The 56782-nt window shown below is 61.3% G+C and carries 50 protein-coding genes, 1 tRNA gene and 5 pseudogenes (2 of these 56 only partly in view); 20 read left to right on the top strand and 36 right to left on the bottom strand.

What is annotated here, in order from left to right; translation table 11 throughout:
* The 3 genes in view from ABIB99_RS31875 to ABIB99_RS31865 are tightly spaced (at most 35 nt apart) and all read left to right on the top strand, a layout consistent with a single transcriptional unit that may run on beyond the window.
* Positions 1 to 615, top strand: the 3' portion of a protein-coding gene (locus tag ABIB99_RS31875; RefSeq protein WP_247303137.1) for a DUF1254 domain-containing protein. 501 nt of this gene lie to the left of the window's left edge; 615 of the gene's 1116 nt are visible here — the last part of the coding sequence; the start codon falls outside the window, past its left edge; its stop codon occupies positions 613 to 615.
* A 35-nt stretch (positions 616 to 650) separates the two neighbouring features.
* Positions 651 to 2021: a DUF1254 domain-containing protein gene (locus tag ABIB99_RS31870; RefSeq protein ID WP_502917529.1), complete on the top strand. Its 1371-nt coding sequence runs from the start codon at positions 651 to 653 to the stop codon at positions 2019 to 2021.
* Entirely contained in the window at positions 1945 to 2127 is a 183-nt protein-coding gene (locus tag ABIB99_RS31865) for a DUF1214 domain-containing protein (protein ID WP_354122154.1), read from the top strand. The genes ABIB99_RS31870 and ABIB99_RS31865 overlap by 77 nt, the downstream gene beginning before the upstream one ends.
* 337 nt (positions 2128 to 2464) lie before the next feature.
* Here the strand turns inward: ABIB99_RS31865 and ABIB99_RS31860 are convergent, their stop codons facing one another.
* From ABIB99_RS31860 to ABIB99_RS31840, 5 genes and pseudogenes are all read right to left on the bottom strand, one after another.
* Positions 2465 to 2665 carry a DUF6494 family protein gene (locus ABIB99_RS31860; RefSeq protein ID WP_212491321.1) on the bottom strand — a complete coding sequence of 67 codons (201 nt, stop codon included), beginning with the start codon at positions 2663 to 2665 and terminating at the stop codon, positions 2465 to 2467.
* Positions 2666 to 2972: 307 nt separating this feature from the next.
* A complete protein-coding gene (locus tag ABIB99_RS31855) occupies positions 2973 to 3542 on the bottom strand; it encodes a PDZ domain-containing protein (RefSeq protein ID WP_354122153.1) in 570 nt (189 codons plus the stop codon).
* Positions 3478 to 4782, bottom strand: a complete 1305-nt coding sequence (locus tag ABIB99_RS31850) for a serine hydrolase domain-containing protein (protein ID WP_354122152.1) — start codon at positions 4780 to 4782, stop codon at positions 3478 to 3480. The genes ABIB99_RS31855 and ABIB99_RS31850 overlap by 65 nt, the downstream gene beginning before the upstream one ends.
* Positions 4782 to 5393, bottom strand: coding sequence for a serine hydrolase domain-containing protein (locus ABIB99_RS31845; protein WP_502916691.1), 612 nt, complete (start codon positions 5391 to 5393; stop codon positions 4782 to 4784). The genes ABIB99_RS31850 and ABIB99_RS31845 overlap by 1 nt, the downstream gene beginning before the upstream one ends.
* 59 nt (positions 5394 to 5452) lie before the next feature.
* A pseudogene (locus ABIB99_RS31840) lies at positions 5453 to 5725 on the bottom strand (serine hydrolase domain-containing protein); the annotation flags it as partial.
* Here ABIB99_RS31840 and ABIB99_RS31835 point away from each other — a divergent pair.
* Together ABIB99_RS31835 and ABIB99_RS44530 are read left to right on the top strand one after the other, a co-directional pair.
* Complete coding sequence (locus ABIB99_RS31835) at positions 5672 to 5899, top strand: hypothetical protein (protein WP_354122150.1); 228 nt, start codon at positions 5672 to 5674, stop codon at positions 5897 to 5899. The pseudogene ABIB99_RS31840 and the gene ABIB99_RS31835 overlap by 54 nt on opposite strands.
* 600 nt (positions 5900 to 6499) lie before the next feature.
* Positions 6500 to 7514: pseudogene (locus ABIB99_RS44530) on the top strand (IS110 family RNA-guided transposase).
* Between the two features lie 516 nt (positions 7515 to 8030).
* Here ABIB99_RS44530 and ABIB99_RS31820 read toward each other — a convergent pair.
* The 3 genes from ABIB99_RS31820 to ABIB99_RS31810 form a co-directional block, all read right to left on the bottom strand.
* The gene (locus ABIB99_RS31820) at positions 8031 to 9230 is read right to left on the bottom strand and encodes an IS256 family transposase (RefSeq protein WP_247457813.1); all 1200 of its coding nucleotides are present in this window, start codon (positions 9228 to 9230) and stop codon (positions 8031 to 8033) included.
* A gap of 1431 nt (positions 9231 to 10661) precedes the next feature.
* Positions 10662 to 10997, bottom strand: coding sequence for a ferredoxin FdxA (gene fdxA, locus ABIB99_RS31815; RefSeq protein WP_247315912.1), 336 nt, complete (start codon positions 10995 to 10997; stop codon positions 10662 to 10664).
* 173 nt (positions 10998 to 11170) lie between these two features.
* Positions 11171 to 12187, bottom strand: coding sequence for an integrase core domain-containing protein (locus ABIB99_RS31810; protein WP_354116317.1), 1017 nt, complete (start codon positions 12185 to 12187; stop codon positions 11171 to 11173).
* Here ABIB99_RS31810 and ABIB99_RS31805 point away from each other — a divergent pair.
* Positions 12095 to 12514 (top strand): helix-turn-helix domain-containing protein, encoded by a 420-nt coding sequence (locus tag ABIB99_RS31805; protein ID WP_354122410.1) that lies wholly within the window; start codon positions 12095 to 12097, stop codon positions 12512 to 12514. The two genes, ABIB99_RS31810 and ABIB99_RS31805, sit on opposite strands and share 93 nt — an antisense overlap.
* Before the next feature lie 902 nt (positions 12515 to 13416).
* Here the strand turns inward: ABIB99_RS31805 and ABIB99_RS31800 are convergent.
* From ABIB99_RS31800 to ABIB99_RS31765, 8 genes are all read right to left on the bottom strand, one after another.
* On the bottom strand, positions 13417 to 13920 hold the full coding sequence (locus tag ABIB99_RS31800; protein WP_354121846.1) for a DUF8737 domain-containing protein: 504 nt from the start codon (positions 13918 to 13920) through the stop codon (positions 13417 to 13419).
* 265 nt (positions 13921 to 14185) lie between these two features.
* On the bottom strand, positions 14186 to 15124 hold the full coding sequence (locus ABIB99_RS31795; RefSeq protein WP_247314895.1) for an NmrA family NAD(P)-binding protein: 939 nt from the start codon (positions 15122 to 15124) through the stop codon (positions 14186 to 14188).
* An 87-nt stretch (positions 15125 to 15211) separates the two neighbouring features.
* Complete coding sequence (locus tag ABIB99_RS31790) at positions 15212 to 16033, bottom strand: alpha/beta fold hydrolase (RefSeq protein ID WP_247314893.1); 822 nt, start codon at positions 16031 to 16033, stop codon at positions 15212 to 15214.
* A gap of 134 nt (positions 16034 to 16167) precedes the next feature.
* Positions 16168 to 17178, bottom strand: a complete 1011-nt coding sequence (locus tag ABIB99_RS31785) for a nitrilase-related carbon-nitrogen hydrolase (protein ID WP_354121847.1) — start codon at positions 17176 to 17178, stop codon at positions 16168 to 16170.
* 114 nt (positions 17179 to 17292) lie between these two features.
* A complete protein-coding gene (locus tag ABIB99_RS31780) occupies positions 17293 to 17691 on the bottom strand; it encodes a hypothetical protein (protein WP_354121848.1) in 399 nt (132 codons plus the stop codon).
* 162 nt (positions 17692 to 17853) lie between these two features.
* On the bottom strand, positions 17854 to 18228 hold the full coding sequence (locus ABIB99_RS31775) for a hypothetical protein (protein ID WP_027568291.1): 375 nt from the start codon (positions 18226 to 18228) through the stop codon (positions 17854 to 17856).
* A 42-nt stretch (positions 18229 to 18270) separates the two neighbouring features.
* Positions 18271 to 18414 (bottom strand): hypothetical protein, encoded by a 144-nt coding sequence (locus tag ABIB99_RS31770; RefSeq protein ID WP_247314888.1) that lies wholly within the window; start codon positions 18412 to 18414, stop codon positions 18271 to 18273.
* A 301-nt stretch (positions 18415 to 18715) separates the two neighbouring features.
* The gene (locus tag ABIB99_RS31765) at positions 18716 to 19588 is read right to left on the bottom strand and encodes an alpha/beta fold hydrolase (protein ID WP_354116252.1); all 873 of its coding nucleotides are present in this window, start codon (positions 19586 to 19588) and stop codon (positions 18716 to 18718) included.
* Positions 19589 to 19735: 147 nt separating this feature from the next.
* Between ABIB99_RS31765 and ABIB99_RS31760 the strand changes: the two genes are divergently transcribed.
* Both ABIB99_RS31760 and ABIB99_RS31755 read left to right on the top strand, forming a co-directional pair.
* The gene (locus tag ABIB99_RS31760) at positions 19736 to 20692 is read left to right on the top strand and encodes a GlxA family transcriptional regulator (protein ID WP_247314885.1); all 957 of its coding nucleotides are present in this window, start codon (positions 19736 to 19738) and stop codon (positions 20690 to 20692) included.
* 166 nt (positions 20693 to 20858) lie between these two features.
* Positions 20859 to 21830: a GlxA family transcriptional regulator gene (locus ABIB99_RS31755; protein WP_354121849.1), complete on the top strand. Its 972-nt coding sequence runs from the start codon at positions 20859 to 20861 to the stop codon at positions 21828 to 21830.
* A 99-nt stretch (positions 21831 to 21929) separates the two neighbouring features.
* On the opposite strand, the gene ABIB99_RS31750 is transcribed toward ABIB99_RS31755, so the two are convergent.
* The 11 genes from ABIB99_RS31750 to ABIB99_RS31700 all read right to left on the bottom strand — a co-directional run bounded on the left by ABIB99_RS31750 (position 21930) and on the right by ABIB99_RS31700 (position 39924).
* Entirely contained in the window at positions 21930 to 23288 is a 1359-nt protein-coding gene (locus ABIB99_RS31750; protein WP_247314883.1) for a tyrosine-type recombinase/integrase, read from the bottom strand.
* 369 nt (positions 23289 to 23657) lie between these two features.
* Positions 23658 to 23837, bottom strand: a complete 180-nt coding sequence (locus ABIB99_RS31745; protein ID WP_247314882.1) for a hypothetical protein — start codon at positions 23835 to 23837, stop codon at positions 23658 to 23660.
* 125 nt (positions 23838 to 23962) lie between these two features.
* Positions 23963 to 24472: a cyclic nucleotide-binding domain-containing protein gene (locus tag ABIB99_RS31740; RefSeq protein WP_247314881.1), complete on the bottom strand. Its 510-nt coding sequence runs from the start codon at positions 24470 to 24472 to the stop codon at positions 23963 to 23965.
* A 63-nt stretch (positions 24473 to 24535) separates the two neighbouring features.
* Positions 24536 to 27388 carry an NHLP bacteriocin export ABC transporter permease/ATPase subunit gene (locus ABIB99_RS31735; protein WP_354121850.1) on the bottom strand — a complete coding sequence of 951 codons (2853 nt, stop codon included), beginning with the start codon at positions 27386 to 27388 and terminating at the stop codon, positions 24536 to 24538.
* Positions 27389 to 27426: 38 nt separating this feature from the next.
* Positions 27427 to 29643 (bottom strand): NHLP family bacteriocin export ABC transporter peptidase/permease/ATPase subunit, encoded by a 2217-nt coding sequence (locus ABIB99_RS31730; RefSeq protein ID WP_354121852.1) that lies wholly within the window; start codon positions 29641 to 29643, stop codon positions 27427 to 27429.
* Positions 29644 to 29655: 12 nt separating this feature from the next.
* Positions 29656 to 30924 (bottom strand): NHLP bacteriocin system secretion protein, encoded by a 1269-nt coding sequence (locus ABIB99_RS31725; protein WP_354121853.1) that lies wholly within the window; start codon positions 30922 to 30924, stop codon positions 29656 to 29658.
* A gap of 1197 nt (positions 30925 to 32121) precedes the next feature.
* Positions 32122 to 32853: a sulfite exporter TauE/SafE family protein gene (locus ABIB99_RS31720; protein WP_247314876.1), complete on the bottom strand. Its 732-nt coding sequence runs from the start codon at positions 32851 to 32853 to the stop codon at positions 32122 to 32124.
* A 91-nt stretch (positions 32854 to 32944) separates the two neighbouring features.
* Positions 32945 to 33118 carry a hypothetical protein gene (locus ABIB99_RS31715; protein ID WP_354116247.1) on the bottom strand — a complete coding sequence of 58 codons (174 nt, stop codon included), beginning with the start codon at positions 33116 to 33118 and terminating at the stop codon, positions 32945 to 32947.
* Positions 33119 to 33187: 69 nt separating this feature from the next.
* Entirely contained in the window at positions 33188 to 37141 is a 3954-nt protein-coding gene (locus ABIB99_RS31710; RefSeq protein WP_354121854.1) for an autotransporter domain-containing protein, read from the bottom strand.
* 293 nt (positions 37142 to 37434) lie between these two features.
* Positions 37435 to 39204 (bottom strand): hybrid sensor histidine kinase/response regulator, encoded by a 1770-nt coding sequence (locus tag ABIB99_RS31705; protein WP_247314875.1) that lies wholly within the window; start codon positions 39202 to 39204, stop codon positions 37435 to 37437.
* A 57-nt stretch (positions 39205 to 39261) separates the two neighbouring features.
* Positions 39262 to 39924 (bottom strand): response regulator, encoded by a 663-nt coding sequence (locus ABIB99_RS31700; protein ID WP_354116245.1) that lies wholly within the window; start codon positions 39922 to 39924, stop codon positions 39262 to 39264.
* A 214-nt stretch (positions 39925 to 40138) separates the two neighbouring features.
* Between ABIB99_RS31700 and ABIB99_RS31695 the strand changes: the two genes are divergently transcribed.
* The 3 genes from ABIB99_RS31695 to ABIB99_RS31685 all read left to right on the top strand — a co-directional run bounded on the left by ABIB99_RS31695 (position 40139) and on the right by ABIB99_RS31685 (position 41585).
* Positions 40139 to 40315 (top strand): hypothetical protein, encoded by a 177-nt coding sequence (locus tag ABIB99_RS31695; protein ID WP_247458543.1) that lies wholly within the window; start codon positions 40139 to 40141, stop codon positions 40313 to 40315.
* Positions 40316 to 40764: 449 nt separating this feature from the next.
* Positions 40765 to 40956: a hypothetical protein gene (locus tag ABIB99_RS31690; protein WP_354121855.1), complete on the top strand. Its 192-nt coding sequence runs from the start codon at positions 40765 to 40767 to the stop codon at positions 40954 to 40956.
* Positions 40957 to 41183: 227 nt separating this feature from the next.
* On the top strand, positions 41184 to 41585 hold the full coding sequence (locus ABIB99_RS31685; RefSeq protein ID WP_354121856.1) for a hypothetical protein: 402 nt from the start codon (positions 41184 to 41186) through the stop codon (positions 41583 to 41585).
* Positions 41586 to 41636: 51 nt separating this feature from the next.
* Here ABIB99_RS31685 and ABIB99_RS31680 read toward each other — a convergent pair.
* The 4 genes and pseudogenes from ABIB99_RS31680 to ABIB99_RS31665 all read right to left on the bottom strand — a co-directional run bounded on the left by ABIB99_RS31680 (position 41637) and on the right by ABIB99_RS31665 (position 43290).
* Positions 41637 to 41723: transfer RNA gene (locus tag ABIB99_RS31680), tRNA-Met, on the bottom strand.
* A pseudogene (locus ABIB99_RS31675) lies at positions 41702 to 42155 on the bottom strand (thiaminase II/PqqC family protein). Before ABIB99_RS31675 ends, ABIB99_RS31680 begins: the two are co-directional and overlap by 22 nt.
* A 655-nt stretch (positions 42156 to 42810) precedes the next feature.
* The gene (locus ABIB99_RS31670) at positions 42811 to 43011 is read right to left on the bottom strand and encodes a hypothetical protein (protein ID WP_502916682.1); all 201 of its coding nucleotides are present in this window, start codon (positions 43009 to 43011) and stop codon (positions 42811 to 42813) included.
* 96 nt (positions 43012 to 43107) lie between these two features.
* Positions 43108 to 43290 (bottom strand): hypothetical protein, encoded by a 183-nt coding sequence (locus ABIB99_RS31665; protein ID WP_354121857.1) that lies wholly within the window; start codon positions 43288 to 43290, stop codon positions 43108 to 43110.
* A gap of 139 nt (positions 43291 to 43429) precedes the next feature.
* Between ABIB99_RS31665 and ABIB99_RS31660 the strand changes: the two genes are divergently transcribed.
* The 4 genes and pseudogenes from ABIB99_RS31660 to ABIB99_RS31645 all read left to right on the top strand — a co-directional run bounded on the left by ABIB99_RS31660 (position 43430) and on the right by ABIB99_RS31645 (position 47581).
* Positions 43430 to 43870 carry a hypothetical protein gene (locus tag ABIB99_RS31660; RefSeq protein ID WP_354121858.1) on the top strand — a complete coding sequence of 147 codons (441 nt, stop codon included), beginning with the start codon at positions 43430 to 43432 and terminating at the stop codon, positions 43868 to 43870.
* A gap of 677 nt (positions 43871 to 44547) precedes the next feature.
* Positions 44548 to 45012, top strand: a pseudogene (locus ABIB99_RS31655) (nitrilase-related carbon-nitrogen hydrolase); the annotation flags it as partial.
* 736 nt (positions 45013 to 45748) lie between these two features.
* Positions 45749 to 46559, top strand: a pseudogene (locus ABIB99_RS31650) (alpha/beta fold hydrolase).
* 158 nt (positions 46560 to 46717) lie between these two features.
* Entirely contained in the window at positions 46718 to 47581 is an 864-nt protein-coding gene (locus tag ABIB99_RS31645) for an NmrA family NAD(P)-binding protein (RefSeq protein ID WP_354121859.1), read from the top strand.
* Positions 47582 to 47846: 265 nt separating this feature from the next.
* Here ABIB99_RS31645 and ABIB99_RS31640 read toward each other — a convergent pair whose 3' ends face one another.
* On the bottom strand, positions 47847 to 49958 hold the full coding sequence (locus tag ABIB99_RS31640) for an adenylate/guanylate cyclase domain-containing protein (protein WP_354121860.1): 2112 nt from the start codon (positions 49956 to 49958) through the stop codon (positions 47847 to 47849).
* Positions 49959 to 50278: 320 nt separating this feature from the next.
* On the opposite strand from ABIB99_RS31640, the gene ABIB99_RS31635 reads away from it, so the two are divergent.
* Genes ABIB99_RS31635 through ABIB99_RS31620 form a run of 4 tightly spaced genes read left to right on the top strand, consistent with a single transcriptional unit; the run spans position 50279 to position 52822 of the window.
* Positions 50279 to 50584 (top strand): BufA1 family periplasmic bufferin-type metallophore, encoded by a 306-nt coding sequence (locus tag ABIB99_RS31635; RefSeq protein WP_354121861.1) that lies wholly within the window; start codon positions 50279 to 50281, stop codon positions 50582 to 50584.
* A gap of 42 nt (positions 50585 to 50626) precedes the next feature.
* Positions 50627 to 51535 (top strand): MNIO family bufferin maturase, encoded by a 909-nt coding sequence (gene bufB, locus ABIB99_RS31630; RefSeq protein WP_354121862.1) that lies wholly within the window; start codon positions 50627 to 50629, stop codon positions 51533 to 51535.
* Positions 51525 to 52307: an HvfC/BufC N-terminal domain-containing protein gene (locus ABIB99_RS31625; protein ID WP_354121863.1), complete on the top strand. Its 783-nt coding sequence runs from the start codon at positions 51525 to 51527 to the stop codon at positions 52305 to 52307. Before bufB ends, ABIB99_RS31625 begins: the two co-directional genes overlap by 11 nt.
* Positions 52304 to 52822 carry a DoxX family protein gene (locus ABIB99_RS31620; protein WP_354121864.1) on the top strand — a complete coding sequence of 173 codons (519 nt, stop codon included), beginning with the start codon at positions 52304 to 52306 and terminating at the stop codon, positions 52820 to 52822. Before ABIB99_RS31625 ends, ABIB99_RS31620 begins: the two co-directional genes overlap by 4 nt.
* Before the next feature lie 80 nt (positions 52823 to 52902).
* On the opposite strand, the gene ABIB99_RS31615 is transcribed toward ABIB99_RS31620, so the two are convergent.
* The 3 genes from ABIB99_RS31615 to ABIB99_RS31605 form a co-directional block, all read right to left on the bottom strand.
* Positions 52903 to 53142 carry a DUF2798 domain-containing protein gene (locus tag ABIB99_RS31615; protein ID WP_354121865.1) on the bottom strand — a complete coding sequence of 80 codons (240 nt, stop codon included), beginning with the start codon at positions 53140 to 53142 and terminating at the stop codon, positions 52903 to 52905.
* 106 nt (positions 53143 to 53248) lie between these two features.
* Positions 53249 to 54400, bottom strand: a complete 1152-nt coding sequence (locus ABIB99_RS31610; RefSeq protein ID WP_354121866.1) for a patatin-like phospholipase family protein — start codon at positions 54398 to 54400, stop codon at positions 53249 to 53251.
* Between the two features lie 68 nt (positions 54401 to 54468).
* Positions 54469 to 55293, bottom strand: a complete 825-nt coding sequence (locus tag ABIB99_RS31605) for a 3-hydroxybutyrate dehydrogenase (RefSeq protein WP_354121867.1) — start codon at positions 55291 to 55293, stop codon at positions 54469 to 54471.
* 191 nt (positions 55294 to 55484) lie between these two features.
* Between ABIB99_RS31605 and ABIB99_RS31600 the strand changes: the two genes are divergently transcribed.
* Entirely contained in the window at positions 55485 to 56372 is an 888-nt protein-coding gene (locus tag ABIB99_RS31600) for a LysR family transcriptional regulator (protein WP_354121868.1), read from the top strand.
* 42 nt (positions 56373 to 56414) lie between these two features.
* Here ABIB99_RS31600 and ABIB99_RS31595 read toward each other — a convergent pair whose 3' ends face one another.
* Positions 56415 to 56782, bottom strand: the 3' portion of a protein-coding gene (locus tag ABIB99_RS31595) for a peroxiredoxin-like family protein (RefSeq protein ID WP_354121869.1). 349 nt of this gene lie beyond the right edge of the window; only the last 368 of its 717 coding nucleotides appear in the window; the start codon falls outside the window, past its right edge — the gene reads right to left on this strand; it ends in the stop codon at positions 56415 to 56417.

Here is a 56782-nt window from a genome sequence, read left to right as displayed (position 1 = left end):
GATCCACGGATGAGGCAAATCCTCACTGAGGCCAGTGACGTCGCTTGGGCGATCGACCAAGCAATCAGCATGGCCCCGCGTCTCAAGGACGTCGTCTATTACCCCGGCACGCAATGGGAGTTCGTGCTCATGCTGAACCCCGGCTTGCGAGACAGGTACTGGAGCGACCTTGAGGCGCGGATCAATTACTATTTTCAGGCGACAATGGCATCGCCTGCCATGAAGGAGAAGCACCTCGGTGAGGGTTCGCAATATTTGCGCTCCGCACGTGACAGTAAGGGTGATTGGCTGAACGGCTCCAATCAATATCGGCTGCGCGTCCCCGCCAACATGCCGGTGAAGGAGTTCTGGTCGGTGACGGTGTACGACTTCGAGACGAGGTCGATGGTCCAAATCGACACCGACGTGGCAGCCAAGTCCACCTACGACAAGCTCGCGACCAATGCCGAGGGTTCGATCGATCTGTACTTCGGACCGACGGCGCCCTCAGGCAAGGAAAGCAACTGGATCAAGACACTGCCGGGACGTGGTTGGTGGGTGTGGTTCCGCTTCTATGGCCCGACCGAAGCGTTCTTCGACAAGTCGTGGAGGTTGCCGGATTTCGAGAAGGTCTGACGAAGTAAGCGCACTGAGGATTCGACCTACGGCGAATGAGTGGGAGCAACAACATGAAAAGCACCATCTTGAATACGTTGCACTCCGCCGCCGTCGTGATGACGCTGTGCACGGCGGCCACCATCGCCCCGCAGGCGTCGGCGCAAAACCCGCAGCCGCCAAGCCGTCAAGACTCCGCCGATCAACTTCTTTACCGCCGCGCGTTCGAGGTTGCCTTGTGGGCCATGCCCGCGGCGGACAGCTTTGCCGCCCGGGAAGCAGTGAAGCGAGATTTGCACGGCAAGCCGAATGATGTGGCGATCAACACCAAGCCGCTGAACTCGGATATCCACCTGGTCGCTCTGCAGACCCAGACTCCGTATCTGCAAGGCGCCTTCGATTTGAAGGATGGGCCCATCGTGGTCGAAATCCCCGCTGCTACCAGCGAGTCCCATCTATACGGAACGATCTGTGACGCTTGGCAGCGCCCGCTTGACGGGATTGATGTTGGTAAGGATGGCTGGGACGAGGGAAAGGGCGCCAAATATCTTCTGTTGCCACCCGACTACAAGGAAGATGTGCCCGCCGGATACAAGACCATGCGGAGCCGCACCTACCTGCAGAATGTCCTCATCCGCTCGATCTCGACGGCCGGCTGGGATGCCGCCGTGGAATACGCATACACGATGAAGGTCTATCCCTTGGCGCAGGCGACAAGCCCGGACAAGACGACCTTCCTCGATATGTCGGGCACCGTGTATCGCGCCGCTCCGGTATTCGATGCTGGATACTTCAACCTGGTCGACATGCTCGTGCAGGAAGAGTCTGCGAATGACTACGACAAGACCATGTTTGGGATGGCCGCATATGTCGGCATCGAGAAAGGCAAGCCCTTCAAGCCCGATGCTCACACCGTGCAGATCCTCGAACGCGCGGCGAAGGATGCGCAAGCATACCTGATCCAGATATCGAACGGCGTTGCATTGGTCCCTGCTGAGGGGCAACCCGGCTGGACCCGTTTCAACCTGCACAAGGAGGATATCGCGAAAGGCCGCCTCTACGTCTACGAAAATGCGGATGGGACGATCGACTATCAACGGCGCGCAGCGATTGATTACTGGGCCTATGTCATGCCCGCCGTTCTCGGAAGCGGAACCATGTACAACGCCGCGTTCGTCGACGCGGAGGGCCGTCCAATAGACTCGACCAAGAATTACCGGCTCCGGATGCCGAACGGCTTTCCTGCCCGGAATTTCTGGTCCGTGTTCGCCTATGACGGCCGCACCCGCACCTTCATTCTTCATCGCCAACAGCAAGAAAGGCCGCCAGCTTTCATCCCTCGACAAGCTGGTGAAGAACCCCGACGGGTCCACAGACATTTATATCGGTCCCGCCGCTCCCAAGGGTCTGGAATCGAACTGGATTGAAACCATCCCTGGAATTGATCTTTTCATGGGCCTGCGGACCTATGGTCCTGAGAAGGCCGTATTGGATGGAGCGTACAAAATTCCACGCTTCGAGCTGATGAAATAGGTCGGGGTGACGACCTAAGGTCCGCACATGGCCCCTTTGAGACATGCCAGGGCGGTCTGACGATGTCCGTTGATCGGGGTAGAGCAGAAGTCTCGTTTCGGGGCAGTCAGGACCGTTGTTGACCCGAAGGCGACGTTCGGCCGGCTTGGCTAGGAGCCGACGTCTCGGAGCGTCGCCATCAGAATTACTGCGGCGACGAGGAACTCGAAATGATCGCTTGTTTCAGCCCCTTACGCCCATAGACAAGGAAAGTCGCAACAAGGATCGCTAGGCCGGCGACCGCAATGATAGCCTTCGTGAGGATCAAGGCCATGACTTCCCACAGCCGGGACAATCGTCAGAGCTCGACTGTTTCCTCGACCACATGTTTCAGCGGCGTCCCCTCAGCGGACAGGGTCATTCGCAGTTTGAGCTTGTCACCCTTCACCTCCCCGCTACGCACTAGGTTCTCAATTTCACGCTGCGATGTAACTCCGACATGCTTCAGAAATTTACGGATAGCCATATTGAAGCGGTCTTCATCGAACTCGGCGGTCATGGCTGTTCTCCCTGATCGGGCAGGCAAAGTCTAACACGAGGCGAGCAAAGACGAAACATCGAGGCCCCGCTCGCGTCGCCGCCGACTTCCTCGTCAACCTGATTGCCTGGACCTCGGCCCGAAGCTGAAGACTACACCTGACGCTGCGATGTCGGCCGTCTGAGGTAGACCGGACACGGCTGGCGCTGTCCTCGATCGCCGCTTGTGACCCTGAGCGGAAGTCGAGACCGCCACCATCTCGGGCCGCCGGACACCTGATGTTCGAGCAACGCAAGCTCCCGCCAATTTCATCAGCTGTCAGTGTGCCTTATTGTGCGAGTACGCCGCGTTGCTCCCATGGTCCCGGATTGAGAACCGCGCCGTTGACTTTGCCGGCTGCGTCTCTGACGAAGGCGATCCGCGTGTGATCGCCACTCTCGACCTGGAATTCATCCTTTGAGCGAACCGCCACCGATGTCGGCTGGCCCTTGTCGAAATCAAGGATCGACCAGCCGCCTATTGCTGTAACGACGAGCTTGCCGTCCGCGACACGGATCCGAAGCTGGATGCTGCGAAAGGGGACCGCCTCCCGGGCAAAGGCAACAACAAGCGGATCGTGCTGCCCCTGCCGGGTGATTTTGAACTTGATCGTGGCGTTGACCGGGCCTGAAATCCGGCCAAGTACAGCTTCCAGGGTCAGGCCATCGATCGATGCGTCGTCGATGGAAGTGATGAGGTCTCCCGCCATCACGCCGGCCCTCGCGGCGGGACCTCCGTCGGCCGGCGCATCCCTTCCGCGCGACGTTTTCCGAGAAGACGGAATAAGCACCCGATCAAGCCTGCCCGAACTGCGCGACCACGCCCGACCATAGTCGCCAGATTTCGGGGGACTTTTCATCGACGGCGGTTTGCACCATGACCAGCTTCGAGGGCGGATCAACAAGGATACGCTGCCCGAGATGGCCCAACATTGCGAATTGCCGTCTGCTTCCGGGAAACAGGTAGAACTGATAGCCGTAGCCGAACCCTCCCTCGGCCTTTGCCAGATAGCCGTCGGAAGCGCGCACCGTGGTTGCATCGACCATCCATTGCGCCGGGATGATCTGTTTGCCGTCCCATGCTCCGTCGTGGGCGAGCAGGCGGGCGAGCCGGGCATAGTCGCGCAACACGGCGTTGAAGAAGCCGTGCGCCACTTCATAGCCTTCCGCGTCGATCAGCCATTTGGCATCGGCTTCCGTGCCGATCGGCTGCCACACCTGTTCCTGGAGATAGTCGGAGAGTGATTTGCCCGTTGCGTAACGCAGCACCAGACCAAGCACATCCGTTTCGATGCTGGCGTAGCGGAATTGCGTACCCGGCGGCGCGATCCGCCGATTGAATTGCGCGATGCTGGCAACGGTGCCCTTGTTGGAAAACCAGTGCTTGCGCACCATGTCGCCCCACAAGCGATCGAGGTCGCGGCCGCTGCCTTTGCCTTCGTCGGCCTGCTCGCCGCACTCCACGCCCGACGACATGTGGAGCAGCGCGCGGAGCGGCGTCGCGCCATATTCGGTGCCTTTCAAGCCAGGCACATACGTTTCCGCGGTATCGTCGATAGATTTGATCGCGCCTTCCGAGATCGCGATACCGACCAGCATGCCGGTGATCGATTTTGCCATCGACTGCGATATCAGCCGGTCGCGATCGGTACGGCCGTATTGATACTGCTCGACTAGGATCCGGTCATCCTTGGCGATCAGCAGACCCGTCACTGGATTGCGCGACAGATAATCCGCAAGCGAAGAGCGGCTTCCCTTGTACTGGTAGCTGACATCCGCCTGCGTTCGCTTGAACGGCCAGGCCGTGGCTGCGCGACTGACCAAGCGCGTTGGAAAAATCTCGTCGTAATGACTGAATGCCCCGACGCGGTATTTTGGCGAAGCCGGATTGCCGGGCTGGTAAACGCGCCAGCGATCCTTCACCGGATAGTTCTCGGTGGCACCGTAAAGCTCTGCATCCGGACCAGCAGCGGAAAAAACCGGGCCACCGCCGCTCTCGGCGGCCCAACTCCACTTGACCGACGCAGCAACACAACTCGCCGCAAGTCCGGTCAGAGCCGATCGACGCGAGGGTGCTTTCTCGCCACCGCCGAAAGACATTACGCCGCCGCCTTCTTGGCAAGCCCGAACGCGTCCGCAAGCCCCCACCCGGTCCCATAAGCCGGACCCGCTTCATGGCCAGCGAGGTGGATGTCGGGCGGCAGCGAATTTGTCATCATCAGCCGGGCCGTTTCCGGTTTCAGAATGCGCGCACCGTCAAGCTCGCCGCCGTTGAGCAGCATCTGGCAGAAGCGCAGGAAGTCGGGGACCGTCGAAACGATGCCCCCGCCGCCTGAAAAGAACGTTTGCGGCGTCGCGACGTCGCCATCTGAAAGAGGTGGCGGCTGCGCGCCCGGCACGGCGACGAGACGGGCGAGTTTTTCCTCCGGCACATGGAAGCCGGTGTCAACCATCCCAAGCGGCGCGAACAGGCGGTTTTGCAGGAACTGGTCGAACGGCTGGCCCGAGACGACTTCGATAACGCGCCCGAGCACATCGTAACCGATCGAATATTCCCAGACTTCACCCGGCTGGTGCAGCAGCGGGAGTGTGCCGAGGCTGGCCACGAACGAAGCGATCGGCTGTCGCGCCGGAACAGCGCCCGCGCGCCGTAAAGCAGGTGTACCGCCGCATTGCCAAATCCGGGGTCGGCGTAGTCCCCCATGCCACAAACCAGACCGGAAGTATTGCGCAGAAGGTCCCGGATGGTCATCGCGCGCCTCGCCGGTTCAAAAACCTTCTGCGCAAGATCCAGGAGGATCGGATCACCTGTGGCCAGATCCTTCTTGACGACCTGCATATCCTTTAGCCCCGGCAGATACTGCGCCACGGGAGCATCGAGGTCGAGCTTGCCTTCATCGACCAGCATCATGGTGGCGACGCTGGTGATCTGCTTGGACATCGATCCGATGCGAAAGATCGAATCCGGCCGCATCGGAATTTTCTTGTCGTGATCCTCAAAACCGGTGGGCTGCAAGTAGGCCAGTTTTCCGCCTCGGGCGATCCCAACGACAAAACCGGAGGGATCACCCGTTTTAGTGTGCGTCTCAAACCAAGACGTGATGCGCGCCAGCCGTTTCGCCGAAAAGCCGAGAGTGTCCGGATCGCCGACGATCTGCAAATCGTCGGCAAGCGCCGAATCCACCAGCAGCGTAAGCGCCGCCAGCGCAGTCAATAAAATGGTAAACCGCTGATATAGCATAAGGAGGCCCGTTGTCGCAGCTCATTGCGGGGAAGGATCTCCGCGACGGGCGCCGCGAGCCTCTCTCGCAGCCTGTAACCCGTCACGGCAAAACCCGGCCGGCACTCTCACTCTCAGCCTCTTCTGGCGGGATCGGCGCCGCCGTGACCAAGCGGCCAGCTAGCTCGGCATGCGAGAGTGCCGCACGCAGACAAATGACAGAATGCGAAATCTGCGAGGCGCTCCGCCCTGCGTTCCATTCTTCGGGACTTAGCCTTGAGGTGATTTAGGGCCGCTGGCCCGATCAGGCGTGCGCCAAGGGCGCATCGCCTCAACGCAAAATGGCACCCGCAGGAGCGTGAGCATAGCGACGCCGAAGGCGGCACGCGGGACCGAGTGCAGCGACGAGACCGGTTAAGAGGGCACCCGGGAACGGGGCAGTGATAGCGACGCCGGCATACTTCATGACGGCGGGCCCCTTTCCCGAGTGCCCCCGGCGAGGAGCTCCGCAGCCCTTGCGCGAGCTGGGGTAATCCGATCCCGGCCACTCGCTAATCTTGTGCCGGGGTTGATTCGGCTCAGCAAAGGAGACAAGCGATGACCCTGTATGTCGGACTGGATGTTTCACTAAGAATGACATCAATCTGCGTCGTCGAGGCAGATGGCTCGTCGGTATGGGAAGGCAAAGCCGAAAGCGAGCCAGTTCCGTTGGTAAAGGTGCTTTCGCCTTGGCGCGACAAAATCGCTCTCATCGGGATCGAGGCTTGTCCGCTTTCCGAATGGCTTTACGGCGCATTGGTTGAGAGTGGGTTTCAGATCGTTTGCATTGAGACCCGGCATGCACAGCGCTTCTTGTCCTCTCGTCCCAACAAGACCGACCGCAGCGATGCGCGCGGCATCGCTGAGATGATGCGCCTCGGACAATATCGATCGGTGCACGTGAAGAGCAAAGCGTCACTCGCGCAAGAAGTTCGTCGATCACATGCTGGCGATCGAAGACACAATCCGGGGATTGATGAAGGTGCATGGGTTAAAGCTTGGTGCAGTGCACCGAAGCCGTCTTGCGGTGAGGGTCGAAACTCTGCTCGCGGATGCGCCTGACTTGCGGATGGCCATCGAGCCACTGCTCGAAGCGCGCAACATGATGCGTAAGCACAAAGCCCTCATGGATCGGCAGCTTTCGCAAATGGCTCGCAAGGATGATGTTTGCAAGCGGTTGATGACCGTATCCGGCGTTGGACCGCTCGTGAGCTTATCGTTCAAGGCGACGATTGACGATCCAGGGCGGTTCAAGGATTCCAGGGCCGTGGCGGCGCATCTGGGATTGACCCCTCGCGTTTATCAGTCAGGCGAGATTGATCGATCAGGCAATATCAGCAAATGCGGTGACAAGCTGATGCGGCATGCGCTCTATGAAGCCGCGAACTCGCACATGCGGATTTCCAAAAAGTGGTCGACACTTCGGGCCTGGGGCGTCAAGCTCGCCAAACGTATCGGGTCCAGAAAAGCGTGCGTGGCAGTTGCCCGCAAACTCGCGATTATCATGCATCGGATGTGGGTCGAGGAAACGGACTTCCGCTTCGGAAAGCCGCCTTTGACCCAACCCACATAAGGATCGTCCCGGCGTAACGATCTGCTCTGCCGAGGACGTGGGGAGGGTCAGTCCGTTTCGATCCCTGTGCTGTGCTCAAGCACGCGCTGTGAGCTTGGACGACCCAACTCGCCGGACCCCATCATGGAGCATGCCGCAGGGCTGACTCCGGACAGAAGCGCGGGCCAGGCAGCGGTGGATCGCGGAACGATAGCCGCATGATGCGGCAACGATCGTTACCCGAATGGGCGGAGACACCGGCAAGCGGTGGCTCCGGTCGCGGATCTATGCCCGAGACTAGAGCGTGACCGCCCGAAGGGCTGGCCGCCCAAAAATCATTTCTCAGTTTGCCCCAATAGCAGACATTTGGAGGACTAAAGCGGAGGTCCGAAAAGGGCCGATATTGTTGCAAAAGTCGGAAATCGAACAACCCTAAAACTCTCGCAAAAGCTGATCGTTGGACTTCTCTGGATCGTGTCCCCTAGCGTGGTGTAGCTGGCGGCGGGTCACCGCGTTCGCCGGCGAGGGCCGGGTCGGTCAGCTGGCGATAGCCGTGATGCTGACGCTCGGATCATCGCTCAACGGCGCGATGGTTTCCAGTGTCATGTAGCGGGCGCGCTGGACCGCCCACTCATCGTTCTGTTCGAGCAGGATCGCTCCGATGAGGCGGACGATGGCATCCTCGTTGGGGAAGATGCCGACCACCTCGGTCCGCCGCTTGATCTCGCCGTTGAGGCGTTCAATCGGATTGGTGGAGTGCAGCTTGGTCCGATGCTGCGGCGGGAACGTCATGTAGGCGAGCACGTCGGTCTCGGCCTCGTCGAGGAAGCAGGCCAACTTCGGCAGCTTGGGCCGGAGCTGATCCGCAACCTTGCGCCATTGCGTACGCGCGGCCTCGGCATCGTCCTGGGCGAAGGCGGTGGCGATGAAGGCGGAGACCACGCGACGGCCGCTCTTGCCGGCATGCGCCAGCGCATTACGCATGAAGTGAACGCGGCAGCGCTGCCAACTGGCGTTGAGCACCTTGGCCACGGTGGCCTTGATGCCCTCGTGGGCGTCGGACACGACCAGCTTGACGCCGCGCAGGCCGCGGCGGGCGAGCTTGCGCAGGAACGCCGTCCAGAACGTCTCGGCCTCTGACGGGCCGATATCCATGCCGAGAACTTCGCGGCGACCGTCGCTGTTGACGCCGACCGCGACGATCACCGCGACCGACACGATGCGGCCATTCTGGCGCACCTTCACATAGGTGGCGTCGATCCACAGATAGGGCCAGTCGCCCTCGATCGGACGGCCAAGGAACGCCTTCACCTTGTCGTCGATCTCGCCGCACAGCCGGCTGACCTGGCTCTTGGAGATGCCGGTCATGCCCATCGCCTGCACCAGATCGTCCACCGAACGGGTCGAGACGCCCTGCACGTAGGCTTCCTGCACCACGGCGGTGAGCGCCTTCTCGGCCATCCGGCGCGGCTCCAGGAAACCCGGGAAGTAAGAGCCCTTGCGCAGCTTGGGAATGCGCAGTTCCACCGCGCCGGCGCGGGTCTCCCAGATCCGGTCGCGGTAACCGTTGCGCTGGGCCAAGCGCTCGGGGCTCTTCTCGCCATAGGCGGCCCCGGTCTGGCTTTCGACTTCCAGCTCCATCAGGCGCTGGGCAGCAAAGCCGATCATCTCGCGCAGCAGATCGGCATCAGGGGTCTTCTCTACGAGCGTGCGCAGGTTCATCATGTCGTCGGTCATCGGCGGGTCCTCGGTTGCGTTGGCGCGTGTCGCAACCCGATCCTACCGGAGAACTGCCGGTGACCACCGCAAAGCCGCCCGCCCGCTACGGCGCTACTGGGGGCGCGCGTCCGGGCGGCTTTGCTCTACCGAGCTACACCACCTCCGGGGACACGACCCTTCTCTGCTGCCGCGTCGCCTTTCAACGCCATTACGGAGGTCCGTGATCAATTTGGGATGAAACGATATGGTCCCTCACGTCGCCTCGCGTAAAACGCATCGGCGGCTCTAAGAATTTTCGTTCGCCCCCTCAAAAAGACTTTTGCAACAATATCGGCCAATAGGCGACATCGGGCTTGCATTTCTTGCGACGAGGAGAGCGCCACTGAGATGGCTATAAGCAAAAGCCCCGGACAATGCCGGGGCTTTGAAGATTTCGATTTTTCTGTTGTCGATGAGGCGACTGCGACAAACGGGTTGTTCTCCTTCGTTCGAGGATAGTGGCGTACTCAATGCCCGCGAAAGCTCTTCACTCCTTGAATAGGTCGGCGCTGATGAGGATGACCGGCTCGGACGAGGCAGGCATCGCAATCGAAAAACGACGCGCGTGTCTATTATATTCCATGGATTTGCTACATCTCGTTACGGCAGCTGTGGCCTTCTTAGGCACGATCATAAGGAGATGGCATCACAAACAGATGGCGCACGTTTTATGGCAGCCGCGCTGTCTTGAAGTCGCCTCGCGACGGCACCATGTTGGGGGCGTCGATGAGACGCGTAGGACTTATCGACATCACGGTAGGTAACGCGACGCGCCTCGGCGCATCGCACGTTCCACCACACGACGCTGCGCGTCGCAACCCATCGCTACGCAACGCTTGAGCCGCTGGGGAAGCCCGGCGGCTTGCGTGCGTTTAGCCCGGACGGTCCCCCTCAATCGCCTGGGGCTCCGAGACGCCTACCGCAGCGAGCCGGAGGCTGAGACCGAGGAGATCTGACAACCAGGGCGCGAGTTAGTCCCACGCCGCCTGACCCGCCAGTTCACGCCGGCGGGCCTTACTTCGGTGGGTGCAAATCGCCTAGAAGCCAGCGGCCAAGGCCCTTGGACTTCATGGGGTCTTCAAACGCGGCAAAGGTCGTAAGTACCTGATTGCAAACAGCGCAAGTCGACGCCCCGGGCGCGTGCTATGGCTCGATGCTAACGAGCATCATCCGGGCCTTGCACTTCGGGCAGGCGGGACGCTCAATTGCAGCGAATGGAATGACGGACGAGAGGCGTTGAGATTGGGGCATGATGCTTCCCTCGAACAGGGGGAGCGCACTCTCTGTCACCGGTAGTAATGCCTAGGAGGCGGAGCGGTGGTTGTCTAAGTATGCGCCTGAGGGATCTCAAACGCGAACCAAGGCTGGCAAACTGCGAAGGTGAATGTTGCGGCGCGGGCGCTGTCCGCCTCAATCACCCGCGCCGGGATTTGGCGAGAAGTATTGGAGTTTGTCCGGCTTCCCCTCCCATTCCTTAGAGTCGGGCGGGGGCGCTTTTTTGACCATAATATTTGGCCAGATTTTCGCGTATTCCGCATTCAGCGACAGCCATTTCTCTAGCCCCGGCTCGGTGTCAGGCTTGATCGCGTCGACCGGGCATTCCGGCACGCAGACCCCGCAGTCGATGCATTCGTCCGGGTGGATGACGAGCATGTTCTCGCCCTCGTAGAAGCAGTCCACGGGGCACACTTCGACGCAGTCCATGATTTTGCAGCGAATACAGCTCTCGTTGACGACGAAGGTCAATTAAGCGTCCTTTCAGCAGATCGCAGCAGTGAACTCATTCATGGTATCCGTCCTCGCGGTGCTCGTTCATGGGTTGAAAATGGACGCACAGAAGACCTACATCCTCTGGCTGAATCGGAACACCGAGGAGCAGGCATTCAACGGCCGAGGGGCCCGTTGTGTGTACCGAAAACTTAAGCTCGGGCGTAGTGGTGATGAAGTCCGCCTAGGACGGCAAGTGACCTGACCACACCGGTTCGCTGAACCGGGCGAGAAACCGGCGCATCCTTATCCAAGGCCAAGTGCGTCCGCGTCTCATTATAGTAGCGAGCGTAAGATTTCAGAATCCGGCGCAGATGTGCCTCGCCCAGGACAATGATGTGGTCCACACATTCACGCCGGATCGACCCGATCAGCCGTTCGGCAAAGCCATTCTGCCAGGGTGAGGCCGGTGCAATAGGCTTGTCCCGGATGCCCATGGCACGCAGTCGGCGTGTGACGACCGCACCGTAGATGCGATCACGGTCCCGGATCATGTAACCGGGAGCCCCGTCCCAGGGAAATGCCTCCGTTATCTGATGCGCAACCCATTCTGCGGTCGGATTTGCTGTGACGTTGGTCCAGACGATATCTCTACGGTCGAGCCGGACGATGACGAACGCATAGAGCAGGTCGAAACCGATAGTTGGAACAACGAACAGATCCATGGCGGCAATGTCCGGCGCGTGGTTGCGCAAGAAGGTTCGCCATCCCTGGCTGGGTGGCCCCCGTCGTTTGACCATGTACTTGGCGACGCTCGACTGCGCGACTTCAAACCCGAGCTTGAGCAGTTCGCCGTGGATGCGCGGCGCGCCCCAAAGCGGATTTTCGACGCTCATCCGCCGGATCAAGGCGCGCAGTTCCGTGTCGATCTGCGGTCGCCCTCCCTGTGGGCGCGACTTCCAACGCCAGTAGCAGCGAAAGCCGGCCCTGTGCCAACGCACGAGCGTCTCGGGCCGGATGATTGTGAGAACCTTCAGGATTGATGGAAACCAGCGATACAGCTGGATCAAGAACCAGCGATCATGGTTCGTGAGCCGGACGCGACCACGAGGCCTGCGCCTCAAGACAATCAACTGATGTCGAAGCACCGCGTTCTCGGCTTCAAGCCGCAACTTCGACTTGAAGGGCGAGGCCAGGACGGCCAGAACGAAACAGAGCAGCCCAATCATTCCGCCAGCTTAGGTGATTCCATCAGGTCATCAACTCGGATTAGGTTTTCGGTACACACAATGGGCCTCACCTATCATGCGCATGTGAACGCCGCCAGAATCGGACGCACGCCCGCCGATGGTCAGCAGGGAAGCCCGCTGACTCAGCGCGAGCGGCAGTGTCTCGCGTGGATCTCTGATGGCAAGACGATGCAGGACATTGCCGACCTTCTAGGGGTTTCGTCGCGTGGGGTGAAGTATCATCTGGACAATGCCAGGCGAAATCTTGCTGCACTGACCCTTCCACACGCTGTGGCTCTCGCGTTTCGGCAAGGATTGCTCCCATAGTCGGGCGACCGCCGTCCAGTGCGGCCAACTTGCCATGCACTCGTGGTTTGGCCAGGATGAGCTTGCCAGGAGAGTGCAAGCGGTCGCGTCGAACGAAGTCAACGCTACATCATTTGCGGCATTCAGCCAGAAATGGATGGTTGCTCGCAATTCGTCATAGCCATGTCTTTGCGGAACCTTCGGCTGGGCAATTGGCCGTCGCCCTGCGGCCGGGCTGTTGGCCCGCTGAAGCCCCGCAAGCGGGTCTCCCCAGCCTGGCGCGGAAACCGCTGCCGCAGTGATGAAAGTTGCCGTGTGGTGCATCGCGAGATGACCGATTGCCTTTCGCTGCCTATCCGAGCAAGGGGGCATAGCCACACATGGCGCCCGATCGAGAAGCCAACCTCGCTCGCTCGGCTGAAGTATTTCTCTCCGAAGGCAAAGGTCACACGTTCGAATCGTGTCGGGTGCGCCAGCTTTCCTTTGTTTTACAACGCGATATGCAGACCCAGCCTCGGACTTCAGTTCTGGTTCATTCGCGCGAGTAAGCAGTTGGGAGTAACACGCGCCTAATTTAGCGCTCGCAATGCAGGTCGGTCCAGTTCACCGAGAGGAAGTTGTTCGGGCTAGGTCAGGATAGCGGGAGCTAGCGAGACATCCACAACGACCGCTTCGCGCCGATACTGTTGAAAAACGAAACCCGAACGACATCGAAACCGCGCGAATGTCCACTCTTGGCCGTCTCTAACGCTAAAGCGCTCTTCAGCGCTGGTACGAAGGCTGGTGGCCGTCTTGGTGTGAAACGATGTGGGCCCAGGTCCCTGGATGCGAAATGCATCGGCGGCCCTGAGAAATTTCGTTTGTCGCCAAATAGACTTTTTCAACAATATCCGCCAGAAGCGCTCCTTCGCGGACTCACCTTATTAGCTTCCGGCGGCTGCGTTGGTCGACATTGACCGGGCCTTCAGGAGAAGCGCGAAAAGCATAAAATGTACACACAGAAGAAGGGGCACATATACGGTCGGAATGTAAAACGTGGCGCCCAGTGCCGAGGGGTGAAAGTCTTCATCAAAGAGGCCTTGGTAGAATGCAAATAGAAGATCGCCCGCTCCCCACAGGTTGAAGAGCCAGAGCGCGGCGTATCCGGCCGGTCTCCGCAGGAGCATTAGGGCCACCCCAGCGAGTACAACTGCAAACAAGTCGCCGAAAGCACCGGGCGCCGCGAAGGCTCTGGGCAATGAGCCCGCGACACCAGGAACAAAGAAAGACGCCCCAACGAAGCGAAATACGTTGAGATAAAGCAGCGGCGTGGCCGCGTCGGGCAATGAGCGGGATCGGACAAATGGCCAAATGTAGCGGGAGCAAACCGCTCCCCAAGCTACAAAGCTGAACGCGACGCTGATTCCGAAAATCATAAGGTCGGTCATGAGATTCATCCAATGAATGACTTCAATGTGACTAGAAAGCAACCCTGGTCCGCATCGCAAACGCGTTGAACTTCTAACCTGCATCTCCAAAGTTCGTCGCACTTAGGGGCCATACATCGACCGCCAACTTAAGCGCGACGTGATAAGGCTCATTCGTGATGAACGGCCTGGTAGAATTAGAGGCGCGAGCGTGATGGCCGCGATTCGCCTTGGCCCCGCAACCACGCTCCTTAGCGAAGCCGGACCCCTGTCTACGATGCCGTGCTTATTCAGCCGCGCTCGAAGGCGCGACCGGTGCGAACGCATGTGCGTTCTTCTGCACGAATTCCCGAACGCTCATCGGACGTATGCCGGTCAGCCTTTCGACATCATTGCTGAACCGATCGTACCGGTTGTCCTGATGTAGTTCCGCCATGGTCGCCACGTGCGCAACGACATGAAGCGGCATTCCGAAGGTGGCGAGTTGCCCCTTCATGACCTCAAGTGGAACGTTGACGTACGAGATCGTGCGACCAAGCGCGACCGAGAACTCGCGTGCAACCGCGTCCATGTCCTGCGAAACCGGGCCGGTCAGATGGTAGGCCTGGCCGATATGCTCGGCGGGCTCACTCAAGATCTCGGCGATCACCCGAGCGACATCGGCTGCAGCGATGGCTGAGTTCTTGCCCCTACCAAAGGGCGCCATGATTTTGTCCTGCATGGAGACGGTTTTCGCGGTTTGAAGCAGTAGCCCTTCCATGAAGGCCGTTGGTCGTACTTCCACCACTGGCAGCCCGGACCAGGATAATATCTGCTCCGCCAACCAATGCTGCTTTTGCTGTGGGCTAGGGGTCGTATTGAAAATGTCCATCTCGTTGACGGTCATCTGGGAGAGATTGACGAACGCCTTTACGCCGCGGTGCTTCGCGACGACGGCGACGTTGACAGCCGCTTCGAGATAGGTCGGCGCGACCGACATTGCGAAGCAGAGACGTTCGCACCCTTCGATCGCCCGATGTACCGCCATAAGATCAAGCAGATCGCCAACCACGACTTCTGCACCGAGCGCGCGCAACCTTGTGGCCCGCTCGTCGTCCACACGAACCTGCGCTCGTACCCGGAACCCACGGGCGAGAAGCAGCTCCGTCACGCAGCGGCCCACCGAGCCGATCCGTCCAGCCGCCCCGGTCACCAGAATCGGAAGTTCGTGTTGTGCCTTGCTCATCTTTCGCCTCACTCAGAATGAATATGCTTTGCCGCGCGACGTATCCGCTTTTGCCGCCGGTCGATCGGCAGGAGGATTTCGTCCCCGTCATCCTTTGAGGAAGGCCAGCAGGTCTGCGTTCACTTGATCGGCGTGGGTGACGCACATGCCATGTGGAGCACCGGCATATTCCTTCAGGCTCGCGTTTGGCAGGATCTTCACCGAACGCCGGGACGCGATGTCGATAGGAACGATCTGATCGTCATTACCCTGCAGCAGCAGGGTTGGGATCGTCATCTTCTTGAGATCATCCGTAAAATCGGTCTCGGAGAAGGCCTTGATGCAGTCATGCTCGCCTTGGAGGCTCCCCATCATGCCCTGAAGCCAGAAAGAGTCTATCTGGCCTTGCGAAACCTTTGCATTGGGACGGTTATAGCCAAAGAACGGCATTGCCAGTTCTTTGAAGAACCCCGCCCGATCGGCAAGCAGGCTCGCGCGCAGACCGTCGAAGACGCTCATCGGCGCGCTGTTAGGGTTGGTGGGCGTCTGCGCCATATGGGGAGGTACCGCGGAAATCAGGACTGCTTTCGATACACGCGATGTGCCATGGCGGCCGATATAGCGCGCCACCTCGCCTCCACCGGTCGAATGGCCGATCATCGTCGCACCCTTGACGTCGAGCGTCTCGAGTAGTGTGGCGAGATCGTCGGCATAGGTATCCATGTAGTTGCCGGTCCAGGTCTGATCCGATCGACCATGGCTGCGTCGATCATGAGCAATAACGCGGTAGCCGTGGTTCGCCAGGAACAGCATCTGGGCGTCCCAGGCGTCTGCGGTGAGCGGCCAGCCATGGGAGAAGGTTACGACCGGACCGGCACCCCAGTCCTTGAAGTAGATCTTCGCGCCGTCTTTCATTGTCGCGGTCGTCATGAGCTTTGATCCTTTGTGAGCAGGTTGGTGGGCTGGCGGCCTGGCGACCTTCGTCGCGTCCGCGAGCGCCGCTTTCGGGAGGCCGAGCGCGGCGACGAGACCGCCGCCAGTGAGAAGAAGATGCCGGCGTGAAGTCATGAGGTAGCTGCCACTACCAGACGCGAGTCGACTTCTTCCAGCCGATCGGCCGGGTCTAGGGATTTCAGCGCTGGATGCGCGTTGCGCTCATGCACATGGGACTTCGGCGTACGGTCGATCAGGAGGCTGAGCAGTTCCGGGCGGCTGTAGTGACCGCGCGAGTCCATCAGGCGCTTGCGCTTGTCGATAGCCCAGAAATCGAGATCGGCGATGACCTCGCCTTCGCCCGATCGCAGCGGCGCGCCCATCAATGCGCCCTCTGGAGAGACGATCGCGGTGAAGCAGCCGCTAGAGATCGGCTCGATGCTGCAGCCGGTATCCTTCATGATCTGAGCTTGCTGCTCAGCGTTCAGCCAGGCGGTCGCACAGACCACGAAACACCCGGCCTCCAGTGCGTGCTGGCGAATATTGACTGAAATCTGCTCGGAGAAACCGTCGCCGGCGAACGAGCCAGGATACATAGCGGAGTGAATCTGCTCGCCGTCGGCCATCAAGGCGTAGCCGGCCAGCGGGTTGTAATGCTCCCAGCAGGCCAGTTGACCGATGCGCCCTATGGCGCTGTCGACACAGCGCAGCCCGGAGCCATCGCCCTGACCCCAGACCATGCGTTCATGATAGGTCGGAGAAATCTTGCGACGGTGCTGGATGAGTGTGCCGTCGGCATCGAACAGGAGTTGCGCGTTATAGATCGTGCCGCCATCGCGCTCGTTGACGCCGACGGAGACGACCATGCCGGCTTGCTTTGCGGCCTCACCGATAGCCCTGGTGGCGTCAGACGGCACGGTCACAGCCTGATCGAGCAACTTGTAGTGCTCCGCGCCCATAAGGTAGGGCGCTTCGACGAAGGAAAAATAGGGGTAGTAAGGAATGACCGTTTCCGGGAAGGTCGCGAACTGGACGCCTTGGCGCCCAAGCTCGATGATTTTCTTGACCACTTTGCCAACAGTGCCTTCCCGGCTGTAGAGAACGGGACTGATCTGCACGGCCGCGGCTTTGACAACAGGCATCGTGGCGGGTCCTTTTTGGCGGGTTGTTGATGTAATCTTTGGTCCCCGACATGGCTTCACCATACCCCGGTCGACCTCAATCGGTTGGCGATGGAACCTGGAGCGCCACCAAGCTCACAACGAAACCCGCGGATCGCTTTGCGAACCCGGAGGTTCGGCGATGAGCATGGCGAGCGGCGCAAGCGGCCCGAGAGCGATCAACTCGAATTCCATCATTCCGGCGACGCCGAGTGGAAGCTTCTCCAGGAGTTCGTGCGCCTCTGCCGTGCTGGTGGCGTTCACGATGAAGACGACGCCGCGGCCCTCTGTCTGGGAGAACCACTGCTCGATTTTTCCAGCGAGATGATTGCGAACCGTGGCGCGAACCTCATGGGGGCGGACCGAGGCGATCGCCTCGGGTGTGCCCTTCGCCGTGACCGAGCCGATCGCCAGGATCTTGGTTGTCGGAGCGACAACGGCGGCGAGCGCGGGCAATATCTCGGCATGGACGCGCGGATTCTTGACGTCAGGCATTTTACTGCTTGCTCTCGGCATATCGGTAGGGGGACCACGAACGACTTCGCAGTATCCGTAAAAAGCATCCGAAGCGGAGCGATCGGGTAGTCACGAAGCTACGAATGCGGTCTGACGGAGTCTGGGGCGCTACCAAGTTCCCAACGCGGTTTGCGGATCGCATCACGAACGCGGAGGCTCACCGATGAGCATGGCGAGCGGCGCAAGCGGGCCGAGAGCGATCAGCTCGAATTCCATCATGCCGGCCACACCAAGAGGAAGCTTCTCTAGGAGTTCGTGCGCTTCCGCAGTGCTGGTCGCGTTCACGATGAAGACGACGCCGTAGCCCTCCGTCTGGAAGAACCACTGCTCGATCTTTCCAGCGAGATGATTGCGGACCGTCGCACGAACCTCATGGGGCAGAACCGGTGCGATTGCCGCGGGCGTGCCCTTGGCCGTGACCGACCCGATCGCCAGGATCTTGGTCGTCGGAACGACGACGGCGGCAAGCGCGGGCAGTATCTCGGCATGAACGCGCGGATTCTTGTTGTCGGGCATTTTGCTAATTCCTTTTGATAGATTGGTCCGGAGCGCCGCGAACTACTTCGCAGGCTCGGTCAAAAGCACGCGAAGCGGCGCGATCGGGCCGAGCGGGATGATCTGGAATTCCATCATCCCCGCCTGGCCGAAAGGAAACCTGCCCAGCAGTTCCAGAGCCTCCTTCGGATCGGTGACGTTCATCATGAACACGACACCGCTCTGGTCCTGCTTGAGGTACCATTGGTCGATTCTCCCAGCGAGATAGAGCCGTACGGTGTCGCGCACTTCAGAAGGAAGGAGCGGCTTCCACTGGTCCGGCGTCCCTTTGGCTGTGAAGGTCCGATCGCCAGCAGCTTGGTGGTCGGTACGTCAAGGCCCGAAGATGGTGCCGACTGAGCGGACGAAGTGGCCGGGCTGATCGCTACGAACATCGCGACGAGGGCGCCGAAGCAGGCGAGCCTGGTCATGCGGGTCGCGTTCACAGCGAGCTTGTCGAGGACGCGGCTCATGACAGCATCGCCTTCGCCACTTGCGCGGGCTCGTCGGCCTGCAGCCAATGACCTGCCGGTATGACGGTGAGGGACGCATTCTTGAGCTGAGACTGGCGCCGCTCGGCCATGGCGGCGGGGAAGTAAGGATCGTACCGTCCCCAGATCAGCTTGACTGGAATATCCAGCGTCTTGAGCGCCGTCAGATGCTTTGCGTTTCGGGCATGTTCATCGAAGAATTCCGCCGCCAACTGGACGAAGGCAGGACCGGCGCCAGGTTGGACGATAAAGTTGTCGCTGATCAGCGGACCGATGAACGCGCTGAAATGGGACTTTTGCGCCTCGGGCAAAGAATCCAGGAATTTCTTCTGCTGCCATCTCAGCAGCCAGCCAAACTGTTCGGGGCTCTGGGCGATCGCCATGGCCAGGGGCTGCATGCTCCGGGTCGCGAACAGCGTGATCATCTCGGGCCAAAGAACCGTGGAGTCCTCGCTATAGGCCGAGTTGAGCATGATCGCGGAATCGACACCGTCCGAATGGGTGAGCGCGTAGTTGAGCGCCGCCATCCCCGAGGAATCGTGAGCGACCGGGACGATCGTCCCCAGACCCAGACCCTCGACCACCGCTTCAAGGTCGCCAAGTTGCTGCTTAAAGCTATAGACGGTGCCGGCGGGCTTGTCGGAGGCGCCAAAGCCCAAAAAATCGAACGTCACCACGCGCCGCCCGCTGGCGACCAAGTGCGGAATCAGGTCGTCCCAGATGTGCAGATTGTCGGGGAAGCCGTGCATGAGTACGAAGGCCGGGCCAGAACCCGCATAATCTCGAGCGTAGACTTTTCCTTCGCCCCTAGAAATGCGATGCTCGACGAAGGCGGCGTGATCGGAAGACATGCATCATCCTTTCTTCCTCACGGAAGCGCTGACATGGGTGTCGCTTAGCGGCGAGGAGCCAGTGCGAGATTTGTTGCTCGGACTCTAGCGATTACGGCGGGGCTGACGTAGGTCGTTCTTGCCACCATTCGTGCCACAGGAGCGAAAATGCATCGGGTCGGTTTCATCGTGCCGCAACGGTTTCAGCTGATGAGCCTTGCGGCTCTGACGGCATTCGAAATCGTCAATCTGCCTCCCGCCGACCAGCGCTACGACATCCATTTGTTGTCAGAGCATGGCGGTCCGGTTCGGTCTTCGTCAGGAATGACGCTGCAAACCGAGGCGTTCGGAGATCCCGCCTTCGACACAGTTATCGTGGGTTCGATCACCGAGATGGACATGCCTTCGTCCGATGCGACCATGATCGCGTTCGTGCAGGAGGCAGCCAAAGCATCCAGGCGGATCGCCTCGATCTGCAGCGGCGCGTTTGTGCTGGCTGAAGCGGGCCTTCTGAATGGTCGACGCGCGACGATGCATTGGGCTCATGCAGATAGTTTCAGGGCTCGGTTCCCGGATGTCAGGGCGGAGGAGGACCGCATCTACATCAATGACGGACCGGTCTGGACTTCGGCGGGAATGACCGCGGGGATCGACCTCGTTCTGGCGTTGATCGATAATGATCTCGGTCCCGAAGCCGCGAAAATGGTCGCTAGGCTTCTGGTCATGAACCAGCGTCGGATGGGTGGACAAAAACAGCATTCCGCACTCCTTGATATGACGCCGAAGTCCGATCGCATCGAATTGGTCCTGGCGCACATCCGCCAAAATTTGCAGAACCCATTGACGATCGAAGAGCTTGCGGCGGTCGCCAACCTGAGCCCCCGCCAGTTCAGCCGCGCCTTTCTGGCTGAGACCGGCCAGTCACCAGCAAAAGCCGTGGAGCGGCTCCGGCTGGAGGCCGCTAGGTTCATGATCGAAGAGGGACGGCACACGGTTAACGTCGTGGCGCGGGAAACGGGCTTTGTGGACCGAGAACGCATGCGGCGCGCGTTCCTCCGGACCTTCGGCGTGCCACCGGAGATATTGCGCAGGAACGCTCGACGGGAGGCGGTGGCGGCTGCCTGACTTGGGCTATAAAAAATGTAGGCTTGAGTCTGGCTCTCAATGCGGGGCCGAACGGCGCTCTCGGCCATCCGGCCCGTGCGTGAGCATCCGGGTTCGACAGCAGAGCATGCCTCCTGGATGATACCCGTCTGGACTATCATCCACATTTCGGACAGTAGGAGCAGCCATGCATCGGGTAGGTCTCATTGTCCCGCACGACTTCCAGCTCTTGAGTCTTGCGCCCATGACGGCATTCGAAATGACGGGATTCGGGCTTGCGAAGCCGCCTCCGGCCGATACCCACTATGACCTCCATCTGTTGTCAGAGCACGGCGGTCCCGTTCGATCTTCCTGTGGTTTGACCGTTGACACCGAAGCATTCGGCGATCCGGCTTTTGATACAATTATTGTCGGCGCGATCACCGCGTTCGAAATGGCCCCATCGAGCGCAAACTTGATTGCCTTCGTGCAAGAAGCTGCGAGGGCGTCGAGGCGCACCGCTTCATTTTGCAACGGGGCGTTTGTTCTCGCTGAAGCCGGACTTCTTGATGGTCGCCGTGCGACAACGCATTGGATTCAAGCGGCAAGTTTCAAGGCTCGGTTTCCGGATGTCAGGATGGAGGAGGACCGGATCGACATCAATGACGGTCCGATCTGGACGTCGGCTGGAATGACCGCAGGAATCGACCTTGTCCTAGCGATGATCGATAAGGACCTGGGTCCCGAAGTTGCGAAGGTCGCTGCCAAGCTTATGGTCATTAATCAACGTCGGATGGGCGGACAAACACAGCATTCCGCTCTCCTCGACATGACGCCGAAATCCGATCGCATAGAATTGGTCGTGGCGTACATCCGTCAAAATCTGCGGAATCCGCTCACAATCGAGGAGCTTGCGGCCGTCGCCAACCTCAGCCCTCGTCAGTTCAGCCGCTCTTTTCTGGCCGAGACGGGTCAGCCCCCGGCGAAGGCTGTCGAGCGACTTCGGCTGGAAGCTGCCAGGTTCATGATGGAGGAAGGGCGGCACACGGTTAACGTCGTAGCGCAGGAAGCGGGTTTTGCTGACCGCGAACGCATGCGGCGGGCGTTTCTCCGGGCCTTCGGTGTGCCCCCGGAGGTGTTGCGCAGGATTGCTCGACGGGAGGCGGTGGCGACTGCCTGACTTTGGGTCTGGCCGAGGTTTTCTGTCAGGATTGGCATCTACGGAGCGCATTCTCTTTGGGGATAAGTCGCCTGCAACCCCACTAAGCGCCGATTATACCTAGGCGGCCAAGCGGCGATCCTCTTCGCCGTCTTCGTGGTCGCCGTTGGATGCCTTCTTTAAGAAGCGGGCCAGCGCGGCTTTTCGTGAATCGCGGTCCAACGCGTAGGCGGTTTGCTTGAATTCGATGCCGTCAAGGAGCCCCTGAATATAGCCCGAGATGGTGTCCGCAGCCATGATGAGCGCGGTGTCAAGCGTATGGATGTACTTGCTCGTCACCGAACCTTTGGCATGACCGACCAGAGCCGCGATGGTCACCTCGGTAAAGCCGAGATCGTTGGCCATGCTCGCGAAGCTGTGACGGAGGACGTGCGGCGTCACATCGGATAGCGGGGAGTCCTTGAAGATATGCTTCCAATGGCTCGGGAAACTGCCGAACGCGTTGTCCTCGCCCTGCCCCGGGAAAACAAATGTGCCGACATGGTCGGTGCGACGCTGCTCGAGATATTCGACGACAGGCAATCCTACGGGGCGGATCGATTCACCTTCCTTACTGTCCTCCAGTCGCAAACAACTCGCCTCGGTATCAGCCTCCGTCCATTTCAAGCCGATCATTTCGCTTCGCCGGGAGCCGGTCAGCGCAATCTGACGGACAATGTCCCCGATCGTGGTGTATTTCTGCTGCTTGGCGGCGTCGCGGAGCATCCGACCGAGTATTCGATACTCCGCCTCCGATAGTCGACGCTTTCGCACATTGTCCTTTGGCTTGCGGATACCATGGGCCGGGTTGCTCTCGATGATCCCTGCTTCGACGGCGTAGGTAAGGATGCCGCCGAGAAGGCCCACGGTACGCGTGGCCGTTCCAGCGCCGCCCCGGACGATGGCCTTGCCGCGCAGCTTCTTAGTCTTGACCGACACCCGGGTCTTTCCGGCCATGATGTCCTTGAGGACCTTGTTGATGTCGGTCTTGGTGAGATCCTTGACCCGCCTGGTTCCTAGGAGCGGAATGATGTGCCGCTCAATGCGGCCCGTGTCTGTGGTGATCGTTGAGGCCTTCTTCGGTCGCCCGCCTTTCCCAAGGATGAGGCCGGCCTGCAGATCCGCGAGATAGCGGGTGCACAGCTCCCTCACAGTGATCGCCTTGTGATCGAGTTGGCGATCTTCGACGGGATCATCACCCCCAGCGACCCGGCCGAGTTGCACCCTTGCCTCTCGGCGTGCCGTCTCTGGTGCCCAGGCTCCGTGAAGCCCAATTGTGTATCGACGAGACCGACCTCTCGATCGATACTGGATGACGTAGCTGCGCTTTCCGGAGCTAAAAACCCGGAGTCCAAAGCCCGGTAGCTCGTCGTCCCAGATGAGGTAGTCCTTCTCTCGGGCATCCGCCGCCTCGACAACCCTCTTCGTGATCTTGACCATGACGTTCCTTCGTTCCAGGCGCGATCTCCCAAGTAAGCAACGCGTAAGCAGGCGGGAGAAAATCGGTGCGGGGTTTCGGATAGGAACGTCGCTGTTGTTGTTGAGAATACCCAGTTGCTTCAGGTGGATAGCGTAGCATAGCGTGCCCTATCGCATTTTTCGGATGGGTACGTTATCTTGCTCCGAAGGCAGAGGTCACACGTTCGAACCGTGTCGGGCGCACGATGACCTGACGCCCTTTCCACCGGGAATGGGCAAAGCGGAGAAGCGAGTATTTACGCGATGGCTATTTCCGGCCCGATGCACCGCGGCCGGGCCGAACTCTTCGATCACGCCATCGGATGACGCGCGTTGTTGGTCAGCAAGAAATCAGATGGTCCGGTTGTATGTGCTGCCGGACATTACAGACGGCCAAAGCCCGCCTGAAACGTCATCCAGCGAGCTGTCGCCGAGCGCATCCTTATGCGAGTTTGACGAGATCTTTTGCTCGCTCACTTGCTGCCCAGTCGGAGCGCTGTTCGCTTGTTGATGCAACTTGTCGTCCGTCATCAAATGCTCCTTTGCTTGGTGCGCTTGAGGGGGAAAGGTACCGTTGGATTCGTTTGCGAGCGATACGGCAGATGTCGTACTTCGTCGTCGGTAAGCGGGAAATTCCGAAAGGCCCTGCCTCGACCTCAGGATTTGGCACCCTTCATCGCGACCTGCTCGACAAACTTGAGCAGACGGTCAAATCGCTCGCCTGCCACCGACACCTGATCGAGGACGCCAGGATCAAGCTCATCCTTCAGGCGTATCGCTTCGTCACCCAGTCCATGGTCCTGCTCGCCGTAGGCCATCCTGCGCTCGGTGGCCCGCAGGCGATCCGACAGCAGGATTGCGAGAGCGCGATAAAATCGGCTGGCGAACGCGTGGTCTCCCGCGAGCTTCCGGAGCAGGATTTTCTTGTCGAGAAAAAGGGCGACGGAATCGATCTTCGCAGCAACCGTGGCCGAGGGCGGCACCGAATCGACCAGCGACATCTCGCCAATGAAGTCACCGGCCTCGAGCTGGGCGATCTCACCGGCGCCGGACACGCTCACGCCCATCCTTCCCTGCAACAGCAGGACCATCGCGTCGATCGGCACGCCCTCCCGGATCAAGACTTCCTGTCGTCCAATTCCGCGGCGGAAGCCGGTACGCGCCATCCAGTCGATGTCGGAATCATTCAGCACGCCAAATATGAAGAGGACCTTGCGCATATCGGCTCCCTAAGCCAGTTGACGTTCTGCGAAATCCGTAAACAGGCCCGGCTGCGCCATCAGCTCGGCAAAGGTGCCGGTCTGTACGATCCTCCCACCACCCAGGACGACAATCCGGTCCGCCGACTGAACGGTGCTGAGCCGGTGTGCGATGACGATGCGAGTCAGATTGAGCCGCGATATCGAATCGCTGACAACGGCCTGGGTCGGATTGTCGAGCGCGCTGGTCGCCTCATCCATCAGCAGGAGCTTCGGTCCGTGGGCAAGCGCCCGCGCGATCAGCAGTCGCTGGCGTTGACCGCCCGAAAGCGGGCTGATGCCTTCGGCAATGATCGTTTGCATGCCCATGGGCATGGTTTCGATGTCGGCATCGAGTCCCGCCAGCCGTGCAATCTCCCAGGCGCGGTCAATCGACAGTTGGGCTCCGCCGCAGATGTTGTCATAGATGCTGCCGGATGCGAGCCTGGAATTCTGCAGCACGACACCGGCCTTCCGACGCAGCAGTCCAATGTCGATAGTCTCGAGTGACTTACCGTCGACAAAAATTACGCCCGCTTGAGGCTTCTCGAAGCCGAGCAGCAGACGGAAAAGTGTCGATTTCCCGCTTCCCGACGGGCCGACAATGGCGAGGTACTCGCCTGCGCCGATGCTGAGGCTGATGTCGTCGAGAATCGGCGGCCCGTCGCCACCATAGCGGAACGACACATTGGCGAACTCGATCGCGCCGCTGATGTCGCCGACCGATTTCCGGTCGTCGCTGATTTCAGTCGCCGTCGAGATGATCGGCCGGAGCCGCTCGATCCTCGGGATGGCGACCAGCAGTTCGCCGACGGCCTGCGCCCACTCGCCGACCGCAGCGAGCGACAGGCCGAATGCCGCATAGAACGCGAGGAAGGTGCCGAGGTCGTGCTTGAGGCCAGACACATTCTCAGCCACCGCAAAGATCAGCAGCGTCGCCAATGGCGGAAATGCCGCTTCGAGGCTCTTCTGCAGATTTCGCGCGCGCTGCGACGTGACGAAATTGCGCTTCTGTTCGGCGAAGCGCTCGACCCAGATGGCCAGCGCGTGCATGGTCGCATTGGCGATCCGCAGTTTTCCGACGCCGGTGATAAACTGCAGAACCAATCCCTCCAGCAGTCCCTGCAGATGAAGGCTCTCGCGTTCATGCGACAGCCGGGCCAGACTGATCGCCACCACGATTGCGACGCGCAGCACGGCGAGTGCAGCAGCCAACATGCCAAGCCTGACATCGAGGTACAGCATCACGGCAAAACTGAAGAAGCAGGGTACCAGGGCCAAGCATCCGCGAATGACGCGGCCGGTGACGATCGTGCGCACGGCTTCGATCCCAAGCGCGCGGTCGCCGAGATCGCCGACGGAAAAGTCGCGGAAGAACGCGACCGGCATCCGCAGCAGACGGTCGACGACCGCCGCCTGAAACGCCCAATCCAGCCGGCTCTCGAGCCGGAGCATGGCGATCCCCTGCATCATCTGAAATCCGCCGGCGACCAAAGTCACGACAATGAGCGCGATGGTGCAGATCAGGAGCTGGTCGGCTTCCGCGCGCGGCAGCACGGAATCGATCAGAAGCTTGGTGACCAGGGGCGGCGCCAGCGCGAGAAGGCCGAGGGACAAGGCCGCCCGCATGATGCGCAGGAGATCGGCCCGAACCATCGCGGCGCCGAATGTGAAGAGATCGCGAACCATCAGGGCCCGCGACGGCAGCGGCCGATAGAACGTCACGGCTTCGGGAGCCAGCTCGGATGCGGTCGCCCGCGTCAGGTCGCGGCGCGTGCCGGCACCGGGATCGACGATGATGTGGCGACCGCTTGGCCCCGGCAGGACCGCGACAGCCCGTCGGTCTTCGCCGAGAAACGCAACGAACGGACCGGCGCTGTTTGTCCACCACTCCGCTCGCAGCAACAGGCGCCGGCTCCGCACCCGCGACGCCCTTGCGATGATCGTTGCGTTCGCGAGATCGTCGCTTCCGGACAGCATGCTGGCCGGAGCTTCGAGCGATATGCCCATGGCATCTCCGACCTTCCGGCAGGCGGCAAGCAGATGGCTGGCGCCAACCGTGCCGGACTGCGATCCGGCTTCGGCGGCGATGATCCCGGCAAGACGACCAACAACGCTTCTGGTCCGCATCCGGTTGAGATTCGAACGCTGGCGCAGGCGCTCGGCCTCCGCGACGGCGTCCTCGTCGATCCTGCGACGCAGGCTCTCCATCACGCGTACATGGAATCGATCGAGGCCGGCCCATATCTCGGCAAGCGGAAACGCCCCGCTCTCCCGAACCGTCAGGGTGGCCTCCTCACGGGCGACGATCCACGTTCCCGGCGGCATCGGCACGGGGACGTCTGAGGCATCGCTCTCCGGCATCGCCATCACGCCGATGGTCCCGCGCTCGATCCCAATCCAGCCGACCCGCCGGCCGGACAACCGGAGAAACTCCGTCGACGCCAGGGTGTATTGCGATCCGATCGCGGCCTGCTGCACGAGTGCTCCTGCAGGGGAGGCTGCGATGAGTCCTGCGACCTGCGCAGTCCATGCGTCGATCCTGTCCCGATCCGCAAAACGGCCGCGACGACCGATCACGATCTCCGTCTCGAGACCGCCAACCGCAATAGCGGCAAGCGAATTGCTGCTCGCATCGCAGATACCGGGCAGGCCGAAAACGACGCCGCCCTGCTCGACCCGAAACAGATGATGCCGCCGGCTCGGCTCGCCCGCGGCAGTCTCCCTCACCGCAAAAATGTCGACATAGCCACGCACGACGTGAAGGACGCGATCGACGTCATCGATCGGTAGCGGTCGATGGCTCTCGAGCGCCACCGGGGCGGACGAGGCGACTTCGCTCAAGGGCGGGATTTCGAGATGTGGAGGCTGATACGCACTGTTCATTCGGCCGATACCAGCTGGACATATTCGCCGCCCTCGGCAAGCAGCTCCTGATGCGTCCCCCGCTGCACGACCCGCCCGTTGTTCATCACCAGGATCTCGTCACAGTCGCGAATCGTGCTGAGCCGGTGGGCGACGATGATGCAGGTACAGCCCCTGCGCCGGAGATTATCGTCGATTGCCTTTTCGACGATCGGATCCAGCGCTGAAGTCGCCTCGTCGAGCACGATCACGGAAGGATTGCCCACCAGCGCCCGCGCGATTTCAAGCCGTTGTCGCTGGCCGCCGCTGAAATTCCTGCCGTCCTCGGCAATCTGGCAATCGTAATTGCCGGCGCGGACAGCGACTTCCTCATGGATCACCGCATCTTTCAGCGCGCGCGACACGCTGGCTTCGGGCACGGTGTCGTCCCAGAGCGTGAGGTTATCGCGGGCGGTCGCTTCGAACAGCAGGATCTCCTGATCGACATAGGCGACCGAGTTGGTGAAGATCTCCTGGGGAATCTCCGCAAGTGGCCAGCCGTCGATGCAGATGTCGCCGGACCACGGCCGGTAGAGCCCGCTGATCAACCGTCCGATCGTGGATTTGCCGCTGCCAGATGACCCGATCAGGGCCACCCGGCGGCCGGGCTCGACGACCAGCGAGAAATCCTCAATCAGCGGCGGCTCGAGCGCGGAATAGCCGAACGAAATATCCTTGAGCTCGACCCGGCCCGAGAGCTTCGGCGGCATGCCTGCCGGCGCGTGCTCAATCGGCACCAAGGGACGGGCGGGATAGTTGAAGACGTCCTCGATCCGGAACAAATTGCCCTTGATGGTAAGGAACGCAGTGGTCTGCTGTACGAGCGCGTTGACCGGCTCGACCAGGCTCGCAAGCAGCGCCTGCAGCGCGACGAGGCCGCCGATGGTCAATGCGCCATCGACTATCCGTAAGCCGCCCACGCCCAGCACGACCGCGATGGTCAATCCAGTCAGGAAGATCGGGCAGGCGTCCAGGAAAGTCGAGTAGACGCCGAGATCGCGCTCGGCGTTCAGGACTTTTGCCTGAAATCCCGCCCAGCGCGCGAAGGCGTCATCCTCCAGACCGCCGGCCTTGATGGTTTCGATCGTGCGGATGATCTCGATGGTGCTTCCGTTCAGCTTGGCCCGTTCGATGACGAGCTTGCGGTTGAGGTTCTCGCGCTGGCGCGCAACCAGCCTGAGAACGACGACATTGAGCAGAGCCATGGCGACGCTGATCGCGGCCAGAAGGCCGTCGTAGAACGCCATCGTGATGGCGATGAAGATGACCGAGACCAGATTCAGCGCATTGGCGGCCACCCCGTTCGAAAGGAGCTGGGCGATCTGTTCGCTGGCAGCGACGCGGTTGGCGAGATCGCCCGAACGCCGTTGAGTGAAGAACTCCATCGGAAGGGTCAGGACGTGCCAGATCAACCGGCTGACCATCGTCACCGTGAGCTTGGTCTGGATGCGCAGGAGCAACGATTGTTGAAACGCGGTCATCAGCGCCCGCGCCAGCGCGGTGATCCCCATGCCGATCAATAAAGGCGTGAACCAGCCCTCGGCGCGCTTGATCAACACGTCATCGACAAAGATCTTCGCGAATGCCGGGACCAGTATGGCAGGCACCACGAGCGCCATGCTGAGTGCAACCAGCAGCACCACCGCCCCGAATGAATTCGACAGTTGCCGCAGCAGCAGCGGAAAGAAATCGGGCTCGCGGCCGCCTGCCTTGAACCCGGGACCCGGCTCCATCGCCAGGACCACGCCGGTGAAGGCTGCGTCAAATTCCTCGTGGCCGACCTTGCGACGCCCGACGGAAGGGTCGTTGACATAGGCGCAATCCGAATCCAGCTTTTCCAGTACCACGAAATGATTGAAGTTCCAGTGGATGATCGAGGGCATCGGCAGCTCATGGAGCGTCGCCGGCTCCTTCCTGAAACCTTTTGCGGTCAATCCGAACTGTCGCGCAGCCTTCAGCACATTGCTGGCCTTGCTGCCGTCCCGCGAAACGCCACAGGCTTCGCGCAGCTTTTCCAGCGGCACCCAAAGACCGTGATAGGCCAGAATCATCGCGAGCGAGGCTGCGCCGCATTCCAGTGCTTCCATCTGGAACACCGTGGGGGTGACCCGGCGCCGTCGCATGCGGCCGATCTTGTTGCCGAGGCGATCGAGCAAACCCGGCCGATTGTCAGCTTGATGCGATAACCCGGTCATGCACTGGTATTCCTAGCCACCAATGCCACTAAGCCGCTTCATCAGCGGGATCACCAGATCGATCGGCGGTTGCTCGCGCGTCGTGACTTCGGCGCGGGTCAACGTGCCGCTCGAGAGCAGGATCGGCGGCCCCTTGCCGGAGGTCCAGCGATACCCGCTGGCGGTAGAAGGATCGCGCTCCAGGGTCACCTTCGCCGCATAGGGCGCGCCGTCCTGCGAAAAGCGCTTCACCAGCGCGTCGTTGTGCAGGTCCGCCAACATGCCCTGCGGCGTCACAGGGAAATCCGAGACCGTCACCACCCTGCCGACAATCGCGCCGTATTCTTCCCGCTTGACGGTGGTCGGCTCGACACGAACCTCCATACCCGGCCTGATGTTCTTGCCGCGGTCCGGCGGCATATAGACGGTCGCCTCCAGAACCTGGCCCGCGGTCTCGATTTCCACGATCGGCATCCCCGTTGTCAGCACGGCGCCGCCGGATACCTTGACCTCGACGACGCGGCCATCAGCGGGGCTGACGATCCGCGACCCCCGCTCCAGGTCGGCTGCAATCTGCTCGACCGTCCGCCTTGCATCGTTCACCTTGAATTCCGACTGCAGCCGATCGCGCTCACGCTGGCTCTGCAGATCCAGCCGCTGCGCGTTGAGCTTGAGGATGTCGTTCTTCGCGTCGGTGATGCGCTCCCGCGCATTGTTGAGCTCGACCCGGCGGTCCTCGAGATATCTGCGCGTGACGGTTCCGTTTGCCGCGGCAGGCTCGAGCTTGGCCACCTCGTCTGTGAGATAGGCGGTGCGCCGCTCGGCGGCCGCAATCACGTTGGCAAGGCCGGCTTCCTGAGCCGCATAATTCGCAAGCTTGGCATCGATCTCGCGCGAGATCGCCCCGGTGAGCTCGGCATGCTCGCGCTCGCGCTCGCGCAGGACGTCCCTCGCCTGCTGAAGCCGCTGCTCGGTCTCGGTCTGCGCGACCCGGGCAATCACCTGATCACGGCGGACCTCGTCGCCGATACCGACGTCGAGCGAGGCTAGCCTTCCACTGACCGCGGACACGGCGTCGACCAGGCGACCACCGCTGCTCAACAAAATGCCATCGCCGGACACGCGGGTCGGAATGCGGCCCAGCACGCTCCAGGCGAGCAGCACGGCAAGACCCAGCGCCAGCGCCGCTGCGGCCATCCAGTCGAACGGGCGCGTGACGCCGACGACATGATCGAGCTGTTCGGGATTCGAAAGCCGCTCGATGGCCGCGTCCCGAAAGATTCGCTCCGTCCCCCGCTTCACACAGGCTCCCGCAAATGCCGAACCCACTTCGGCTGGGCTCAAGTTGAGCCGGAATGCTTTCATCTTTTCAAGCAGGATATCGCCTGCCCGCGCTGGCAAATTCTTTGACCGCGCGCTTTTTGAAACCCAAACCTTCAGCTCGCAGCCTGGCATTCGTGCAGCCACGCCGAACTCGCTCATATCGGGCCACGCGAACAGCTTTTCGACATCGTCCGCTCGCTTTGGCCGCAGCCCGCCGCGTCATACGAAGCACAATGCCTGATTGGCAGGCATGGCTGTCTCGAGGCGGTCAAATGCCGCCGCCGCAATGGCGCACCAAAGGCAAAATGACCGACGCCCCGCGCGCGGGACCATCGGTCATCGCAAAGGCTCGGCAATATCCAAGCCGGTCACGCTATGAACCCTGAGGTCAGATAGTCGGAGGGACGACCGTGGTTTTAGTGGTGCTGCTCGGCCAAGCGCCCCCTGCTACATCGTCTAGGGAGCCCTCGCCGAGTGCATCCTTGTCAGACGTCGACGAGATCGTGTTCGCGGCGCCGTCCTTGGGCCTCTCACCAGGCTGGGCCTGCCCTGTCGGATTCGTGTCCTGCCCGTTGGTCATATTCAATCTCCATGTTTCATCCATGCTGATCGGGGCCCGACATTGCAACCCGCGCTCACTGCATGTTCGCTCTTCCAGGAATGGGTAGAGCGGACATGCCTATATCGAGATGGACCATTTCCGGACCGATGGGCGGCGGCAGAGGTGACCTCTTCGAGCCGTCGTCGGCTCAGGTGCCTTCTAGCCCCCCTTGCCAGTGGTAGTGAATGGCCGCCCAGAGCTGCCGCCTGAAACATCGTCCAGGGACTTATCGCCGAGCTCATCCTTTTCAGACGTCAACAACGTCTGGGAACTTCTGTCCTGAGCGGCGTCCGCGAGGCCCTCAGCTTCCCCTTGTTTATTCGCATCTTGCGCAACGGTCATATTCCATCTCCGGTTTCATCAATGCCAAGCGTCTCATGCGAATGCTCGAGACGACATTCGTCCCCATGACCGAGCTTCATATCTTTATCTCCGTCGCTGGGCGATACGGCAAATGCCGTATTTCGTCGTCGGTCAGGAGGCTAATGTCGAGACGCCCTGCGCCGCCGCAGGTGGCGGCGAAGTGTGAGATGTCCTGCCAGAAGCCACTCACACCTTTCCACAAAGCCCCCCTGCTAGATCACAAGGCAAAGTCCCGAAAACAGCAGCGAGCCCAGGATAATACGTTTGAAGGCTGATTCGTTGATCCGTCCGAACAGGACGATACCCACAGCCGTTCCAGCAGCTAAGGCGGGCAGAGAAATGCCAAAGTCGATCAAGACCTTTAACGAGAGGCTGTGGTGCGAAAGCATGAGAGCGAGGGCGAACAGTTGCATCACCCATATAAAGGGCTGAACCAGGCCGCGCTGCTGATTTTTGGGGAGACCATGGATGTCGCACCAGATCGCAGGAAGTGTGCCGGGCATCGCGGTCAACCCGCCGACCAGTCCCCCACCAAACCCTACCAGCACGTTCCGGCTCCGGCTCTCCATCCGACGCGAGAAGGCAGGCGTCGGCCGCAAGAAGGCATATGTCGCGTAAAGGGATAAGAGAGTTCCAAAACCCAGTCTGAAGATCCCGGTATCCACCTTCTGCAGGAGATAGACCGCGATCGGAATTCCTAATAGTCCACCAGCGATGAAAACGAGGCTGGTTTTCCATTGCATGCTCTTGCGTAGCGCAATCAGCGTGGCCGCTTGCACGGTGATGCTGCAAGCCATCATCAATGGCACAGCTTCCATGGGCGGAAAAACGTGTAGCAGGATGGCGCCGGCGACCGCCGAGAACGCAAACCCGGAAAGGCCGGACACGAACGCGCCCGCGAAAACCGCCCCACTCAGTACCAAATAGGCCGCTATGTCTGACATAGTACCGCTTCCTCAAAAATGGTGATCGTCGTCAAATGGCAGGACAACATGAGGTCGCCTGAACTCACTCGAGCGACAACGACCAATCCAACTAATCGCCGTGGATCGCCGTTGCTGCCATTTCGATGGGCCGAATACTCGACGCGTGATGCAGCACGTATCCCCCGACGACGTGTAAAATGCCGAAGCCAGCCAGGACGGCGATTGTCCACGCCTTGAGAGGTGGCGATGGTCGCCGGGTGTGGGAGCTATCGGTAATTGCCATGTCCAAATTTCCTTTTTGTAGGCGGCCCGTTGCGCGGTCCCCGGATGCCCACAAACGATACGCAGATGGTCACCATTGGTATCGCGCGACAACTTTTCCGGCGTAGGAGCGCGTGACGTTGGAGAACTCTCCCTCGAATGTCGTCGCTGTCGACCAGCCACTCAGCCATTTCATCTCGACGGCGCCGGTGGCAAGCGCAGAGTCGGACGCTTGCGCCGCGCCGCTGACGACGAAGCTCGCGCCGGGCAACGTCTGGAAGGTGGCCGCGATCGAACGGTCCGCGTTGAAATCGTGCGCCCACGCCGTGCGCCCGCGCAGCGTCAAGATGCCGGCCTGCATCGCAAAGGATTTGTCAGCGCGCAGGCCGAGTTCGCTGCGGCTATCGGTGACGCTCTTCGAATTGTAGGTCAGCGCAAAGATGTTGCTACCGACGATGGCCGCTTCGGCGTAAGCTGGCAGGTCGACGGTCGTAAACTGTCCAGCGGCATAAGGCGTGAGCCCAAAACCTAGCGCCACGAAGCGGTAACCGCCTTCGAGCCGGCCTGACCAGGCATTGGCCCTGAACTCGGCGCGCAGCCGGTCAACGCCGGCAACTGTCACCGTGCGATCCGTGGTGATGTCCTGCCAGCCATAGGCAAGCGCACCGGTCAGATAAGCCGCACCCATATTGTGCCGAATGAACGCACCGGCCTGGAACAGGTCGGAGCGACCGCCGCCGAGATTATTTGCAACCGAGAAATTGGTGCCGCCGCCGGCGAGCGCAAAACCGACGAGCGTATCCGGCGAGAAACGGTAGTCGGCGCCGACCGCCGTGCCATAGATGCTGCTTGTGGTGTTGTTCGAGCCGAGAGCCACATTGCCGTCGGTGGTCTGCGACCCGCCAAAGCCCGCCGCCCACACGCTCCAGCGCTGTTCGAACGTAGGCGCGCGCGGCGGCGCCTTGGTGTAGATCGCAGCCAAGGCGTCACTTGGCTTGCGGGTTTGCGCATACGCCAAGGCTCCCTGATCGGCGTAACCGACAGCCGTCCCGCCGACCGGGACGCCGTCGCCGCGTCCAGCGACGAACGGATCGGTCATCACGCCCATAAACTGGTTCATCGCATTGAAGGTGGTCTGCTGCGGCGCGGTGCCGGCTTCGCCGGAAAGCTGCGTCAGCCCTGCCGGCGTCAGCGCCCCGAACACGATCGGAATGCCGCCAGTGCTGTTGAAAGAATTGACGAGGGCATTGCCGACATTCTGCTGGTTGGCGTTCAGCCCCGTACCCGGCGGCGGAATGAAGGCGAGCACGAGGTTGAGATACACGTTATGGGCATCATGGGCATCGTAGCTGAGGCTTGAAGTAAAGCCCGACGGCAGATCGGTGTTGACCAGCGACGAAAATGTGCCGTTCACGCCGCCTGCCGCATTGAGGATCGTGTATTGCTTGGCGACGTAAGTGCCCGGCGCAAAGCTCGCGTTCACCGTCGCGCCGCCAAGCGTCGCCGCACCCGTGACGTTGGTGCGGTCGGCGCTGACGGGCGAAACCTCCACCATGTAGCTCGCAGCCGCGGTGAAGACGAGGTTGCCTTGCACGGTGAGCAAGCCGATCGAATTGCCCGGCGCCAACGCGCCGCCGTTAATGGTGGTGTTGCCGACAGTGCCGTTGCCGCCGAGCGTTCCGCCGGCATTGACGGTCACGTCGCTGACGATCGACCCGTTGACCGACAACAAGCCGCTATTCACGGTGGTGGGACCGGTATAGGCATTGGGGCCGGTGACGGTGGTGGTGCCGCCATTCGTCGTCAGGCTCATGCCGCCGCGGAGGCCGTCGAGCGTGCCTCCGGTCGAGGTCACCGCGCCGTTCAACAAGCCACTCTTGAGCGTTCCACCCGCCAGCTCCACCGCGTTGATCGTCTGCGCGGTGCCGCCGAGATTGACGGTGCCGCCGGTGTTGATCGTCATCGTGCTGGCGGTGCTGAACGCATTGTCGACAACGCTGAACAGGGTGGCACCGTCGTTGACCGTGGTGGCCCCGGTATAGGCGTTGCCGACCAGGAAGATGGTGGTGCCGCCATTCGCGGTCAGGTTCATGCTGCCCCCAACGCTGGCGATGGTGCCACCGGTCGAGGTTACCGCGCCGGTCAGCGCGCCGTTGCCCAGCCGGCCGCCCGCCAGCACCACCGTATTGATCGTCTGCAAAAAGCCGTTGAGGTTGACGACGCCGCCGATGGCGATCGTCGTCGTACTGACGGCGCTGAAGGCGTTGATACCGGAGCCCGTCAGGGTCGCGCCGTTGTTGACCGTGGTGGCGCCGGTATAGGTGTTGGTGCCGCCAAGGGTGGTGGTGCCGCTGTTCGTCGTCAGGCTCATGCCGCCGCCGACATCGACCAGATCGCCGTCGATCGAGATCACCGCGCCGGTCAAGGAGCCGTTGCTTAGTCGGCCGCCTGCCAGCGCCACATTGTTGATGGTCTGCGCAAAACCGCCGAGATCAACCGTGCCGCCGGTGTTGATCGTCGTCACGCTGGCGGCGCTGAACGCATCGGGGCTGGCGCCAAGCAAGGTTGCGCCGTTGTTCACCGTGGTCGCGCCGGTATACGTGTTGAGGGTGATGATATTGGTGACACCCCCGTTCGCCGTCAGGCTCATGCTGCCGCCGACGTGGCTCAGCGTGCCGCCGGTCGAGGTCACCGCGCCGGTCAACGCGCCGTTGCTCAACACGCCGCCCGCCAGCGCCACATTGTTGATGGTCTGCGCAGTCCCGCCGAGATCGACGATGCCGCCATTGATCGTCATCGCGCTGGTGGCGCTGAACGCGCCGGCATTGCCGGCCAGCAGCGTCCCGGCACTGACGAGGGTCGTGCCGCTAAAGGCGCTCGTGCCGGTCAGCGTCCAGGTGCTGGTGCCGGCTTTCGCGAAAATGCCGAAGCCGCGATACTGTGCTGCCGCGCCCATCGTAGACACGTCAAACGTCGCATTCGTGCTGCCGCCGAGCCGCAACGTGTCGGCACTGCTGAACGCCACCGCATTGCCGGTGATGGTCGATCCCGCCCGCAGCTCCAGCGTATTGGTGCCGCCGGTGAAGGTGATGGCGTTGGCCCGCGTCACGCTGTCGCCGGCAAGTCCGCCCGCGATGGTTCCGGTGTTGGTGATCGTCAGGTCGGAGCCGATGATGCCTGCGCCACCGGCACCGTTGGTCGAGCCCGCACCGCCATTGCCGCCGGTAATCGTGCCACCGAAATTGTTGATGGTTGTGGAACCGGCCCAAATGCCGGCTCCACCGGCGCCTCCAGCGCCTGTCCCCGTGCCGCCAACACCGCCCGCGCCACCTGCGCCGCCGCCGACAAGGGAAGCCGCGGCCAGCGCCACGGTGCTGGTCGACAGGATAAAGCCTGCACCGCCAGAGCCGCCCGAACCGCCCAGCCCCGCCGCACTTGCGCCACCCGCGCCACCCGCGCCTCCCAGGCTCTGAGAGAAGGCAGAGACACTTATCGAGCCCGAGCCGGATATAATGAAGACAGCACCGCCGGCGCCTCCTCCGCCGCCGCCGCCAGAGCCGTTTCCGTCGCCGCCCTTGCCACCCGCGCTCGCAGTAAAATTACCAATCGTACTGCCGCTTCCGGTGACGAGCGCATTCCCTGCGCCGCCGCCACCGCCACCGCCGCCGCCATCGCCGGCCGCCACGCCGGCGCTGCCATCGCTGCCCGCTGTCGTATCGCTGCCCGCGGCGCCACCCGCGGCGCCATTGTCGCCTGTTCCGCCAACGCCGCCACCAGTGCCGGCGCCGAAAAGTCCGGGCCCCCTGCCGGCGCCGCCGCCGCCACCGCCCTGTCCCGCCGCCACCCCCGGTGCACCGTTGCCACCCGCGGTCGTCGTGCTGTCTGCGCCACCCGATCCGGCATTGCCGCCGCCATCGCCACCCGCGGCGAAGGTGGAGACGACGCCAACAACGAGGGAGGTGGAGACGATCGCGCCGACAAGTGCGGTGCTTGCGAGCAAGCCGCGCCGGCGCACTTTCGGGTCGGAAGTGGTTCTTGTTGGCAATTCTTTTCCAGCCCGCAGACCCAACTGCGCTTCCAAACAGAGATGTGAGCGCGCCAATCGGAGGCCGCGCCGGTCAAGCTGACCAACCGGCTGCTGTCCAAGCGCGTCCAGTCGGGGCGAAAGATATCGCCGGGTCGATTCACGAGCGATACGGCAGATGTCGTATTTCGTCGCCGGCAGGCAGGCCAATGTCGAAGGGCCCGCCCAGCAGATGGTGGCGTGGAGATCAGCGCCGAGACACAATCGCAGCCGTGGCGGGACGATCGCCAAGCTCGGGGCAGTCACACATCCTTCTAGCGACCACTATCGATCGATTCCTTGCCGCCGACGCAGGCGGCAACGATCGCTTCGTGCAATTCCTCGCCGGTGACCGGCTTGTGCAGAATGCGATGACCGCCGGCGGTGGCTTCCCGGATGCGCGACGGCGAGGTATCTCCGGTCACGATGACGGCGGGGACCGCGCGGCCGAGATGGGCGCAGAGAGCCTCGATCGCATCCAGCCCCGTAGCACCGTCTCCGAGGCGATAGTCGGCGATGATCAGATCGACCGGCGCATCGCCGGCCACCATCGCCGCTGCATGAATCTGTTGCACCTCGGCGGCAGATCGGCCGCCATACACGCGATGCCCCTGGAGCGTGAGCAACTGCACCATGGTATCGAGGACATCCCCTTCGTCTTCCACAACCATGATGCTGACGGCGATGCCTGCGGGCGATGCCTTGTTATCGGGCAAAGGAGTTGCCACCGCACTGGCTTGCGGAACCGTCACCGAAAACATCGAACCGCGCCCGGTGACGGAGACGAGCTTCAGGGGATGTTGAAGCAGCAAGGCGGTGCGGCGAACGATGGCGAGGCCGAGGCCAAGGCCTAGCGTGCGATCCCTCGCCGGGTTCTGCAATTGCACGAACTCCTCGAAGACCATTGCTTGCTGATCTGCGGGGATGCCGGGTCCGGTATCCCATATCTGGATTTCCACCGCAGCGCCGCGCCTGCGGCAGCCGAGCAGAACGCCGCCGGATCCCGTGTATCGAAAGGCGTTCGACAGCAGATTGCCCAGGACCCGCTTCAGCATCATGGGATCGCTGTCCACCTTCAGACTGCTTTCAACAACGCGCCAATCAAGGCCGCGATCCTTCGCCACTGAAGCGAATTCGTTGCTGAGATGGTCGAACAGTTGGGACAGATTCACCGTCTCCCTCGCAACAGTGACGACGCCGGCATCAAGCCGGGAGATGTCGAGCAACCCATTCAGAAGGGCGCTGAGGTTGCCGACAATGGATTTTGCCTTGCCGGCCAGATCGCGTGCATCGCCGGATTGGACAGCGCCGCGGTGACCCAGCGCCGCGAGCGTGGCGATCAGCAGACTCAAGGCATGGATCGGCTGGCGCAGGTCATGACTGGCGGCCGCAAGGAAACGCGTTTTGGCACGATCAGCGGCTTGTGCGCGGTCGCGTTCTTCCTCAAGGTGACCGACGAGCTCGACATTTTCCAGGCGCAACCTGATGGACTCGCGCAGCATGCGGTACGTTGTGCGGCAGTAATAGAAATTGATGGTCACAAGCCCGGCAAGCAAAGAGAGATATGCGCCGGAGATGTCACCTCCATTGGTGATCGAGCGCACCGTGATCGGCAGCACCGTAGCGATGATCGAGCCGACGAGAGCAGGCGGAAACGCCGAGAGCGACGGCACCGTGCCGCAGATCAGACCGGTCAAGACAATGACGGTGAATGAAAAAAGAACAGGCTCCTGGGGAAGGAACCCAACCCAGCCGAGCATTCCCCACAGCAGGCCTGACACGCAGGAAAACGCAGCCGCAAGCCAGGCCCATCGCAACACGGACCCAGGCTCTCGATCTCGGCTGAAGAACCGGCGCGCGGCCAGGACGCGTGTGGCGGTGAGCAGATACACTGCACTGAGCCATCCGATCAACCAGCTCGCCGATACCGTGCTCCTCAGGACGTACGCCGCCGCCAGGGAGATGAGGATGTTGGCGACCACCACCCCATAGGAATTGCGATACAAAAGCTCGACGAGCGCCGCGCGTATCTTGTCTTCTTGCATCGAAACCTCTCCGCGCGCCGGCAGATGCGGCGGCTTCGTTTGCGAGTTGCCGTTGCGCTAGCCCGCTGGAAGGCCGAGACGAACCGCGTAGGCAGTCAATTCGGCGCCGCTGTGCAGATCGAGCTTCCGCATGAGATTCTCGCGATGTTTCCGGGCGGTCAGCGGGCTGATGCCGAGACGGCTGGCGATGTCGCGGTTGGTTGCGCCGTGAGGGATCATCCCCAGGATTTGCCGCTCGCGCCTTGTCAGCGCGACCGGAGACATTATCGCAGCCGTGGGCTCCGGGGTTTCATTCGGGCCGTCATGCTGGTCCACCGCAAAGCGAACCTCCTCCGCCACATAGGCATTGCCTCTTTTGATGGCATCGATGGCAGAGATGAGTTCGGAAGGATCGCCGCTCTTGGTCAAATAGCCATTCGCGCCTGCGGAGAAAGCGGCCCGGACGGAACGTGGTTCAACATTGGCGGTGAGGACCAGAACGCGCAGCTCCGGCCATTCGGCTTTCAGGTTGGCGATGAACTGAAATCCGCTCACACCGGGCATGCCGAGATCGAGTATGAGAAGATCGGCGGAGCTTTCGTTCAGCAACCGGTGAACGGCTTCACCGTCCGCCGCCTCTCCACTGACTGCAAGCCCGTCCACGGTCGACAGAAGCTGCTTCAGGCCTTCCCGAACGACGGCGTGATCGTCAGCAATGATCGTCCTCACCAGTCCACCCATGTATCGCACCCGCCCATAACGGCCTTAAGATCTCAATCAACGCCAAGCCAGGATCTGGATCCACAAATCTATTTGCCAGATCACTTTAATGCGAAATACGCCACCTGCCGTATTTTTTGCACGTGGTCGCTTCGGTAATCTCGCTGCGGTTTCTCACCTTAAGATTGCCGCGTCGGGTTTAACCGATCAGCTTTGATGAAAGTGGAGATTGAATATGACCAATAGGCAGGACACAAATTCGAAAGCGCCGGCCGAATCGACCGAAAGCCTCAAGGATGCCGCTCAGAACAAGGCACCCCAAATCTCGACGTCTGAAAAGGATGCACTCAACGACAGCTCGCTGGACGATGTGTCCGGCGGTCGCGTGCCTCCCACCCACGGGGCATGGTGACGTTCCGGGCATGATGGCCTGGTTTGGCATGTCCGCTTCGCTCCATTCCTGGGAAGCGGACATGATTGGTTTTTGAGCACACAGCTCAGAGACCGCGGTCCCTTCGGACCGCCATATCCCCGAAATTCACCGAGCGCAGGGTTCCGACGTCGGGTTTGACTGATCAACATAGATCAAAGTGGAGATTGAAGATGACCAATGGGCAGGATGCGAATTCAACGGCGACGGCGGAGCCTCTCGGGAGCAGCAAGGACGCCGCTCAGAACAACGCATCCCAGATCTCGACGACGGCAGATGGGCTGAGCGATAGCTCCCTGGACGATGTGTCAGGCGGCTCTTGGCCGTTCAGTTCAGCAGCGCGAGCCTCCTACTCGGTCAACGGCCCAGGGGGTTAGCGAGCAGCTACAACGTCGAATACAACACTTGCATTGATGAATTTGGAGATTGAGATGACCGACACGCAGGATACGAATTCAAAAGGTGAAGCCGAAGCTCTCAAGGACACGGCTCAGAACAATGCATCCCAGATCTCGACGGCGCCTGACAAGGATGCGCTCGTCGACAGCTCCCTGGACAAAGTGTCGGGCGGTGGCTGGCCGTACGCAACGATGAGTTCTGCTCAGGTCAGTCCGACCATCTGACTTTGAGCAACGGCGGGATCGGTTTGGATCTTGCCGGGCCTTTACAGTGACCGATGCTCCTGCGGGCAGAGCATTGGTCATTTCGTTCTTGTTGGCTGCTGCACTTGGCGCAAACCGGACTCTGTAGAACGTCAAACTGCCGTGGATGAACGTTCCGACGGAGCTGACGCCAGTCCACGCGACCGCGCTCTTCGGATGAATGCGGGGTGGCCACGGAGGACGCAATCATGCGCGCAGTGTTCGGGCACGCAATCGAAAGACCCGGAAAAACAGCACCCAAAGCAATCGGTGTGGGCTTCAAGGCGCCCAACGAGCTTGCGTTGCCCACCTCATCGAAGCCCGACCCACGCCTTGTCGCCTTGGTCAGGATACTCGCGCGGCAGGCCGCGCGAGACTTCTATTCACGCCCCATGGGCCGGCCGGGACTGTGCGGCCTCGCCTCCCTCACACTGTTCGACGACAAGGATGATCGGATTGCGCGTCAACGATCCGTCCTCCTCCCCAACATCAAGGAATACGCAATCGTCGCTGTTTGCCCGACGCGCTTATGCATTCCGCAACTGGTTGCGGGTGATTTGAACCTACGAAAGCAAGTCATTGATTTTGCTAGGGCAACGGTTCGATCTTAAAAACAAAAACCCAGCAATCCATTGAGGTTGCTGGGTTTTCAGTATCAATCTTGGTTGCGGGGATAGAATCTGAACCTATGACCTTCAGGTTATGAGCCTGACGATAGCCTAAATTCTTATTCAACACGCTGGCCCGCGCGCCAGCCCATCTCCCAGAAGTCTGCCTCGAGTCGGGCGGCTTCCTTGAAGATCGCAATCAGTTCTGCCTCGCGGGCCGGCGTGGCGTAGAGATCGGCGAGACGCTCCAGGTGCGCCCGCGCCTTCGCCGCGCCCTCCTGGTATGGCTCGCCGGCATACTCGGCGATCCAAACGCGATAGATTCATCTCGACATCAAGGATGGCCGAGAGGCCGGCCGCCGCTTCACGCATGTCGGCAAGCTTGGGCGACTTGTAGACCGAGAGCGCGTAAGCGCGAGCAAACTCGATGAGGAACAGGTAGTCCTGAGCAAGGTAGTAACGAAACGCCGCTTCGGCGAGCGAGCCGTCTGCCAACCCGTTCGTGAAGGGATGCTCGGTGTAGGCCCGCCACTCGGCGGATGCTTCTGTCTTTAGACGCTCGAAGAAACTCACGATCTTTTTCGCCTGGCTTGCTTTCCCATGAACGTCTTTGGCTCGCTACCGATAGCGCGTTGCGAACCGGGTTGAGGCTGACCTTGACAGGCCGCCGCGATCAGCCGGCACCATGGCGCACGAAATTCGCTTGCCGTCGGTCGCCGGGACTGTCTTGCGTTCTCACGTTATCACCAACAGCATATGCCCTAAATCCAAGTTTCAACTGCGGACGAACCGCACCAGTTTCGCACCAGAAACAACCCGCACGAAGCGCAACGAACGTGGCCGAATTCCACGTAAAGCGCAGGAAAATCAACGGCGGCGGCCATTATCCCGCCGCTCATAACGGCGTGGTTGCTGGTTCGAGTCCTGCCGCACATATATCGGGAAATTGCCCGCGCTAGATTTTTGACTAGGCTCCTTCGCCCTGCGGCTCTGAAGGCGCCATTACTTCGTACGCTTGAACGCCGCGTGATAGCTCGCCACTAGGCGTACTTCTTTTCTGCTCAGCCTGCTAAGGTGCTCTTCTAGTCAACCGCAACTGCGGCTGCCCAGCTAAAGTCATAGTGAGCGCCCAACAACTTCATTGCGACAACAGCGACAAGAACGCAGATGATTTGCAACAACGTTCTCGTCGAGAACACTCTATTGAAGAGCGTCATGATGCCGCCTTCTAGCGCTGGTGACCGAGCCGGATTCCAAGCTTGAGCGCCTTTTGGCGGAGTGAGCCTTCGGAGCGCTTTGTGAGCTTCGCAATTTTTGCAACCGGAGTCTTCGCTTTCGAATGAGCGCGCAGCTCCTTCACGTCAGCCTTTGTGTATTCGCGACGCACTGGTTTCTTCTTCGTAGCCGTCTTCTTTGCCTTCTTCGTCACTTTTAGCTCCTCGATTCGAGAGTGGGCGTACTAGCACAGCCGCATTGAGGCGCAACTCTCCATCAGTTGACTCTATAGGCTGGTCCGTGAACTCGCTCATGATGTCAGTTTTGCCGGCGATTTGATGCCGGAGAGATTCGGTCCCTGCCCGAGGTTCAAGCACGCATTGATGCGCTGCTGGCGGCGGGTATGACCACCAGTGCTGCCAAATTCATCCACGACGAGCGCGGCATCCAGACGCTTGGAAAGGCCCCGGGCCGGGCGCTGGCGCGCCTTCACGCCGACTTTCGTCTTTTCTTTGCACACGGGGCGAAGTGAGCACGGGGACGGCGTGTTACGAACTTGCCAACAGCGCATACGGTCTGTCCCATTTCTACGCTACAGCGCGCAGGAGTTAGTCGCGGCATCAGAGAGCCCTTTGTTTGGCACCGCAGGCGACATAGATCGACGCATTCGGGCAATTGGGCTACGCGCAGATGGCGTCGAAACAAGTCAGCATGAACCTCATCAGCTACCACAAAAGCAGTGCCTTCCTGGTAACCCCGCATCGACACCAAGGTCGCGCCATGGAAGTGCCTATGCCGATCTCGCTCAGCGGGACTTGATCCGATTGTGGCGGAAAATCATCGAAGCACACGCAGGAACCGTGGTTGACAATCATGACAACAAGCGGCGCCGGCTCGTCGAGTTCAAGGATGGTTGCCGCTATGGCAAATTCGGAAAGGCAAAGGCTTATGAGCTGCTGATCGCCCACGAGAGGATCAGGGCCTACAAGATGGGAGGTAAGACCATGATCGACCTCGACAGCGTGGATGAATATCATGCTTCGCTGCCGAGGGTCGAAGCGAGAGCAAGCTAGACCGCCGATCTGCGCAGCGGGACGGCGGGCGCACCGTCGCGCAGGCTGTCGAGGCGATCAGTCCAACGCTGCATTAAACGCATGCGTCCGGCCCAATAGGCAGCACAGTTATAGATCCGCGGATCTTGTTCTTGTCGGCCCCTGCCAAGCCGGCGCCGCACAACCTCGTCGCGCCACCAGCGCTTCTCTCTCAGAGTCGTGGGCGAGTTGGACTTCCACTACAACGCCGTCGAACGCGACCTCCTCGTTGAGCGGGGCCGACGCGGTCGAGTGGAAACCGTGCGCGCAATGGTCACCGCCGGGGCAGTATCGCAGCCCATGTCCGCAGAGCCGCGTTCGGTGTGTTGTCGGACATTGGCACGCCATCGTCATTGGACGTCCAGCAGATCGCGGATCAGCGGCGCACGATCAGCGCATTTGGCGTCGGTCTCGCGTCCAGGCAACAGAGTCGCCCCCGAAATCGTCCCAGCCTCCGGCATTTCGAGTCAGAGCCAGGTTCGATTCCGGTCGGGACATTGTGGAGACCGGAACGGCATGGTGCCTGCCCTGCTGCCGGGGAGCCTGCTGTTTTATTTTTGCCACCTAATACGGCACGTCTGCTTGTTGGTATTTCTGTTGGTATCGGCAACAATCGACGACAGAAACTTGCGTGAATTCAGGTAGTCATTCAGCACTGCCGCAAGATCTCCCCAACCTATCATGAACGCATGGTCTGGGGTCAGGGCGATGGCTCCGGGCTGCGCTGTGTCGACAGCGCCGTGGGGCGCATCGGTCAACTGGCCTGCTGGGAGCACTACAACCCGCTGGCCCGCTATGCCCTGATGGCCGATGGCGAGCAGATCCACTCGGCCATGTATCCCGGCTCGTTCGCCGGCGACGGCTTCTCCGAGCAGATAGCCATCAATATCCGCCAACACGCGCTGAAGGCCGGGTGTTTCGTTGTCTGTGCGACAGCGTGGCTGAATGCCGAGCAGCAAGCCCGGATTATGAAGGACACCGGTAGCAGAATCGAGCCGATTTCCAGCGGCTGCTTCACCGCGATCGTCTCTCCAGAGCGTAAACTCATGGGCGCACCGCTGCGATCGGGCGAAGGCGAGGTTATTGCCGATCTCGATTTCTGGGCCATCGACAAGCGCAAGCGCGAACGCAAACCGCACCCGGCGATCGCTTCCGTCGATGACGTCGCGGATATCGATGATCGGCGACGCGTCGTAAATGCGCAGTGACCAAGAGCCTTGGCGGTGGCGCGAGGCGTTCGCGACGCCGGTGCGGTGGCTGGAGATTTCTCAGAAGACATTCGGGGCGGTGCTTGCCGCCTAGGCAACGCAGCGAGGTATTTGGCATGCTTTCTTACTCCAGATGGATCGCGGTCGCCGCCATGGCCTCAACCTCGGCAACTGGCCTGGCAGCAGAAACGACATTCAAAGCCATGGGAGAAGCTTGCGGCTTTCGAATACTCCCTAATGCTTTGCGATTCCGTGATCTCGTAAACGAAAACAACTATGCGGCAGCATCGAAGCTGTTTCTCGATAATCAGTCGATCGGCGTTGCCCGAATTTTGACGAGGAACGACGTTGTCAGCTTAGAAGATCAATCTGCAGGCATGTCGTGTGTGAGGCGAACGGGAGAGCCCGTTTTGCTACTGGATGAGCACGGAGGACTTCAACGTGCTGGTTGGCCACCCTCAGCAGAGTCCTTAACCGGGGAGTCGACATGACGACCAGTGCACCCATCAATTCCGCGACCTCACGACGCCATCTGCTCCTCGCTGGTGGCGGTGTTGTGGCGGCTCTCGGCCTCCCGAAGGTGACGCTCGCCAAGACGGCGAGCGATGCCAAACCAGCCGCCCACCACGCTTCTCACAAAGGATCTGATCACATGTCGACGGTAACGATGAAAGACGGCACGACGATTTACTACAAGGACTGGAGCGCCGGTCCGGTCATGACCTTCTCCCATGGCTGGCCGCTCACCGCCGATGCCTGGGACGCCCAGATGCTGTTCCTGCAGAACAACGGCTATCGCGTCATCGCCCATGACCGCCGCAGCCATGGCCGATCGGACCAGACATGGACCGGCAACGATATGGATACCTACGCCGATGATCTCGCGGCCTCCTTGAAACACTTGACATCAAGGGCGCGACGATGGTCGGTCATTCGACCGGCGGTGGCGAGGTCGCCCGTTATGTCGGCCGTCACGGCACGTCGCGTCTGTCGAAAGCGGTTCTGATCTCCGCGGTGCCTCCGCACATGGTGCAGACACCCGCGACAGCGCCTATGAGTGTCTTCGACGGCCTCCGCGCGAGCCTGGTAGCCGATCGGGCTGGGTTTTTCAAAGAACTGGCGATTCCGTTCTTTGGCTATAACCGCCCCAACGCGAAGATTTCGCAGGGCCAGATCGATTCTTCTTGGCTTCAGGGCATGATGGGAAGCCTCCAGGGCGAGTACGACTGCATCAAGGCCTTCTCCGAGACCGATTTTACGGATGATCTCAAGAAGATGACCATCCCAACCCTGCTCCTGCAGGGCGATGACGATCAGATCGTTCCTATCGACATTGCCCCCGGCGCTCGGTGAAAATTCTGCCAAACGCAAGCTTGAAGGAATATGCTGGCGCTCCGCATGGCATGTGCGTCACCCACGCGGACCAAGTGAACGCAGATCTGTTGGCTTTCCTCAAAGGATGACGGGGCGACGTCATATTCCCGATCGACCCGCGGCTTTGAGGCTTCGTGGTGCGGCAATGCATGTGCATTCCAATGCGAGGCGAAGATGAACGCGACACAGCAAGAACTTCCGATCCTCGTGACCGGGGGCGGCGGGGCGGATCGGCTCGGTGGGCCGTATGGTGACAGAGCTGCTTCTCGCTCACGGAGTCCGGGTACGGGCACAGGTTCGGGTTGACGACGAGCGGGCCGCCACACTGCGGGATCTAGGCGCCGAGGTCGTGGTCGGCGATCTGCTCGATCTTACGGCAGCACATCGGGCGATCGAGGGGTGCGAACGTCTTCTTCGGGATGTCGGTCTCGCCGAGCTATCTCGAAGCCGCTGCCAACGTCGCTGGCGTTGCAAAGCACCATGGCGCGAAGGCATTCGTCAATCTCTCCCAGATGACCGTCAACGAGATGGACATCTTCAACACGTCCGCCAGCCCCAACAAAAGCAGCATTGGTTGGCGGAGCAGATATTGTCCTGGTCCGGGCTTCCAGTAGTGGAGGTAAGACCAACTGCGTTCATGGAAGGACTTTTCCTTCAAAGCGTCACGGGCGTTACCATGCAGAATAAGATTATGGCGCCCTTGGGAAAGGGAAAGAACTCAGCGATTGCCGCCTTCGATGTCGCTCGAGTGATCGCTGAAATTTTGAGCGATCCCACAGAGCATATCGGCAAGACCTATCACCTGACCGGCCATGTTTCGCAGGACTTGGACGCGGTCGCACGCGAGTTCTCGGCCGCGCTTGGCCGTACGATTTCGTATGTTGACGTTCCGCCCGAGATGATGAAGGACCAACTTGCCGCCTTCGAGATACCACCTCATGTTATCTCGCACGTCGTGACAATGGCCCAACTCCATCGGGACAACAGGTACGATCGGTTCAGCAAGGATGTCGAAGGGCTGACCGGCATACCCCCGATGAGCGTTCGAGAGTTCGTGCAGAAGAACGCGTATGCGTTCGCACCGGTCGCGCCTTCGAGCGCGGCTGAATAATCACGACGCCGTAACCGGAGTACGTCGTCGCATTGGAGCGTGGTTGCGGGGAGGCCAACCACCGATACCGACATTCGCTCCAGGTTGCGATTTGCGTCTAAGGCGTCTTGTGCCCTGGCTCGGGAACGTTGGGAAACGTTTCTCGCGATAGGCAGCAGCGTATGGAAGTGTCGAGTGGCTTGGTCAGTTCGGCGAATGTAGCCTCTACACCGAAAGCAGATTTGGAAGGTTCGAATCTGACCGCCACCGCCACGACGCGCAAGTACTATTTTGACTTCAACACCGCAATCGGTTGCCAGTCTTTGGGTGCATCCCTCCGTTGCAACTGCCTACAGCGTTCTAGCAGCACCTCGGCAGGTTGATCTTGCTGTCGGTCCCGCAGTACAGCCTCGAATTCAACTATCGCGCCAGTCAGGTCCCGATCTCGATATTTCGCGAGCCCTCGCTCATAGTGTGCTATCCAGGATGCGCGGCGGCTCGCTTCGCGTTCCTCTGAAAGATCAACCAGTTCGTAAACGGCTAGCCCCTCTTCCCGTCCATAGACCGCGATGCTGTCGATTTCGCGGGTGATGATCGCGCCGCGCGCCAGGCGTTCGGTCTCTTCGCCGATCAGGATTTGCGTACCGTAGCTCTTGTTGGCGCTCTCGAGCCGGCTCGCGACATTCACGGCATCGCCGATGACGGTGTAGTTCAGGCGCAGCTCTGAGCCGATATTGCCGACCAGCATGCGGCCGGAATTGATACCGATCCGGATCTGGAGCGGCTTGCCCTGGTCATCGACCAAGCCGGAGTCCTCGATCGCCTGGCGGCAGGCCAGCGCCCCGCTACAGCACAGTAGCGCGTGATCGGGCTGCGGCTGCGGCGCGCCCCAGAACGCCATCACGGCATCGCCGATGAACTTGTCGATGGTGCCGCCATTAGCGACGATGGCCTCCGAGGCGAGATCGAGATAGCGGGACAACAGCGGCACGACGCGATCGCCCATGCGTTCGGACAGGCCGGTAAAGCCGGCGATGTCGATGAACATCACGCTCAGCTCCTGAATGGCGCCGCCGGGCTTTGCCTCGACGCCCTGGCGCAACAGCCCGCGGACGAGATCGGCCGGGATGAATTTGCGGAAGGCGGACAGCCCCGCAGCCATCTCAGCAATGGCCCCGGACAGGCTCGCGATCTCCTTGAGCCGCGAGGGATGCCGGCGGACCAGCTCCAGCGCAAAGGTCTCGACGTGGCGGATCTCGCCAACGACGCGGGACAGGGGTGCTGCAATCACCGTACGTGCCAGCACCGCCGAAGCCAACGCCGCGAATACCGCGCCCACGGCAAGGCCGATGATCAATCGTCGCAGCGTCGTCTCGACTGGTCCGAGAAACTCGGCCTCTGGAATGACGGTTGCAAGCCGCCAGCCGGGAAACGGCAACGGCGTGAGCGCGACTTCATAGGCTGCGCCGCCTGAGGTAAGCCGGCTTCGCCAGGCCTCCTTGCGGCCCTCGGCGCCGGCTTTTGCCAGCGCCATCTGTGCCAGCGGCAGCAGCTTCTGCTCGCCACGCGTGGGATGCAATTCGTCGGCGTCCTTGTCCGGCGCCGCCACGAGCTCGCCGGCGCCATCGAAGATGAATGCGGTTCCGGTATGGCCGACCTCGAGCTGCGACAGAAAACGCGCGAGCCTCGTGTATTCGATGATGACTGCAAGCACACCCTGACGCTCCTGGTAGACGTCGATCGGCCCGGCATACGCAATCGACGGCCGCTCTCCGATCGGGTGATCGGCGACTTTGAACCACTCCGGCTCCTCCGCCTTGAGACCGGTCTTGAACCAGGTCCGTTCGGCGACGCGAAAATCGGTCGGCTCGAAACGGCGGTTGGCGAATTCGATATCGCCCGGTACCACGTCATATTCGTCGATCCGGCGCTGGCCGGGATGATCGGTCAGCGAGATCTCCATCATTTCCATGCGGCGGTCGCCGAGCTTGTGAGCGGCGAAGAACGCGCCGTCGGGCCAGCCGAAGGCGACCCAGGAGATCGTCGCTTGCGACTGCAATTGCGACAGGAACACGAATTCGCGCTTGTCCGCCTCGCGGGTGTCGAGCACGTTTTGCAGGAACAGCGTGCGAATGGCGGTGTGGGCGGCACGCGCCTCGTCGACGATCGCGGAGACCTCCTTGCGGACGGCGGCCACGATCTGCGCGTTGATGGTCGAGGCCAACTGCCGGCTGGTCGCCTCCGCGGTCCGCCACCACAACAGGCTGGACAGTGCCGCGGTCAGCAGGATCGCGGTCAAGACCAGCGCCGAGACCGCAAGTCGGATGCTGACCGTGAGCCGCTTGGCGACCGGTTGAAGCGGGTTGGGGCCATATCGTCGTCCGGGACTGGCCATCATTGTTGTTTCCACTCCGCAAGCTGGGGCGATGGCGACGCCAACTGGTATGGCTATACGCGGTGCGCGCCCGTTCGTTACATCTCGCAAATGCCCGAAGCCCCCTCCAATGCCCGCTGGCTAACGTCTCGATAGGGATAAGGCATTGGCCTTGTCCGGCCGCTTCCCCGCTAATCCGCCCCAAGCGCACCCTGTCGTGCGCGGCGCGCAACGGTCTCACAGACTCGTGAGCGGCTGACCCGGTAACGAAGGCTGCAGCGGGAACGAATGAGGCCATGCGCCTTCGCCTGTCGAGGCGAAGCAACCCCGAGAGGAGAATTCTCATGTCTGCCAAAACCACCATCAGTTCGCTCGTCCTCGCCGGCGCCGTCTCCACCGCGCTCGCGACACTGGCCTCCGCCGCCCCCCTGACCAAGGCGGAGGCCGATGCGGCCGTCGCCGCCAAGAAGGAGAAGTGCTTTGGCGTCGCGCTGAAAGGCCAGAATGACTGCGCGGCGGGACCGGGCACGACCTGTCAGGGCACCTCGACGGTCGATTTCCAGGGCAACGCGTGGAAATTCGTCCAGGGCGGCACCTGCACTAGTATCGAACTGCCGGGCGGCAAGAAGGGTTCGCTGAAGCCGGTTTGACACGGCAATTCAACACATCACCACAACAGCGGAGGGAGCGACATGAACGCGGCGATCAAGGCTCGGGCGTCTGCGACTATTCCCCTCCGCTTTTCCTTGCCCCTCGGCGGCGTCGCCGGGACGAGCTTCAAGCACGAGCATCTCGGCGCAATTATCGGCGAGGGTCCGCAGCGCGGCTTCTTCGAAGTCCATGCCGAGAACTATATGGGCGCGGGCGGTCCGCCGCATCGAACGCTGGAACGCCTGCGCCGCGATCATCCAGTCTCGGTGCACGGCGTCTGCATGTCGATCGGAGGGCCAGAGCCGCTCGACCGCGCGCATCTGGCGCGCTTCCGCGGTCTTGTCGCACGCTATCAGCCGGCGCTGGTGTCCGAACATCTGGCGTGGTCGACGCATGAGACCAGCTATTTCAACGATCTTCTGCCCCTACCTTACACACAAGCGACGCTCGATCGCGTCTGCGATCATATCGACGAGGTGCAGGAGGTGATCCGGCGACCGATCCTGCTGGAGAACCCGTCGACTTATGTCGCGTTTCGCGCTTCGACCATGAGCGAGACCGATTTCATCCGCAGCGTCGCACAGCGCACCGGGTGCGGCCTTTTGCTCGATATCAACAACGTCTTCGTCTCCGCGACCAATCACGGCTTTTCGGCCTTGCAATATCTCGCCGACTTCCCGCTTGCGCGCGTCGGCGAGATTCATCTCGCCGGCCATGCCGAGCAGAGCGACGACGAAGGCGACGTGCTGCTGATCGACAGCCATGACGGTCCGGTTGCGGACGCCGTATGGAAGCTGTTCGAAATCGTCATCGCGCGCTGCGGCCCCATTCCGACGCTGATCGAGTGGGACAGCAAGATCCCGGACTGGCCGATCTTGAAAGCCGAGGCGGAGGCAGCCCAGGCAATCCTCGATTGCTGCGATACCGTGGGGGATCGCCATGCCGCTTGAGCAGCACGCCTCTTATGCGGCCGCCTTCGCGCCGGCGCTGCTCGATCCTGCGCACGAGGTGCCATCCGTCGTCACCGGGCCGAACGGCAAGGCGGCGGCCAAGCGCTACAACGTCTACCGCAACAATGTCACGGTCAGCCTGATCGACGCGCTCGCCGCGACCTATCCGGCGGTGCAGCGCATCACCGGGGCCGATTTCTTCCGCGCCATGGCGCGCTTCCACATCCGCGAGACACCGCCGACATCACCGCTTCTGTTCGAATACGGTCGTGATTTTCCGGCCTTCATCGAACGCTACGAATACGCGCAATCGTTGCCCTGGCTCGCCGACGTCGCCCGGATCGAACGGGCCTGGCTCGATGCCTATCACGCCGCCGACGCCGCGGCGTTTTCCCCGATCCCTTTGTCCAAAGTCGCGCCGGACCAATTGGCCGATCTCGTCTTCACGACGCACCCGGCGACGCGGATCATACGCTCGTCTTCCGCAGCGGTGACGATCTTTTCCGCCAACCGCGGGACGGAACCCGCAGGCACCATCGACGCCGCGACGCCGGAAGACGCGTTGATCACGCGACCGGACTTCGACGTCACGGTGCGACGGTTTCCGCCTGGCGGCGCGATCTTCCTGGCCTGCCTGACGTCGGGACGCCCTCTCGGCGAAGCTGCCGCGGCGGCGCTGGAGGATTTCCCGGCTTTCGACCTTGCCACCAACATCGCCGGCCTGATCGAGGCCGGCGCCTTCACCTCGGTGACTTCCGGAGACGCAAGATGACGGAACAACGCATCGCGGCGGGCAGCGGCCAGCCATCGCTCGGGCACTTCGCCGAGAAGGCCAGTCACCTGGTCCAGACGATCGCCGCCCCGTCGATCGTCCAGCTCGTGCTGCGCGTGGCGCTGGCGGTGCCGTTCTGGCGCTCCGGCATTCTCAAATGGGACGGCTTCCTCAAGCTGAGCAATACCGCCGTGACTTTGTTCAGCGACGAGTTCATGCTGCATCTTCCGGGCGGCCCCTATCATTACCCGACGCCGACGGTGATGGCGTTCGTGTCGGGATGTGGCGAAATCCTGTTTCCGATCCTGCTGGTCCTCGGCCTCGGCACGCGGTTCGCGGCGCTCGGACTGCTGCTCATGACCGTCATCGTCGAGCTCACCGTGCCCGACGGCTGGCCAGTTCACATCACCTGGGCGGCCATGGCGCTCGCCATCATGGCTTACGGACCGGGGCGCGTCTCGCTCGATCACTTGGTGGGCAAACTTATGGTCTTGCCGGATAAATCGCGCGCTTAAAAATTGAATCCGTAGGTGCGCGGGCCAAGGTCGGATCTGCGCATCGGTCTCGCAGTGGAATAGCGGCGACCCAGTTTCACTTAGCTCGCAGGCTCGTCCCGCGTCAGAGCGAGCGATAGCGACCTTATTGCGGGCGCGGCGAGCAGAACCACCGGCGACATCGCTGCCCACGAAATCAGCCACGAGGCGAACCAATTCCAAAGGAAATGACCGGTTGCAATCGATGGATTGCTCGCGATCCCTGCGGCAATGAAGCAAGTCAAGCCAGACTGGATGGCTCCAAAAACGAAATGGCTATAGCGCCGCGGAATAGCAAACATAGGTGGCCCAGACCTGATGCGGTGGGAGGCTATGCTACTTTTCTCTCTTGCAATTTCAATAGGTTCAACCAGCCTCCGACTTCGAACAGCTGAACCGGCTGTGCGATCACTCCGCCGCCATCGGCATCTCTTCCATGTGCTCATGCAACACCACGCCTGACAGGGGGTCGAATTCGCCGACCCACGGCTTGCGTTTGAGCACAGACCTGGTGTGAGCATAGCCGGCGTCCCAGCGCCGCATGATGCCGGACGGGCTGAAGTCGATGTCCTTGGTGTGGGTCTCGTGATCGAGCTGCGGCGCGAGAAGCCGCACTACATGCATGCGGGTCGGGCAACCGTAGCTCATCAACTCGCGCACTGCCGGGTTGCTGCGCTCGCTTTCGGGAAGTCGCGCGGCCAACTGATTGATGACGTGGCGCAGGCGATGCGCCTGCTGCTGGCGCGCGATCTGGCTCGCAATCCGGCTGGAATATTGCACGTCCTTGTGCCGGTTCAGCACCTCCGCCATCGTGGTCGGCTCGGCGCCGACGGGATTCCACAAGTGCACCGCGAAGATCAGCGAGTTCTGGCGCGGGTTGTCGTCGAACACGGCCTCCGTCGGCGTGTTCGAGAGAATGCCGCCGTCCCAGTAGAACTCGCCGTCGATCCGCACCGCCGGGAAAGCCGGCGGCAACGCGCCGGACGCCATCACATGCTTCACCGTCAGTTCGCCATCACGGCTGTCGAAATAGCGCATCTGGCTGGTGCGCACATGCGCGGCGCCGACGGTGAGCCGCGGCGTGCAGCGATTGACCAGGCTGAAGTCGACGAGCTCGCGCAGCGTCTTCTCCAGCGGAGCGGTCGAATAGAAGCCCGCGTGATCGGCGCCGAGCGGATAGGAATCGCCGGCATGCGCCAGCGGGTTGGGCCGGAAGAAGCCAGGAATGCCGTTGGTGACGGTCGACCAGTAGGCGAGCTTCTCGTTGAAGCCCGGAAAGGCGGTGCGCAGATTCCAGATCGGATTCTGCTCCATCCGCTTCCAGAATTCTTTGAGCCGTGCGAGCCGGGCCTGTGGCTCATTGCCGGCGATCAGACTGGCGTTGATCGCGCCGATCGAGGTGCCGATGATCCAGTCCGGCTCGATTAGGGCTTCGTGCAGCGCTTGGTAGACGCCGGCCTGGTAAGAGCCGAGCGCGCCGCCGCCTTGCAGCACCAGCACGACCTGGCCCGGCAGGTCCGTTGACCTGATGCTCTGCGTATTGCCTTGCATGCCGTTCATGTTCTGCTCCCGGTGAGCTTGCAGCTGTCGAATATTCGCAAATCGCTGCGATTTGTTACGCGTGCCCATCAATGCGCGGTCCAGCCGCCGTCGACCGGCAGCGCGGTTCCGGTGATTGAGGCCGCAGCCTCGGTCGATAGGAACACGGTGAGCGCGCCGAGCTCTTCCACCGTGGCAAAGCGCTTGTTGGGTTGCTGCGTGAGCAGCACGTCGCGGATCACCTGATCGCGGGAAATGCCGTGCGCCTTGGCCTGGCCGTCGATCTGCGCTTCCACCAGCGGTGTGTAGACATAGCCAGGGCAGATCGCGTTGCAGGTGATGCCTTCTTCGGCCGTCTCCAGCGCCGTGACCTTGGTGAGGCCGACGATGCCGTGCTTAGCCGCAACATAGGCCGCCTTGAAGGGCGAACCGACGAGGCCGTGAGCTGAGCCGATGTTGATGATCCGCCCAAAACGGTTCTGGCGCATTGCCGGTAGCGCCAGCCGCGTGGTGTGGAAGGCCGACGACAGGTTGATCGCGAGGATCTGGTCCCATTTCTCGACAGGGAATTGCTCGAGCGGCGCGACGTGCTGGATGCCTGCATTATTGACGAGAATATCGAGCCGGCCGGATTGTGCGACGGTGGCGGCGATCATCTCGGCGATCGAGTTCGGCCTGGCCATATCCGCCGGCGAAAAGCTCGCCTTGACGCCGAACTCGGCGGCGATCTGCTCGCGTACCTTCCCGATTTCGGCGAGAACGCCAAGGCCGTTCAGCACGACGTCGGCGCCGGCCGCGGCCAGCGCCCGCGCGATACCGAGCCCGATGCCGCTGGTCGAGCCCGTAACCAGAGCGACCCTGCCGGCAAGTGCCCGTAAGGACTGAGACGTCTGCGGTTTGAGGGGAATGTCCATGGCCGAAACCCTCCGTTGGCGATGGCCGGCCTGATGACCGACCTCTGACTTTCGCAAACTCTGAGGGATCGCCTGCTCAAACGGAAATGCCGGTTGGCTTCCGAAACCATACGTGGACGCTATTGCGGTTGGGATGTCATTCGCGGCCCCTATCGGGTAGATTCCGGGTCGATCTTGCCGGGAGCCAATCCATGGAAATGCACCAGGTCCGCTATTTCCTCGCGGTGGCGCAACTCTTGAATTTCACCCGCGCCGCCGAGGAGTGCAATGTGACGCAGCCCTCGCTGACGCGCGCCATCAAGCAGCTCGAGGCGGAGCTCGGCGGCGACCTGTTCCGCCGGGAGCGGCCGGCGGCGCAGCTGACCGAGCTCGGCCAACGCATGCATCCGCTCCTGAAGCAATGCTACGAGGCCGCGGCCGGTGCCCGGTCGCTGGCCTCCTCGTTCAAAAGCGGCGAAATCGGCGCGCTGCGCGTCGCGCTGACGCATTCGATCGATCTGGCGCTGCTCATTCCCCATCTCAACCAGATCAAGCGCCAGTTCAACCGGCTCGAATTCCGCTTCCTGCGTGGCTCGGGCCGCGAGGTCGCTGAATACTTGAAGAAGGGCGAGGCCGAGCTCGGCATCGCCGCCGAGATCGATGAGGCCTGGGAGCGGCTCGATGTCTGGCCGCTGTTCACCGAGGATTTTGAGCTCGTCGTCAGCAAGGGCCATCGGCTGGCAGCACACAGCAATATCGAATTCGACGATCTGCGCTCGGAGCAGTTGCTCAGCCGGAATTATTGCGAGCATGCCAAGCGCATCTCGGCGAGCCTGCGCGAGCACGGCATCGACGTCGATCACAGCCACGAGATTTCCTCGGAGCGCGATCTAATCGAGCTGGTCGAGGCCGACATCGGCGTCGCTATGGTACCGCACACCTCGCCGGTGCCGGCGAGCCTGAAGCGGGCTGCGGTTGCAGGACTGGACGCCCGCCGCACCGTCAATCTCTACGGCGTCGCCGGCCGCCAGCGCACCGCCGTCGCATCAGCCGTGATGCGCATGCTGCGCGGCGCGGACTGGCGCGAGATTGCGGGATAGCGCTTACCGACTCCTCTCCCCGCAAGCGGGGCGAGGTGAAGATCAATGCTCCCTGCTCGCCTGCTCCAGCGCCTTGAGTAGATCATCGATCTCCATACGCTTGCGGAAGTCGGGATCGACGAAGCGTGCTTTCACGAGGCCGTCGCGACCGACGACGAACACCGCCGGGATCGGCAACATCCAGCCATCATTGCCGTGAAAGCGCGCCATGTCCTGATAGGACAACAGCCGCTGGATCTCGGTTCCCAGCCAGATTGCAAGGTTAAGGGACAGTGCATAGCCGTTGTCGAGATCGGTCAGCACCGGGAACGGCGCGCCGGAATCCGCCTTGAAAGTTCCGGTGAATTCCTGCGTCTCCGGCATGATGGCAACGATGTGCGCGCCCATCGCCCTGATGCGGTCTTGCGCCT

This window comes from Bradyrhizobium sp. LA6.1 (genome assembly GCF_040547805.1).
Classification (GTDB): Bacteria; Pseudomonadota; Alphaproteobacteria; order Rhizobiales; family Xanthobacteraceae; genus Bradyrhizobium; species Bradyrhizobium barranii.
This window is presented reverse-complemented; position numbering and strand designations above follow the sequence as displayed.

What these genes read in the sequence shown, in the direction of transcription:
- ABIB99_RS31870 (WP_502917529.1), top strand. Translation starts at nt 651, where the DNA reads ATGAGTGGGAGCAACAACATGAAAAGCACCATCTTGAATACGTTGCAC.
- ABIB99_RS31860 (WP_212491321.1), bottom strand. Translation starts at nt 2,665, where the DNA reads ATGACCGCCGAGTTCGATGAAGACCGCTTCAATATGGCTATCCGTAAA.
- ABIB99_RS31855 (WP_354122153.1), bottom strand. Translation starts at nt 3,542, where the DNA reads ATGAAAAGTCCCCCGAAATCTGGCGACTATGGTCGGGCGTGGTCGCGC.
- ABIB99_RS31850 (WP_354122152.1), bottom strand. Translation starts at nt 4,782, where the DNA reads ATGTCTTTCGGCGGTGGCGAGAAAGCACCCTCGCGTCGATCGGCTCTG.
- ABIB99_RS31820 (WP_247457813.1), bottom strand. Translation starts at nt 9,230, where the DNA reads ATGACCGACGACATGATGAACCTGCGCACGCTCGTAGAGAAGACCCCT.
- ABIB99_RS31805 (WP_354122410.1), top strand. Translation starts at nt 12,095, where the DNA reads ATGTCGAAGCACCGCGTTCTCGGCTTCAAGCCGCAACTTCGACTTGAA.
- ABIB99_RS31810 (WP_354116317.1), bottom strand. Translation starts at nt 12,187, where the DNA reads ATGATTGGGCTGCTCTGTTTCGTTCTGGCCGTCCTGGCCTCGCCCTTC.
- ABIB99_RS31800 (WP_354121846.1), bottom strand. Translation starts at nt 13,920, where the DNA reads ATGACCGACCTTATGATTTTCGGAATCAGCGTCGCGTTCAGCTTTGTA.
- ABIB99_RS31795 (WP_247314895.1), bottom strand. Translation starts at nt 15,124, where the DNA reads ATGAGCAAGGCACAACACGAACTTCCGATTCTGGTGACCGGGGCGGCT.
- ABIB99_RS31790 (WP_247314893.1), bottom strand. Translation starts at nt 16,033, where the DNA reads ATGACGACCGCGACAATGAAAGACGGCGCGAAGATCTACTTCAAGGAC.
- ABIB99_RS31785 (WP_354121847.1), bottom strand. Translation starts at nt 17,178, where the DNA reads ATGCCTGTTGTCAAAGCCGCGGCCGTGCAGATCAGTCCCGTTCTCTAC.
- ABIB99_RS31780 (WP_354121848.1), bottom strand. Translation starts at nt 17,691, where the DNA reads ATGCCTGACGTCAAGAATCCGCGCGTCCATGCCGAGATATTGCCCGCG.
- ABIB99_RS31775 (WP_027568291.1), bottom strand. Translation starts at nt 18,228, where the DNA reads ATGCCCGACAACAAGAATCCGCGCGTTCATGCCGAGATACTGCCCGCG.
- ABIB99_RS31770 (WP_247314888.1), bottom strand. Translation starts at nt 18,414, where the DNA reads ATGATGAACGTCACCGATCCGAAGGAGGCTCTGGAACTGCTGGGCAGG.
- ABIB99_RS31765 (WP_354116252.1), bottom strand. Translation starts at nt 19,588, where the DNA reads ATGTCTTCCGATCACGCCGCCTTCGTCGAGCATCGCATTTCTAGGGGC.
- ABIB99_RS31760 (WP_247314885.1), top strand. Translation starts at nt 19,736, where the DNA reads ATGCATCGGGTCGGTTTCATCGTGCCGCAACGGTTTCAGCTGATGAGC.
- ABIB99_RS31755 (WP_354121849.1), top strand. Translation starts at nt 20,859, where the DNA reads ATGCATCGGGTAGGTCTCATTGTCCCGCACGACTTCCAGCTCTTGAGT.
- ABIB99_RS31750 (WP_247314883.1), bottom strand. Translation starts at nt 23,288, where the DNA reads ATGGTCAAGATCACGAAGAGGGTTGTCGAGGCGGCGGATGCCCGAGAG.
- ABIB99_RS31745 (WP_247314882.1), bottom strand. Translation starts at nt 23,837, where the DNA reads ATGACGGACGACAAGTTGCATCAACAAGCGAACAGCGCTCCGACTGGG.
- ABIB99_RS31740 (WP_247314881.1), bottom strand. Translation starts at nt 24,472, where the DNA reads ATGGCGCGTACCGGCTTCCGCCGCGGAATTGGACGACAGGAAGTCTTG.
- ABIB99_RS31730 (WP_354121852.1), bottom strand. Translation starts at nt 29,643, where the DNA reads ATGACCGGGTTATCGCATCAAGCTGACAATCGGCCGGGTTTGCTCGAT.
- ABIB99_RS31720 (WP_247314876.1), bottom strand. Translation starts at nt 32,853, where the DNA reads ATGTCAGACATAGCGGCCTATTTGGTACTGAGTGGGGCGGTTTTCGCG.
- ABIB99_RS31715 (WP_354116247.1), bottom strand. Translation starts at nt 33,118, where the DNA reads ATGGCAATTACCGATAGCTCCCACACCCGGCGACCATCGCCACCTCTC.
- ABIB99_RS31705 (WP_247314875.1), bottom strand. Translation starts at nt 39,204, where the DNA reads ATGCAAGAAGACAAGATACGCGCGGCGCTCGTCGAGCTTTTGTATCGC.
- ABIB99_RS31700 (WP_354116245.1), bottom strand. Translation starts at nt 39,924, where the DNA reads ATGGGTGGACTGGTGAGGACGATCATTGCTGACGATCACGCCGTCGTT.
- ABIB99_RS31695 (WP_247458543.1), top strand. Translation starts at nt 40,139, where the DNA reads ATGACCAATAGGCAGGACACAAATTCGAAAGCGCCGGCCGAATCGACC.
- ABIB99_RS31690 (WP_354121855.1), top strand. Translation starts at nt 40,765, where the DNA reads ATGACCGACACGCAGGATACGAATTCAAAAGGTGAAGCCGAAGCTCTC.
- ABIB99_RS31685 (WP_354121856.1), top strand. Translation starts at nt 41,184, where the DNA reads ATGCGCGCAGTGTTCGGGCACGCAATCGAAAGACCCGGAAAAACAGCA.
- ABIB99_RS31645 (WP_354121859.1), top strand. Translation starts at nt 46,718, where the DNA reads ATGGTGACAGAGCTGCTTCTCGCTCACGGAGTCCGGGTACGGGCACAG.
- ABIB99_RS31640 (WP_354121860.1), bottom strand. Translation starts at nt 49,958, where the DNA reads ATGATGGCCAGTCCCGGACGACGATATGGCCCCAACCCGCTTCAACCG.
- ABIB99_RS31635 (WP_354121861.1), top strand. Translation starts at nt 50,279, where the DNA reads ATGTCTGCCAAAACCACCATCAGTTCGCTCGTCCTCGCCGGCGCCGTC.
- bufB (WP_354121862.1), top strand. Translation starts at nt 50,627, where the DNA reads ATGAACGCGGCGATCAAGGCTCGGGCGTCTGCGACTATTCCCCTCCGC.
- ABIB99_RS31625 (WP_354121863.1), top strand. Translation starts at nt 51,525, where the DNA reads ATGCCGCTTGAGCAGCACGCCTCTTATGCGGCCGCCTTCGCGCCGGCG.
- ABIB99_RS31620 (WP_354121864.1), top strand. Translation starts at nt 52,304, where the DNA reads ATGACGGAACAACGCATCGCGGCGGGCAGCGGCCAGCCATCGCTCGGG.
- ABIB99_RS31615 (WP_354121865.1), bottom strand. Translation starts at nt 53,142, where the DNA reads ATGTTTGCTATTCCGCGGCGCTATAGCCATTTCGTTTTTGGAGCCATC.
- ABIB99_RS31610 (WP_354121866.1), bottom strand. Translation starts at nt 54,400, where the DNA reads ATGAACGGCATGCAAGGCAATACGCAGAGCATCAGGTCAACGGACCTG.
- ABIB99_RS31605 (WP_354121867.1), bottom strand. Translation starts at nt 55,293, where the DNA reads ATGGACATTCCCCTCAAACCGCAGACGTCTCAGTCCTTACGGGCACTT.
- ABIB99_RS31600 (WP_354121868.1), top strand. Translation starts at nt 55,485, where the DNA reads ATGGAAATGCACCAGGTCCGCTATTTCCTCGCGGTGGCGCAACTCTTG.